Raw genomic sequence first — 49,630 nt, 5'->3', positions numbered from 1 at the left:
GAAGGTCTCGTTGACCGGCGCGCGGTTGCCGCCGGCGGCGGCGATGACGTCGAGGATGCGGTCGCCGTGGCCCGAGAGCGGCAGGCGGGCGCCGGCGGCGCCCTCGCCGGTGACGGTGACGGCCTGGGAGATCGGGCGGGTGACCGAGACCAGCACCTGGGGCTGGATGGCCTTGCCGGCGAGCTCGTTCTCGATGAGCGCCTGGACGTCCTGGGTGCGGCGGCCGGCGACCTTGATGCGGCCGGCATAGGGCACCGAGATGGCGCCGTCGCGCCCGACGGGCTGCTCGGGGATGAGGGCGGACTTGGATCCGGCGGAGAAGCGGTCGGCGACCAGCGGACCGGAGAACAGGCCGCCGGATCCGGCTTCCCAGACGGAGACCGAGACCATGTCGCCGATGCCGATGACCGGCTCGGAGGAGGGGCGATGGTCGCCGAAGGAGGCGAGCAGGCTGTCGAGGGGGCGGCCGCGCAGGGCCTCGACCACGGAGGGCGTGACGTCGATGATCTCGTAGCGGGCAAGGATCCCGCCGTCAGCCGTGGCGACCTCGGCCCCGGCCTGGATCGCGCTCGCCGTCGGACCCGCCGCGGGCATGTACGTGCAGCCGCCGGCAGATCCAGCCGCGAGGGCGGCCATCAGGGCGGTGCACGCCGTCTTACGCAGCATCACAAAGATTTCTCCTCGCCGAGCCCGCGCCATCGCTGGCCCGGGCCGGGATACCCAGTTTGACCGCCAAACGCTGCGATCGCTTTAACGACCGCGCCGGTGCGGCGGCCGCCGTGCGGACGGTCGCGCTATCCGCGGGCAATGCGTCACCAGCGTGGCACGGCCACGCTTATGCCGCGCAAGCTTAACCGTATCATGTCCCCGCGGCGATGTCCGCAGGTGCCGTCGCGAGGGCCCCGCGGAGCGCCCGACCGAGCTCGTCGGCGGCGATGTCGGCGCGGCGCGGGACCGCCTGCGGGCGGCCGAAGCGGAACAGGGCGTACTCGGTCGTCCGCCCGCCGAAGCCCGGCTTGCAGCTCGGCAGCGACGGTGCGTGGTCGCCGAACACGCAGAGCGTGATGGTCTGGCCGCGCTCGCGGGCGACGGCGTCCAGGCCCGCGACGAGATCCTCGACCATCCGCCCGGTATTGGCGACGTGATGGAGGTACTGCGCCTGCGGATCGTCGATGCCCGGCAGCCGCCCGGGCTTCCAGGGGCCGTGGTTCTCCATGGTCACGCAGAACAGGAACAGCGGCGCGCGCCGGGCCCGGACTTCCGCGAGGAGGCGCGCGCCGAGGGCGACGTCCCCGACATAGGGCCCGACGCGCGGCGCCTCCGCGAACGCCTCGCCCATCACGAGATCGGCGAAGCCGAAGGCCTCCATCACCCGCGCCCGGCGGAAGAAGTCGCGGTGGAACGGGTGCAGGAACAGGGTCCCGTAGCCCCGACTCCCGGCGAGCCGGGCGAGGCTCGTCGGCTCGTCGCCGCTGCGGGACGTGTAGGGGTCGTAGCGGCCGAAGCCGAGGCTCTCGGACGGACGGCCTGTGAGCACCGCGTGCTCGCTGCGCATCGTGTAGGCGCCGTGCGCCGGAACCCGCAGGCGCCCGTACTGCGCGGCCCGGGTTCTGAACAGGTCCATCGCCGGCAGTTTCGCGCCGCCGAGCCGCTCCGGATCGACGAAGGATTCGAGCTGGATCACCACGACGACATCGTCGCCCGGGCCCTCCGGCAGGGTCGGCGCCGCGGGCACCGGCACGCCGCCCGCCATCGCGCGGGCGGTGTAGCCGAGGAGGCTCGCCGGGAGGCCGACCCGGGTCACGTCGGCCTCCAGGTCGGGCTCGGGGAACCAGCGGGCGATCAGCCGGGCGAGCGGCGGCCGCGGGGCGGCCTTGACCAGCAGCCAGAGCGCGAGCGGGAGGCCGAGCATCGCCAGCACCCGCGGCAGGGTCGCGGCGGGCAGCACGCTCGGCTCGATCCAGTACCACAGCGCGGTGAACGCCGCGGTGAGCAGGACCGGCACGGCGATGCGCGGGTCCCACAGGGGCGGGATGTAGTAGAGCTGCGGATGCCGCGGCACCTGGGGCAGCAGGGCGAAATCGCTGAACAGCAGCGGCTCGCCGATCACCGAGCGCTTCGCGCGGCTGACGACGATCAGGATCGCCACGGTGATCACGCAGGTCAGCCCCGCGAGCCAGGGCCGCCAGGAGAACTCGAACCAGAACAGCAGGATCAGCAGGTAGCCGAGCAGCCGCAGGCCGAGATCCCGGGGCGCGAGGCTCGCCCGGGTGGTCGAGTCGCCCGCGAACACCTCCAGGGCGAGGCACACGGCGAGCGCGAGACCGGTGGCGATGAGGAACGTCGTCAAGACACGGGCACTCGGCGTGGGGCGGGCCTGCTCGCCGCCGGCATCCGGTCCGGCAGGAAACAGCGCGCGGGAGCAAGGGCTTGCGAGCCGTTCCTGATCCGGAATGATCGGAAACGGTCCCGGGGCGGGCGGTTGCGGGCGGACTCTAGCAGCGCGCGCTATCGCTTTGGTGTCACATCAGGGTCTCGCGGAACCGGATTCGCGCCGCGCGCCGCGCCCTAGCGCGGTCCGCCGCCGGCCTCGCGGCCGACGCCGCGCCGGCTGCGCAGGGCCCGCACGACGGGATTGAGGAGGCCGTAGCGGGCACGCATCACCAGGTGGGCCGTCCGGCCGAGGGAGAGGGCGTTGCGCGGCGCTGCCGCCCGGGCCGCGCTGAGGCGGTCGAGGAGCTGTTCCGGCGTGCACGGCTTCATCGCCACCGGGTCGAGGTAGCGCGCGTAGAGGATCATGGCGCCGGCCACCAGCTCATCGAGGCTCAGCCGGCGGCCGCGGTCGGCGCCCGGCGCGAGATCCTCCGACAGGCCCCAGCCGGAGTAGAACGGCCGGCCGTGGGTCGCCACGGTGAGGCCGCGGATCAGGGCCTCGAACCCGGCGAGGGACGTCATGGTCTCGACGTGATGCACCCGGTCGAGGAGGTCGACGATGCTGATGCCGCCCACGATCCGGTCGGCCAGGGTCAGGGCCTCCGCCTCCGGGATGATGCCGGGACGGAACCCGGCCTCCACGTCGGGATGCGGCTTGTAGAGCAGGAACGCGTCCGGGTTGCGCTGCCGCGCCGCCTCCAGCAGCGCCCGGTTCGAGCGGACCAGCGGCGAGCCGTGGCGCACCGAGGCGTCGTCCTCCACCTGGCCGGGCACGAGGACGATCCGCCGGCCGGCCGGCCAGTCGAGCGCGGCGGCGTCGAGGCCGACATTGTACTTGCTGAGCCGGCGCGCCACGACCTCCTCGCGCAGGCGCCGTGCCCGGGCGACGAGGTCCGGGGTGAAGTCGGCCTCGGCGAGCAGCCGCTGCAGGCGGCTCTCCCGGCGCGGGTCGTAGTAGATGCCGAGGTCGTCCACCACGATGGAGGCGCCGGGTTGCAGGCTGGCGCCGAGCCCCACGGAGCGCAGGAACCCGTCCTCCACGCGGGCCAGCGGCAGGCCGGCCCGCGCGCAGGCTTCCTCGAGCTGGCCGGGAGCCCGCGTCGCCCAGGCGAGGAGGCGGCCGCCGTGGCGCTGTCCCGCGGCGATCGCGGCCTCGGTGGTCATGGTGTGGATCGGCCGGCCGGCGGGGCCCGCGCCCAGGACGTCGAGGGCGGGCCGCTTCCAGCGCGACATCCCGACATAGACCACCCGCCGGTCGTTCTCGGCGAAGCGCGTGGCGAGCCACGCCACCCGCTCGGCGCAGGTCGCGCGGTCGATCGGCGCCCTGGTCCAGGGGTCGAGGTAATGGACGCCGCCCTCCCCGCCGAGGGGCACCCCGTCGAGGGTGATCCGCAGGGATGCGAAGCCGGACTCCGGCGAGTCGTAGGGGCTCAGGAGCGGCCCGGGCGCGACCACGAGTCGGCGCCGCCCCGTCAGCGCCAGCAGGCGCCCGGCGAGGCTCCCCGCGCCCCAAGTCGCGCCGACGGCGCCGGGGCGCGCCGGACCGAAGGCGAGGCCCGTCGCGGCCTCGATCTCCGCCCGCAGGCGGCGGATCGTGCGGCCGGTCGCGTAGAGCGACGGGGTCGGGTCTGCGGGCATGGTCGGTGCGTCCGGCTCCGGTCGGGTGAGGTGCGGAACAGGCCTGTAGCGCATTTTCGCCGGCATGGGATGGTGATGCAACGCGGGGACAACCTGAGCGCGCGTCGCCGTCGCCACGTCCTGGAAAGGATTTGGACATATCGTCGCCGCGATTGCCCGCCTATTCCGGAGGCTAGGCCGCAGACGCGGGACCGTTGCAGACGGGCCACGCCGGCGCGGAAACGCCATGCCGCGGCATGGCTTCGGATTGCGGGCTCGCCGGGCACCGTGCCACCTCAAGAGTCTCTCGCCGGTTCGGTTCATCCGGCCCAGGGTCAAGGACAGAAGCGCCGCGGAATGCAACAGCCCGCCCCCGACGCCCTCCGCGACCGCCCCGCGACCTTCCTCTTCCTGCAGGGCATCGCGACGCCGTTCTTCTCCGATCTCGGACAGGCGCTGCGCGCGCGGGGACACTCTGTCCGGCGCATCAATCTCTGCCCCGGCGACTGGCTGTTCTGGAGCGGCGAGGCCGAGAATTACCGCGGTCGCCGCGAGACCTGGGGCGAGTATCTCGACGCCTATCTCGACCGCGAGGGCGTGACCGACATCGTGCTGTTCGGCGATTGCCGGCCTTTCCACAAGGCGGCCCGCATGATCGCCGAGTATCGCGGCCTGCGGGTGCACGTGTTCGAGGAGGGCTATATCCGCCCGAACTGGATCACCTGCGAGCTGGGCGGCGTGAACGGCTTCTCGTCCCTCCCCCGGACGGCCGCCGAGATCCGCGCCCTGGCGCGGCGCCTGCCGCAACCCGGCCGGGCGATGCCCTCCACGGGCGACATGGCCCGGCGCAGCGTCTGGGACGTCGGCTACAACCTCGCCAACGTCCTGTTCCCCTACCTCTTCCCCCATTTCCGCAGCCACCGGCCGACCCATATCGCGGCCGAGTATGCGGGCTGGATCAAGAAGTTCGCCCGCCGCGCGCATACCCGCCGCGAGGCGGCGCGCTGCGACGAGATCTACCGCGCGGTCGGCTGCGACTACTTCCTGCTGCCGCTGCAGCTCGACAGCGACTACCAGATCCGGGTCCACTCGCCGTTCCTCGGCGTCGAGGGCTTCATGGACCGGGTGATCAAGTCCTTCGCGGACGGCTCGTCGGCGCCGACCCGGCTGCTGGTGAAGCTGCACCCGCTCGACAGCGGCCTGATCAACTGGCGCAAGTTCGCCCGCGCCTCGGCCCGCCGCCACGGCGTCAGCGACCGGCTCGACTTCATCGACGGCGGCGACCTGCCGGCCCTGATCAAGGGCGCCCGCGGCGTAGTCATCGTCAACTCGACGGTGGGGATGCTGTCCCTGGAGATGGGCTGCCCGACCCACGCGGTCGGCACCGCGATCTACAACATGGCCGGCCTGACCCATCAGGGCGACCTCGACAGCTTCTGGAAGAATCCGACGCCGCCGGAGACGGACCTGATGGCGGATTTCCGCCGCGTGGTCCTGCACCGGACCCAGGTCAACGGCGGCTTCTTCTCCAAGGAGGCGATCGACCGCGCGGTGGCCGGCTCGGTACCGCGGATGGAGGCCGCCCTCCCCGACGCGATGCTGGCGGCGGCGCGGGCGGTGAGTGAGGCGGCCGAGCGCGACGGCGAGCTCGCGCCGGTCTACTGACCGGGCTCGCCCGGCTCCCGGGCCGTCGCCATTCGGCGGCCTTTGAAGCGCGTTTAACCGCCGGTGAGCCGTTCCCGGCCTTGATCTTTCCCCGCGCGGCGGCGTAACCCGCCCCATGCCCCGCATTCTGATCACCGGCGCGTCGAGCGGCATCGGCGCCGCGCTGGCGCGCCACTACGCGCAAACCGGCGCGAGCCTCATCCTCGTCGGCCGCAACGCCGAGCGGCTGGAGGCGGTCGCCCGGGACTGCCGCGCCAGCGGCGCCGCCGTCGAGACCGCCCGCCTCGACACCCGCGACCGGGCCGCCACCGTGGCGCTGGTCCAGCGGTCGGATGCCGAGGCCTCCCTCGACCTCGTCATCGCCAACGCGGCGGTGAACGGCGGCAACCAGGAAGGGCAGGTGGAGGCCGAGGACGTGGCCTTCGAGACCGCCGACATCAATTACACCGGCACGCTCAACGTGATCCTGCCCGCCCTGACGCTGATGCTCCAGCGCGGGCGCGGCCAGATCGTGCTGCTGTCGTCGCTCGCGGCCTACGCGCCGCTCCAGGACGCGCCGGCCTATAGCGGTGCCAAGGCCGCGCTCGTCGCCCACGGTCTCGCCCTGCGCCAGAAGGTCGCGCCCCGCGGCGTGAAGGTCAACGTCGTCACCCCGGGCTACGTGAAGACGCCGATGGGCGGCGAGCTGAAGGGCTGGCGGCCACTCGAGATCAGCGCCGAGGAGGCGGCCGTGCGGATCGCCAAGGGCATCGCGGCCAACCGCGACGTGATCGCGTTCCCGTTCATCCTCACGGCGCTCGCGCGCACCGTGCTGCTCCTGCCCGAGAACGTCCGCAAGGCCGGCCTCTACGCCTTCCGTTTCCAGCGCCGGAAGCGGCGCTGATGGCGCGACCCCGGATCGCGCTGTTCGTTCTGGAGGCGCTGCCGAACGCCCGCGCGGTGCGCCGGCTCGTCGCCGATCTCCGGGCCGACATCGCGCTGGTCGGGCTCTCCAACGCCGAGCGGCCGTCGAGCGGCGGCCTCACGGGGCAGATCCGGCGGCACCTCGCGCGCTCCGGCCCCGGGATCCTGCCCTACCTCGCGGTCAATTTCGGCCTGCCGGACCTGCTGCGGCCCCTGGCGCCCCTGACCCAGGCGGCGTCCGGCAGCGGCGACGCGCCGGAGGCGACGCCGCTCAGGACCCTGTGCCGCCGCCTCGGCGTCCCGACCCTGACGGTCGACGACGTCAACGGTCCCGACGTCGCGCGGGCCCTCCGGGACGCGGCGCCGGACCTGATCCTCACCTACCATTTCGACCAGATCCTGAAGCCCGAGACCATCGGGCTGGCGCGGCTCGGCGGGATCAACGGGCATCCCGGCCTGCTGCCCCGCCACCGGGGCCCGGTGCCGACGATCCACGCGCTGGCCGACGGGCCCGGGCAGTTCGGCATGACCCTGCACCGGCTGGCGGCCGCGATCGACACCGGCGCGATCCTCGCCCAGGAGGCGCTGGCGCTGCCCGAGGGTACCACCGCGACCCGGGCCTCGGTGGCGCTCCACGCCCACGGGCGCGGGATGCTCGACCGGTTGCTCGAGGACGTCACCCGGAGCGGAACCCTGCCGGAGGGGCGGTCCGAGCCCGTTCTGCCCTACTGCCCGTTCCCCGACCGCGCGATGCTGGCCGCGCTGCGCCGCCGCGGCCTTCGCCTGACCGACGGGCAGGATCTTCGGGACGCGCTGAGCCTCTCCGCGCGGGCGTCTTAACTTCCGGTTAAGGCTGTTCGGCAAGGATTCGGTCAGATCCTCGCCGTCGACAGGGCCCGCGCATGCCGGATACCAGCGCCCTCAACTCGGCCGCCGGCGCCCTGGCCGCCGGCCGGCAGGTGCAGAGCGGGCGGATCCGCGCGATCTCCGAGAACCTCGCCAACGCCGATTCGGTCCCGACGACCCCGGGCGGTGCCCCCTACGCCCGCAAGATCGCGGTGTTCGCCCCGGTGGCGGCCGACAGCCCCCGCGACCCGGTCGGCCGGATCGTCCGCGACACCACCGGCTTCCGCACCCGCTACGACCCGACCAATCCCGGGGCCGACCCGACCGGCTATGTCCGTCTGCCGAACGTCAACGTCGCGGTCGAATCGGCCGACCTCCAGCGGGTGGTCCGGAACTACGAATTGAGCCTGAGCGCCTCGGCCTCGATCAAGACGCTCGCGCAGGCCACCATCAACCTGATCAGCTGAGCCGGCCGTGCCGCCGGCCGTAGCCGGCGTAGATCGCGAGGCCGATCGCCAGCCAGACCGCGAGGCGGATCCAGGTGTCGGCCGGGAGCGACGCCATCAGCGTGACGCAGGACAGGATCCCCAGTCCGGCGATGAGGGTCACCGCCGGCACGCGGAACGGGCGCGCCCGGTCCGGATCGGTCCGGCGCAGGATCAGCACCGTCGCGCAGACGAGGCAGAAGGCCAGGAGCGTGCCGATACTGACGATCTCGCCCAGGACGTCGATGGGCACGAGCCCCGCCACGGCCGCCGTGAACAGGCCGATCACCAGCTGGCTCGCCACGGGCACCCGCGTCACCGGATGGACCCGGCAGAAGATCCTCGGGAGCAGCCCGTCGCGGGCGATGGCGAAGAAGATCCGGCTCTGCCCGTAGAGAGCGGTCAGCGCCGAGGTGGTCAGACCGATCAGGGCGCCGGCCTTGATGATCGTGGCGAAGCCCGTCAGGCCGATCACGTCGACCGCCTTGGCGACCGGGTCGGCGACGTCCAGGTCGCGATAGGGCACGAGTCCCGTGAGGACGGCCGCCATGGCCACGTACAGGATCGTGGTGATCAGCAGCGACCCGATCAGGCCGACCGGCGCGTCGCGCTGCGGCGCCCGGCACTCGCCCGCGGCCGTCGCCACGGTCTCGAAGCCCACGAAGGCGAAGAACACCACCGCGGCGCCGCGGAACACGCCGCTCCAGCCGTAGGCGCCGAAGGTCCCGGCATTCTCCGGCACGAACGGGTGCCAGAGTTCGGGACGCAGATGGGCCACGCCGACACCCACGAAAGCCAGGATGATCGCGACCTTGCAGGCGACCAGCAGGCCGTTGACCAGGGAGGCTTCCGCGGTGGCGCGCATCAGCAGGGCGCTGAGCAGCAGCACGATCCCGGCCGCCGGGAGGTTGACGAGGCCGCCGGCGCCGGGCGCCCCGGCCAGGGCCGGCGGCAGATGCAGGCCGAACTCCGCCGCGAGGGACTGCGCGTAGCCCGACCAGCCCACCGCCACGGTCGCCGCCGCCACGGCGAACTCGAGGACGAGGTCCCAGCCGATGATCCAGGCGGGAAGCCGCCCGAGGCTCGCGCGGGTGTAGGTGTAGGTCGATCCCGGCTCGGGGATCATGGCGGCCAACTCGGCGTAGCACAGGCCGACGAGGCCGCAGGCGACGCCGCCGATCACGAAGGAGAGGCTGAGCGCCGGGCCCGCGTACTGCGCCGCCGCCGTCCCGGTGAGCACGAAGATGCCGGCGCCGATCGTGGCGCCGAGGCCGATGGCGACGAGGCCCGGCGCGGTGAGGCTCCGGGCGAGTCCGCGCCCCGCGCTCGCCCGTTCACCCGTGGTCACCGCGGACTCCGCCATCGCGTCCGTTCTCCCTCGCCCGGATCGTCACCCGGCACTTTTCATGCCCGGACGGCGGCCTCCGCGGAACCGCCCGGACCGGCGCCGCACCGTCCTCGTCCCGAGTCGATACAGCCTACCGCCGCACCGCGCCCACGGGATCGGGTTCAGGGGCCCCGCCGCGCGCTTCCGGGTCGCCCCCGCCGGGCGGGGACGGTGCGGCGGCGATCATCCGGGTGTCGGTCCGGAACGCCCGGGCGACGAGGCCGCAGAAGCGGATGAAGGCGCTGCCCTGCGGGGTGATGACGTAGCCGTCACCCGCTCGCGCGACGTTGCCGGAGGCCTGCTGCTCGGCCAAGCGCCGCTCCATCTGCCGGAACTCGCCGAGGTAGACCCGCTCGAACACCGCCTGCGCGCGCTCAGGCGTGAAGCGCTCCCCGGGATGGGCAGCCATCTGGCCGAGCAGGAACACGCTGATCGACCGGTCGACCGTCACCGGCAGGATCACGAAGGCGCTGAGGTTCAGGGACAGCGACAGGACGCAGGCGCCGAGGGCGTCCCGTCGGCGCAATCCCCAGGCCCGGCCGAGCCCGGCCAGCGCCGCCGTGACCGCCAGGGTCAGCAGGAAGGCGACCGCGAGCAGGATCAGTCCGCGGTAGAACAGGATCGTCACGCCGGACCACAGATCCGTCTGGAACAGCAGCACGAAGCAGGCGAAGCCGACGACGACGGCGCCGGCCTGCAGCAGCGCCTGGGCGCAGAGCCAGCGCAGGGCCTGCCCGGCGCGCGGGCGGGTGGGTGCCGCGGGACTGGGTTCAGTCACGGAGATCCTCCACGGAGATCCTGGACCCGCAGGATCCGGACGAGCGGATCGGCGTAGACCGCGGGGCTGCGCCAGACCCAGAAATCGGGGCTGCTCCAGGGGGCGTCCTGCGCGGTGACGACCAGGGCGCCGATCCCGGCCGCTTCGGCGCGCCGCCGCACCTCGGCGCCGTCCAGGCGGTCGCGGAAGACCGGCGCGACGTCGGCGAGCCGCGACGCCACGGCGTCCGGCGGGGCGCCGAACAGGCGCGCCTCCGCGTCGGCCACCCCCGTCGGCTGGAGGCCGTAGAGCCCGAAATCGAACACCCGGTGCGGCACCGGCGACTGCTGCAGCACCAGGTCCCGGGGCAGGTGCGTGCCCGCCCAGGCGTAGGCCGCGCGCAGCGCCCGGTCGATATCGGGACGGCCGGCGAGGCGGGCGAAGGCGGGCCGGTCCGAGGCGGGATAGGCGCGCATCCCGACGAAGCCGTAGAGGGTCGTCGCGTAGCCGAGGATCAGCAGCGCGGCGAGGAGACCGGGGATCCGGAGCCGCCGCGCCTCGCTCAGGCGGGTCAGGGCCACCACGGTCCAGACCAGGGTCGCGACCTGCGCGAGCAGGACCACGCGCGCGCCGAGGTCGTTGTTGAGGATCGCCGAGCGCAGGACGCCGCCGAGGAGCAGGCTCGCCGCGGCGCAGAGCGTGAGCAGGCGTCCGGCCTCGCGCCCGTGCGCCTCCCGGCGGAGCACGAGGCGCCAGAACAGCAGCGCACCGGCGGCGCAGACCCCCAGGGCCGTGTAATAGTTCAGCGGCAGGAGGATCAGGCGGAGCGCGCTCAGGGCCGGCTCGTCGACGAGGCCGTCGAGCGGCCCGAATCGTCGGATCGAGAACCGGATCGGCGCGCCGCCGTCGGTCCGGTTGGCCAGGACGCTCAGCAGGTAGGGGGCGGCCAGCGCGGCGCTGAGCAGGCCGGCAACTGCCAGCCGGGCTGCGGCGCGCCAGCGGCGCTCCAGGCCGAGCAGCACCAGCCAGGCACCGGCCGCACCCGCCGTGCCGAGGCAGACCCAGACGGACAGGCCCGCGCAGGCCGCAAAGGCGAGTGCCGCGACGCCGATCGCCGCCGCCTCCGCGCGCCTGTCCGGCCGTGTCCGGTCCGCGACCTCCGCCAGGGCCAGGAGTCCGAGCCACCCGGCCAGGGCGCCGGCGACGTGGTGCGGCACCCAGACCAGCGAGGCCGGCCAGTTGAGGACCTGCTCGTTCAGCCATTCCGGAACCGGCAGCCAGGTCCCGGACGTCGTCCGGTCGGCGAGGACCAGCAGGATGTCGAGGCTTCCGGCCGGCAGCAGCAGCAGCACCGCGCGGCGCACGAGCCGGGGCGCGGCGTCCGCGACGAGTCCGGTCGCCGCGAGCAGACGGTCGATCAGGCCGAGGAGCGCGAGGCCGGTCCAGAAGGCCATGCCCGCGAAGGCGGTCCGCCCGTCGACCAGCCGTCCGCCCGCCCAGTCGACCAGGGCGGTGAGCGTGTAGAAGCCGTAATAGTAGCCCGCCCGCTCGGGCCGGGCGAAGAACGGGTCCACCGGCGGTAATCCGTGCTCCACGATCGCGCGGGTCAGGGCGGCGTGCTTGACGAGGTCGATGATCGTCACGGGCCGGTAGAGGGCGGTGCCGGTATCGACGTCGATCAGCGCGTAGGCCACGACGCCGAGCCAGAGCAGCGCGAGGGCGAGCGCCGCCCGGTCGAGGGACTCGCGCAGGCTCCGCGCGACCGGCCGCAGCGCGGCGAGCCCGAGGGTGCCGGTCGCGAGGGCCGCGACCGGGACGCCGCCCGCCTGGATCAGTAGGCTGTCGAGGGCCGGCAGCAGCCCGATCCCGAGGAGCGCCCCGCACAGGAGACGGTCGCCGGGCGCGAGCGTGCGGAACCCGAGGATGCCGGTCAGGCCGCCCAGGGCATAGCCCGGCACGAGAACGAGGGGGATACCGAGCAGCGTCGCGACGGCGACGCCGCACGCATCCGAGAAGGTGCCGTTCATCGCCGGGCCGCGTCGCGTGAGCGGTTCCGGGTAGCACGGCGGCGTTAACCGTTCTTTGGACGGGCCCGGACAGCCGCGACGCGCCACCGCTGCGGCCCGCCCGGCTCGGGACTGGCATAACCGTCGGTTTCGTGTATGGATCGCGCGGCCTCGACCCGGGTTGCCGGGCGGGGCTTGAGCCGCTTGGCGCTGTGACCGTGCTGGACGACATCCCGGCACCGGCCGAACGCCGAGCCCGCGCGCGCCCGTTTGGGGCGCCGCATCCGACCAGCACAACCCGAAAGGCACGCGATGTCGATCACGGCAGAGCGCAAGACCGCGCTCATCAAGGAACACCGCAAGGACGCCAAGGACACCGGGTCCCCCGAGGTCCAGGTGGCGATCCTCACCGAGCGGATCACCAACCTCACCGGCCACTTCAAGACCCACGGCAAGGACAACCATTCCCGCCGCGGCCTCCTGAAGCTGGTCTCGCAGCGCCGCTCGCTGCTCGACTACGTCAAGCGCAAGGATGAGGCCCGCTACCGCGCCCTCATCGAGCGTCTCGGCATCCGCCGCTAAGGCACGTCTCGCGCGGTTCCGGGCCCGGCCCGGGGCCGCGTTTCATCATCGCGGGCTGCCGGAATGGGTCCGGCCGTCCGTCAAGCGGGCCGCTTCGAGGCGCCAGCGTTGGGGCAGGATCGCGAGACACTTCGCCGAGCGTTATCGGGCGCAGTGTCTCGCCGTCTTGCCCCCGGGCGGCGCCGGGCTTGGGCCCGCCGCAGGCAAGGAAGAGATTGAGAATGTTCGACGTTCAACGCGAAGAGCTGATGTGGGGCGACCGCAAGCTCGTCTTGGAGACCGGCAAGGTCGCGCGCCAGGCCGACGGCGCCGTCATCGCCACTTACGGTGAGACCTCGGTGCTCGCGACCGTGGTCGCCGCCAAGGAGCCGAAGCCCGGCATCGACTTCATGCCGCTCACCGTGAACTACCAGGAGCGCGCCTACGCCGCCGGCCGCATCCCGGGCGGCTACTTCAAGCGCGAGGGCCGTCCCTCCGAGAAGGAGACTCTGGTCTCCCGCCTCATCGACCGCCCGATCCGCCCGCTCTTCATCGACGGCTGGCGCAACGACACGCAGGTCGTCGTCACCGTCCTGACCCACGATCTCGAGAACGATCCCGACATCGTCGCGATGGTCGCGGCCTCCGCGGCCCTGACCATCTCGGGCGTGCCGTTCATGGGCCCGATCGGCGGCGCCCGCGTCGGCTACATCAACGGCGGCTACCGGCTGAACCCGCTGGTCACCGAGACCAAGGAAGAGTCGAGCCTCGACCTCGTCGTCGCCGGCACGCAGGACGCGGTGCTGATGGTCGAGTCGGAGGCCAAGGAGCTCTCCGAAGACGTGATGCTCGGCGCCGTGATGTTCGGCCACAAGCACTTCCAGCCGGTGATCGAGGCGATCATCCGCCTCGCCGAGAAGGCCGCCAAGGAGCCGCGCGACTTCAAGGCCCCCGAGAACGCCGACGTCGAGAAGGCCGTCCTGGAGGTCTGCGAGGCGGAGCTCCGCGCCGCCTACACCAAGACCGTCAAGCAGGAGCGCTACGCCGCCGTCGACGCCGTGAAGGCGAAGGTGATGGCCGCCCTCTGCCCCGAGGGCGCCGAGAAGTTCCCGGCCGAGAAGGTCAAGGCCGCCTTCAAGGAGGCCCAGTCGAAGGTGGTCCGCTGGAACATCCTCGACAGCGGCGCCCGCATCGACGGCCGCGACGTGAAGACGGTCCGCTCGATCCTCTCCGAGGTCGGCGTGCTGCCCCGCGCCCACGGCTCGGCCCTGTTCACCCGCGGCGAGACCCAGGCGCTCGTCGTGGCGACGCTGGGCACCGGCGAGGACGAGCAGTTCATCGACGCGCTGGAAGGCACCTACAAGGAGCGCTTCCTGCTCCACTACAACTTCCCTCCCTATTCGGTCGGTGAGACCGGCCGGATGGGCTCGCCGGGCCGCCGCGAGATCGGCCACGGCAAGCTCGCCTGGCGGGCGATCCGCCCGGTCCTGCCGCCGGCCCACGAGTTCCCGTACACGATCCGCGTCGTGTCGGAGATCACCGAGTCCAACGGCTCGTCCTCGATGGCCTCGGTCTGCGGCGGCTCGCTGTCGCTGATGGATGCCGGCGTGCCGCTGCGCCGTCCGGTGGCGGGCATCGCCATGGGCCTCATCCTCGAGGGTGAGCGCTTCGCGGTCCTGTCCGACATCCTCGGCGACGAGGATCACCTCGGCGACATGGACTTCAAGGTGGCCGGCACGGACGAGGGCGTGACCTCGCTCCAGATGGACATCAAGATCGCCGGCATCACCGAGGAGATCATGAAGATCGCCCTCGCCCAGGCGAAGGACGGCCGCGCCCACATCCTGGCCGAGATGGCCAAGGCGCTGACGGCGGCCCGTCCGGAGCTCGGCGAGTACGCGCCGCGCATCGAGACGATGCAGATCCCGACGGACAAGATCCGCGACGTGATCGGCACCGGCGGCAAGGTGATCCGCGAGATCGTCGAGAAGACCGGCGCCAAGATCAACATCGAGGACACGGGCGTCGTGAAGATCGCCTCGGCTGACGGCAAGGCGATCAAGGCGGCCTACAACTGGATCCGCTCGATCGTGGCGGAGCCGGAGGTCGGCGTGATCTACGACGGCACGATCGTGAAGTGCATGGAGTTCGGCGCCTTCGTGAACTTCTTCGGCGCCAAGGACGGCCTCGTCCACATCTCGGAGCTCGCCGCGAACCGGGTCGCCAAGGTGACGGACGTCGTCAAGGAAGGCGACAAGGTCAAGGTGAAGTTCCTCGGTCAGGACGACCGCGGCAAGATCCGCCTGTCCATGAAGGTCGTCGACCAGCAGACCGGCGAGGACATCACCGAGAAGGTGAAGGCTCAGCGCGACGCCGACCGGGCCGAGCGCGGCGACGAGCCGCGCGAGCCCCGCGAGGGCGGCCGCCACCGTGGCGAGCGCCGCCGCGAGGCCGGCGAGTAAGCACGCGGGACGCCCGCGCCGGCCTCGGTCGGCGGGGATCTCTTAGACGGGCGCGGTCCTCCGGGGCCGCGCCCTTTTTGTTGCCCCGTCGAGGTCGGGTCACACCGGTCGTCGGCCGGGAACGGGGCGCCGGATGCCGCGTTCCCCCGCGACTTCCCAATCGGAGACCCTCATGGCCAACGACATGATGCACGACATCTTCAGCGGGCAGCCGAACCTGTCGACGACGGAGCGCGCCGTCTCGGTGGCGCTGGGCCTCGGCATCGCCGCCGCCGCCGCGCAGCCCCGTCCCAACAAGCTCCTGAGCCTGCTGGCCCTCGTGGTCGGCGTGGGCCTCGCCGTGCGCGGCGCCACCGGCCACTGCGCCGTGAAGGCCGCGTCCGAGCATCTCTGAGCCTCAGCCCTCGGAGGGCTTCGGCGCCTCCGTCTTTGCGAGCGCAGCGAAGCAATCCAGGCAGCGCGACGTTCGACATCGTCGCGCTGCCCTGGGTCACGTCGCTGCGCTCGTGATGACGGAGAGCGCTGTGTTGAGACTCGCTACCGGAATGCGTCGGTCAAAAAAAAGGGGCGCCCCGCGGGGCGCCCCTCGTCGTATCCGGACCTGCCGGACTGGTCAGTAGGTGGTGGTGCGGCGGCCGGCGATCAGGCCGTAGATGAACAGCACGACCACGGCCCCCACGATGGCGCCGATGAAGCCCGCGCCCTGGTTCGGCCCGTACCAGCCGATCGCCTGGCCCAGGAAGGTCGCCACGAAGGCGCCGACGATGCCGAGGATCGTGGTCAGGATGAAGCCGGCGGGCTCGTTCGGGCCCGGCATGAGGAACTTGGCGATGACGCCGGCGAGAAACCCGATGATGATGGTCCAGAGAATACCCATGACTGACCCCAAGGCGTGATTGTCGATGGCGGCAGAACGCTTCGAGGCCCGCGACGGTTGCCCGCACCCCGACCGCCGATGACGATTTTCCTCGGGTTCCCGCGGCGCGTGCGCGCGCGGCCCTTTACGGCCGGGCCGGTGCGGCGGCAGATACGCCGGTTCTCGAGGATGTGGAGACGGGTATGGACATTCAGCGGATCGAGCCGGGCAAGCGGATGTCGCAGGCCGTCACCTTCGGCGACATGGTCTACCTCGCCGGGCAGGTCGCGTCCGACACGGTCGGCACCGGGGTCACGATCCAGACCCAGCAGATCCTGTCGGAGATCGACCGGCTGCTCGCCGCGGCCGGCAGCGACAAGGCGCGGATCCTCTCGGCCACCATCTACCTCGCCGACATCGCGACGTTCGCGGAGATGAACGCCGCCTGGGACGCCTGGGTGTCTCCGGAGAACGCGCCGGCCCGCGCCACCGTCGAGGCCAAGCTCGCCGCGCCGGAGTACCTGGTCGAGATCGTGATCGTGGCCGCGAGGAGCCGGTGATCGGCCCGCGTCGGACCGTCCTGGCGGCGGCCGCGGCCGTCCTCGCGGGAGGGCTCCTGGCGGTCCTGCCCCTCGTGCGGCCGGCACCGGCCGCCGAGGAGCGGGTCGTCAACATCTACAACTGGTCGGACTATATCGACCCGCAGGTGCTCGAGGCCTTCACCCGCGAGACCGGGATCAAGGTCGTCTACGACACCTACGACAACAACGAGATCCTGGAGACCAAGCTGCTCGCGGGCCGGTCGGGCTACGACATCGTCGTGCCGTCGGGACCGTACCTGCAGCGGCTGATCCGGGCCGGCGCGTTCCTGCCCCTCGACAAGTCGAAGCTGAAGAACCTCGGCAATCTCTGGCCCGAGGTGACCAGCCGGCTGGCGGCCTACGATCCCGGCAACACCTACGCCGTCGACTACATGTGGGGCACGACCGGCATCGGCTACAACGTCGCCGCGGTGCGCGAGCGCCTGGGCGCCGGCGCGGCGGTCAATTCGTGGTCCGTCGTCCTCAATCCCGCTTCGGCCAACAAGCTGAAGGAGTGCGGGATCATGGTGCTCGACAGCCCCGAGGACCTGATCCCCAGCATGCTCCCGGCCTTCGGCGCCAAGGCGGATTCCAAGCGCTGGGACGACATGACCCTGGTGACCGACGCCCTCTACAAGGTGCGCGGCGCCGTGCGGAAGTTCCACTCGTCGGAATACATCCAGGCGCTGGCCAATGGCGATATCTGCCTGGCCGTCGGCTATTCGGGCGACATCATGCAGGCCAAGCGCCGGGCCGAGGAGGCCAAGAACGGGATCGACATCGCCTACGTCGTGCCCAAGGAAGGCGCCCTGATGTGGTTCGACACCTTCGCGATCCCGAAGGATGCCGCCCACCCGGCCGAGGCGCTGGCCTTCATCGACTACATGATGCGGCCCGAGGTGGCGGCGGCCAACACCAACTTCGTCTCTTACGCCAGCGGCAACCTCGCGGCGAAGAAGTTCGTGAAGCCCGAGATCCTGAGCAATCCCGGCATCTACCCGGACGAGGCGACGATGCAGCGCCTGTCCATCAACACGGCCTGGGACGACCGCACCCAGCGCTTCGTCACCCGCCTCTGGACCCGGGTCCGCACCGGGCGCTGACGCGGATCCCGGCCGGGACTCCGTCAGCGTTCCGGATCCGCCGGGATGCCGCTGCGGGCGAGCCACGCGCGGACCGCCGCGCGGGTCTCGCGCCCGGAAGCGTTGAGCAGGCGCTCGGGGGTGATGAAGAAGTACGGCTGAAAGGTCTTCTGCTGCGCGTTGCGCAGGGCCGGGTCGATCCCGGCCTCGAGCAGCCTCAGCACCCAGGGATTGGCCGCGCCGACCTGTGCCGCCACGTGGAGCAGCGAGTTGCCGGTGGCGTCGACCCAGTTCGGGTCCGCGCCGGCCCGCAGCAGCAGCCCGATATGCGCCTCGCGCCGGTTCTGTACGGCGCGGAACAGCGGCGTCCACTGACCCCGCGGGCTCACCGGGTCGACCGGCGCGCCGTGGCGCAGCAGGATCTCCAGGTAGGTCGGATCCTCGACCATCGCCGCCATGTGCAGCGCGGTCTCCTGATCGAGCCCCGGCACAGACGGGTCCGCCCCCGCGTCGAGCAGGGCCGACAGCGCGCGCGGCCGCGCGTTCCAGATCGCCCATTCGAGCAGGGTGAGGTTCCGGCCGCCGCGGACGGAGAGATCCAGGCCGGGCGCCAGCGCGGCGATGCGCGCGACGTCACCGCGGGCGACCGCCGCGGCGATCGCGGCGAGCGGGGACGCCTCGAAGGCGCCGCTGTGGTCCCCGGTCGGGGTCTCCATGACCGTTCGCTCCTCGGCGCCGCCTGATTCGGCGCTGCGTGACGCGGGTCATGTGACCGATAAACACGGAGGCGCCGCAAGGCCCCCTCCGCAAGTGTCGCCGCCGGTGCGCACCGCCGGCGCACGACGTGGTCAAGAAGCGATCTCGCCGCGGCGCCGGTCGAGACCGTCCGCGGCGAGCCTCGTCGATCCCGGACTCGATGACCTAGTGCTTCAGATCGTCCGGAACCTTGCCGCCGTTCTCGGCGAGCTTCTGCATGACCTGCTTGTGCAGCCAGATGTTCATGCTGGCCGAATCGTCCTTGTCGCCGGTGTAGTGGAGCTCGTCGGCGAGCTGCTTGCGCGCGGCGAGGCCGGAATCGAGGCCCAGCAGCTTCATCAGGTCGACGATCGAGTGCCGCCAGTCGAGCGTCTGCGGGTTCTTCTCGGCAAGGCCGGTGAGCACCGCCGCGACGTCCACCGGCTCGCTGCCGCCGGCCGTGCCGGGGGCCGACGTGGAGGGCGTGCTCGTGCCGGCCGAGCCGCCGGAGCCGGCGTTGGGCGCGGGCGCGGCGTCCGCGGTGCCGCCACCGAACGGATGGAGGATCTTGCTGACGATGCTGCCGAGGAGGCTCATGGATCCGCTCCGATAATCGAGGCCCGATCTCCGCGTCGGGCGGCCATTCAACTGGCTGTGAGCCTTGGCGTTCCGCGATTCGGCAGGCTCGGGACGGTCGGCGCGGCGCGGCCCGGAGCGATCACGACCTCGGCCAGAGGGCGAGGACGAGCGCGGCCCGCTCCTCCGCGAGCGTGCCGTCCGGGACCGGGCGGCCCGCGCGGGCGTACCAGTAGCGCGCGTTGCCGTCGTCGCCCTCGACCCGGTGGAGATGGGCGTGGACCCAGGCCGCGTCGGACCCGCCGGCGTCCTGGACGAGGCGGTGCGCCCGCTCCCAGGCGGCGGAGGCCGGGCCGGACGCGTCCCGGGCGAGCCACCAGAGCGCGGCGAGCGGGGCGTCCCAGACGCTCGGCGGCTCGGACGCGGCGAGTGTCGCGGCGAAGGCGGCGGGGAGGCTCTCGGTCACGGCTGTCTCCTTCCCGGGCGTTTCAGCGGCCGGCGGCGCGCTCCGGCTGCCAGCGCCCGCGGCGCTGCCGGGCCGACCACGCGTAGCGGGCATCGCCGTCGAGGCGGTCGAGATGGTCGGAGAGGCGGTTTCGCTCGAGCCAGGACAGGGCCGCCTCCAACTCCGGGAGGGTCATGGTCGCGCGGCCCTTGCCGAGCACCCGCTTGAGAACGGCGTTGTAGCGGTGGGCGAGGTTGCCGCCGCGGGGCACGCGCAGCGAGGTCTCGTCCTCCACAGCCTGGGACGCAACCACGGCAGCGAGCCGCTGGCGCAGCGTCCGCTCGGTGACGGAGGGCGGTTCGGGCGCGGGCGCCGCGGGAACCGGTTCGGGGAGGCGCGGGCGCAGCAGGGCGTAGCGCATCCCGATCGCGTTGCTCTCCAGGGGCGTGATCCCGCCCGGCTCGTCGTCGCGCCAGCGGGTCCGCTCCGGCACGACGGCGCTCGCCGGCCGCTCGCGGGGCGGCCGGACGCTGCTGCCCTGCTCGGTCTCGAGTTCGAGGCGGAACCGCGCGAAGAGCGGGTCGTCGGGGTGGAAGATCAGCGCCTGCTGCCCGTCGTAGGGGCCGGCATGGGGATCGACCCGGGTGGCCCGGGCGAGCATCTGCTCGAGCCAGGGCCGGGAGCGGATATGGGTCAGGGCCGCGACCACCGCGACCTCCGGGGCGTCGAGCCCCTCGTACGCCATCGCCACCGTCACCAGCACGGCCGGTTCCGGCGTGAGCCGGAACGCTGCCAGAGCCGCGTGGGCGTCGCCCTGGCCGGAGGTCGCGAGACGGACATCGCGCGCGCCCTGCCCGGCCGGCATCCAGTCGCGCAGGGTCGCGAGATAGGCCCGCGCGCTCGCCTGATCGGGCGCCACCACGAGGAGCTTGCCGAGCCCCCGGGCCGGTTCGCCGGGCGGGAGATCGCGCTCCGCCCGGCGCCGGGCGCGCAGGCGCTTCGTGGCGAAGAACGCCTCGCTCAGAAGGTCGCGGGCGAAGCCGGTCCGCAGGGCGGTGAACAGCGCCGGCCGGGTGGTGATCCGGACCGCGCCCGCGCCGAGCCGGTGCGGCCCGACGCGCGGGCTGTCGCCGGCGATCCGGCCGCCCTCCAGCCAGCTCGCCTCGCCGTCGAGGGCGCCGAACGTCACCGGCAGCACCGCCCGCTCGGCCAGCGCCTGCGCCCGCGAGTAGCCGATGACCGCGAGGCCGGTCGCGTCGAGGTCGAGTTCCGGTCCACGGCCGGGCGCGGCGGGCTGGTAGGGCAGTCCGAGAATCCGCCGCCCGTCCGCCCGCTCCAGCGTCCCGGACAGGTACAGGCGCACGGTCGCCGCCTCCATGACGGGCAGCATCGCGCGGGACCACGCCCCCGCCTCGGCATCCTCCGCGGAGGCTTCGTCGGCGCCCGGGCGACCGGGGACCGGCAGGTGATGAACCTCGTCGACCACCAGCAGGGTGCGGTGCGCCCGCGCCTCCGCGAGGTGGAGCGCCGGGGCGGCGGCGACCGCCTGATAGGTGGTGACGTAGCCGGCCAGACCCCGCGCCGGGTCGCGCTCGTTGTCGGCGGCCCGGACGCTGAGGGCGTGCCCGAAGGCCGCGCGCCACAGCGGGTCGGCGAAGGCTTCCTCGGCCTGCAGCCGCAGGGAATCCCGCGGCACCACCCAGACCACGCGCTCGACGAGCCCCACCTCGATCAGCCGGTGCGCGGCGATGACCGGCAGCAGCGACTTGCCCCCGCCCGGCGTGACCGCCGCCAGGATCTTCCGGACATGAGCCGCCTCCCCGCTCGCCATGGCCGCGACCAGGGCCATCAGCGTGCGCTGGTGCGACCGCAGGGACGGGGCGGGACGGGTCAAGGGCCGGCGAAGCAGGGCGACATCGCCACACCGTGGCCGATCCGGATTCCTTTGTGAATCCCCGGAGTCGCGGAACGTTCGCGTTTTCGTCCCAATGGCGGAGCCGCGGGCACCGCGAGGCCGGAAGAGGGTCGACTCTGCAAGCGCGGCCGCCCGGATCGCGGCGACGCCGAGCGAAACCGCCCCGCTCTCCACGATTGCCGCGTCCGGCGAGACGGATCGGTCCACCATAAGCGTTGACACCCGGCCCACCCCTCACCATAAGGGCGCCGCGGGCGATGCCCGCCTTGGGGGAATGTCCCGAGCGGCAAAGGGGGCGGACTGTAAATCCGCTGCGTAAGCTTCGTAGGTTCGAGTCCTACTTCCCCCACCAAGTTCTTCCCGATCCCGTCAACCTTGTTTCGCCAGCGCGGCCTCGATGCGCGCGGCCGCGGCGGCCGAGAAGCCCTTCCCTGCGAGCCCTTGTCCCGCGGCCGCCTGACCGGTGAGCGAGCGGCGCTTGCCCCCCGGCAGATGCGCCTGCCGCAGGGCGTGGGCGTCCCGGTGACTGGCATGGGTGATCGCGATGGCCAGCGCGTCGGCGGCGTCCGCGACGCGGAACTCGGCCTTCGGCAGAAGGAAGCGGACCATCGCCTGGATCTGCACCTTCTCGGCGTGGCCAGAGCCCGCGACGGTCTTCTTGATGAGGTTGGGGGCGTACTCGAACACCGGCAGTCCGGCGAGGGCCGGCACGAGCAGCGCCATCGCCCGCGCATGGCCCAGCTTGAGCGTCGCCTGGGCGTCCTTGTTGACGAAGGTCTCCTCCACGGCGACCTCGTCGGGCCGAACGGCCTCGACGACGCGGCCGATCCCCTCGAACAGCTCCCGCAGCCGCAGGGCCAGCGGAAGCTCCCCGTCCGAGGTCACGACCCCGCAATCGCCGTAGGTGAGCTTCGTGCCCTGCGCGGTGATCAGGCCCCAGCCGGTGCGGCGGAGTCCGGGGTCGATCCCGAGAATGCGGACGGCGCTGGTCATGGGGCTCCACGGCTCGGTGAACGGCCCGAGGCTGCCGTACGTATCGTGAACGCTTGGTTTCACCAAGGTTCCGGGCGCGGAAGCGGTCGGCCGTGGCCGGCCCGGCACGGTGCCGGGTCGAGCTCACCCCCGGCGACCGAGGAGGATCAGCGCCGTTCCGGCGAGGCAGACCGCGCTGCCCGCGAGGTCCCACCGGTCGGGCCGCTGACCCTCCGCGAGCCACAGCCACAGGACCGAGGCCGCGACGTAGACGCCGCCGTAGGCCGCGAAGGCGCGCCCCGCCGCGGGGCTGTCCACGAGGGTCAGGAGGACCGCGAAGGCCGCCAGCGAGGCGAGGCCCGGCAGCGCCCACCAGGCCGACCGCCCGAGCCGCAGCCAGGCCCAGAACGCGAAGCAGCCGGCGATCTCGGCGAGGGCAGCGGCCGCGTAGGCGAGGAGGGTCATCGCGTCAGCTTGGCACGGCGCGCCGCGCGGGACGAGCCCGGCGCCGAGGACGGACCGCGACCGGCATTAAGCTCCCGGCAAGGAGGATCCGGTCGAGTGTCGCCATGAGCACGCATGCGAGCACCCGTGAGACCCAGGGCGACCGGCTGCTGTTTCCGGGGGACGCCCGCCTCCGCGACGCCGTCCTCGCCTGGATCGAGGCGCTGGCGCGGGAGCGGCGGATGTCGTCCAACACCGTCGAGGCGTACGGGCGCGACCTCCGGCAGTTCCTCCACCACCTCGCGTCCCGTCAGGGGACGCCGACGATCCCGATGCTGATCGGGCTCAAGGTGCGGGACATCCGTGGCTTCATGGCCGCGCGCCGGGCCGACGAGGTCTCCGGGCGCTCGCTGATGCGCATGCTGGCGGGTCTGCGCTCCTTCGCGCGCTTCCTCGAGCGGGAGGGCTTCGGCACCGTCTCGGCCCTGGGCGGTGTGCGCTCGCCCAAGGTCCCGCGGCGGCTTCCCCGTCCCCTGCCCGTCTCCGCCGCGGTGGCGCTGACCGATACCGCGATCCGCGCCGGCGAGGAGCGGGAGCCCTGGGTCCTCGCCCGGGACGCCGCCGTGCTGGCGCTGCTCTACGGCGCGGGGCTGCGCATCTCCGAGGCCCTGGGCCTGACCCGCCGCGACGCACCCCTGCCCGGGGTCGATCAGGTGACCGTGCTCGGCAAGGGCGGCAAGCAGCGCATGGTGCCGATCCTGCCCGTCGTGGCGCAGGCCGTGGCGGACTACGTCGCCGCCTGTCCCCTGCCGCTGCCGCCGGAGGGACCGCTGTTTCTCGGTGCCCGGGGCGGCCCGCTCTCGCCGCGCATCATCCAGTACACGGTCGCGCGCGCCCGCGGCGCCCTGGGCCTGCCCGAGAGCGCCACACCGCACGCCCTGCGGCATTCCTTCGCAACCCATCTCCTGGCGCGCCAGGGCGAACTCCGGGCGATCCAGGAACTCCTGGGCCACGCCTCGCTCTCCACGACGCAGCTCTACACGCAGGTCGACGCCGCCCGCCTCATGAGTGCCTACGCGGCGGCCCATCCGCGGGCTGGCCATTGAGCAAGATTGCTAAAAACTTCGACTTCGAGAGCCTTCATCATCGTCTATAGGCGCGTCTTCCGGTTCGCCCAGTGCAGAATCCCGCTCTTTAAGAGCTTCGTCACGATCTTCAGCCAATATGGGCAACGAACGGGATGGGGTTGGGCGGGCGTCATGGATCTTCAGGATGGGAGGGCGCCGGCACGTGTCGTAATCGCGGATTGCGATCCGGGCCGCCGCGTCTCCCTGAGAGAGATCGTCCTGCGATTCGATCCCAGCGCGGTGATCGATGAGGCGACCTCGGGTCAGGCGCTCTGCGACATCCTCCTCCGCCACCGTCCCACCCTGGCCTTCGTGGGAATGCAGCTCGACGATCTCAGCGGCCCCGAAGCCGTCGCCGTCGCGCGCCGGGCGGGTGCGGAGCCCCCCTGCCTGGTGCTGGTGGCGACCCGCGTGCTGCCGCACTGGCAGGAGATCGCCACGAGCCTCGGCGCCTACGAAGTCCTGAAGACGCCCCTCGACCCGAGCCATATCGAGCCGCTGCTCCACGCGGATGCCCGCCGTCGCGCACCGACCCGGGCCCTGCTCGCCTGCTCGACTCCGGCCGGGCGGTCGGCCATCAGCCGCGTCGTGGCGCGCAGCGGGTTCGCGATCGAGCTCGACGAGACGGATGACGGCCGCCACGCCCTCAAGCAGCTGAAGCTCGCCGCCTACGACTTCGCCTTCATCGACGTGAAGCTCGGCGGCATCGACGGGCTCGAACTGGCCTGTCAGATCCAGCCCCTCGGCCTCCCGACCCGGATCACCTTGCTGACCACGTCCGAGCTGGAGCCCGTCGCACAGGCCGGCCGCTACTTCGGCGTCGACGCCGTGCTGCGGATGCCGTTCTACGCCCGCGACATCGACCTCGCCCTGCACAACGCGCTGGGCCTGCGTCGGCCGTATCTGCTGAACGCCCTGACGGCCCCGCCCGCGCCGAGCGCGCTGCTGCGGATCGCCGACCTGCCGAATTCCAGGCGCAAGATCGCCTGACCCCGCGCCGGGCCGTCGCTCTGCGGGCCAGTCAGGTTCGAGGCGCGCGGTGTGTGACGGAACGCGAAGGCCCCCCTTTCCCGCACGGGAGAGGGGGGCCTTCGCGCAGGCGGTCGAGCCCGCCGAGGTAGCAATCTGCGCAGCCGTGGGCCTTGGCCCGTCAGACGTGGATGGCGCGCTTGTTGACCGCCAGCGCGGCTTCCTTGACGGCCTCGGTCAGCGTCGGGTGCGCGTGGCAAGTGCGGGCGATGTCCTCCGACGAGGCGCCGAACTCCATCGCGACCGCCACCTCGGCGATCAGGTTGCCGGCATCCGCGCCCACGATGTGCACGCCGAGTACCCGGTCGGTCTGGGCGTCGGCCAGCACCTTCACGAACCCGTCGGTGGTGCCGTTCGCCTTGGCCCGGCCATTGGCCGTGAAGGGGAATTTGCCGGCGTTGTAGGCCACGCCGTCCTTCTTCAACTCCTCCTCGGTCTTGCCGACCGAGGCGACCTCCGGGAACGTGTAGACCACGTTCGGGATGACGCCGTAATTCACGTGGCCGGACTGGCCGGCCAGCATCTCGGCGATCGCTACGCCCTCGTCCTCGGCCTTGTGGGCGAGCATCGGGCCGGCAATCACGTCGCCGATGGCGTAGATGCCGGTGACGTTGGTGGCGTAGTGGGAATCGGTGAGGATCCGGCCCTTGTCGTCCCGCTGGACACCGACCGTGTCGAGGCCGAGGCCCTCCGTGTAGGGCGTCCGGCCGATGCAGACGAGGACCACGTCGGCCTGCAGCGTCTCCGCCGTACCGCCCGCGGCCGGCTCGACCGTGACCGCCGCGCCGCCCTTCTTGCCGACCTCGACGCCCGTCACCTTGGTGGACAGCTTGAAGGCGATGCCCTGCTTGGTCAGGATCCGCTGGAACTGCTTGCCGACCTCGCCGTCCATGCCCGGCAGCACCCGGTCGAGATACTCGACCACGGTCACCTCGGAGCCGAGCCGGCGCCAGACGGAACCCAGCTCCAGCCCGATCACGCCGGCGCCGATGACGAGGAGCTTCTTCGGCACCCGGTCGAGTTCCAGGGCGCCGGTGGAGGAGACCACGACCTTCTCGTCGATGGTGACGCCGGGCAGGCGCGCCACGTCCGAGCCGGTCGCGATGACGATGCTCTTCGTCTCGAGCATCTGGTTGCCGCCGTCCTCGGCGATGACCTCGACGCGGCCGGCGCCGGCGATCCGGCCGGTGCCGTGGAAGGTGTCGACCTTGTTCTTCTTGAGCAGGAACTCGACGCCCTTGGTGTTGCCGGCGACGCCCTCGGCCTTGAAGGCCATCATCTTCTTGAGGTCGAGCTTCGGCGTGCCGACGTCGATGCCGAGATCGGCGAAGTGCGTGTTGGCCTCCTCGAAGGCCTCGGACGCGTGCAGCAGGGCCTTGGACGGGATGCAGCCGACATTGAGGCAGGTGCCGCCGTGCGTCGCGCGCTTCTCGACCACCGCGGTCCGCAGGCCGAGCTGCGCCGCGCGGATCGCGCAGACGTAGCCGCCGGGGCCGGTGCCGATGACGACGAGATCGTAGGACATGAGGCTTCGCTTCCGCTCGGTCGTGCCGCGTGCGAGACGGGCAGGGAATGTCAGGTGGCGCTTGGCCTCAGCGGCCGCCGCCGATGTCGAGGATGGCGCCCGTGGTGTAGGAGGCCTCGTCCGAGAGGAGCCACACGATCGGTGCGGCCACCTCCTCGGCGGTGCCGGCCCGCTTCATCGGGACGCCGGGGCCGAGACGCTCGACCCGGTCCGGCTCGCCGCCGCTGGCGTGGATCTCGGTGGCGATGATGCCGGGCGCCACCGCGTTGACGCGGATGCCGTCGGCGGCGACCTCGCGGGAAAGCCCGATCGTCAGCGAGTCGATGGCGCCCTTGGAGGCCGCGTAGTCCACGAACTGGCCGGGGCCGCCGAGGCGCGCCGCCACCGAGGACAGGTTGACGATCGCGCCCCCTGCCCCGCCGCGCTTGATCGACATGCGCCGCACCGCCTCCCGCGCGCACAGGAAGCTGCCGACCACGTTGGTGGTCATCATGCGCTGCAAGCGGGCGACGCTCATGTCGGCGACGTCAGACTTCACGTCGACCACGCCGGCATTGTTGACGAGCGCCGCGAGGCGGCCGAGGCCGTCGGCCGCCTTGAACAGGGCGATGACGTCGGCCTCGTTGCCGACGTCGCTCTTCACGGCGAGCGCCCGTCCGCCCTTGGCCGCGATCGCGTCCACCACGCCCTGCGCGGCGGCGGCGTCCGACACGTAGCTCAGGCAGACGGCGTAGCCGCGCTCCGCTAGGAGGAGCGCCACCGCGCGGCCGATGCCGCGGCTGCCGCCCGTGACGATCGCGACCCTGTTCTCAGCGCTCGACATGGCTGCCTCAGAGGTCCAGCACGAGGCGCGCCGGATCCTCCAGCGCCTCCTTGACCCGCACCAGGAAGGTCACGGCCTCCTTACCGTCGACGATGCGATGGTCGTACGACAGGGCGAGGTACATCATCGGCCGCGCCTCGATCTTGCCGGCGCGGACCACCGGGCGCTCCTCGATGCGGTGCATGCCGAGGATGCCCGACTGCGGCGCGTTGAGGATCGGCGTCGACATCAGCGAGCCGTAGATGCCGCCGTTGGTGATCGTGAAGGTGCCGCCCTGCATCTCCTCGATGGAGAGCTTGCCGTCGCGGGCCTTCTTGCCGAAGCCGGCGATCTTCTTCTCAATGCCGGCGATCGACAGGTCGTCGGCGTCGCGCACCACCGGCACGACGAGACCCTTATCGGTGCCGACCGCGATGCCGATGTGGTAGTAGTTCTTGTAGACGAGGTCCTGCCCGTCGATCTCGGCGTTGACCGCCGGCACGTCCTTGAGGGCGCCGATCACCGCCTTGGTGAAGAAGCCCATGAAGCCGAGCTTCGTGCCGTGCTTCTTCTCGAAGATATCCTTGTACTGGCTGCGCATCGCCATCACGGCCGACATGTCGACGTCGTTGAACGTCGTCAGCATCGCCGCGGTGTCCTGCGCGTCCTTCAGGCGGCGCGCGATGGTCTGGCGCAGCTTCGTCATGCGCACGCGCTCCTCGCGCGCGGCGTCGTCCGGCGCCGAGGGGGCGCGCGGCAGGGGCGGACGGGCCTCCTTGGCGGGCGCCGACGGGGCCGGCCCCTTGGCGATGGCGCCGAGCATGTCGCCCTTCGTGACGCGGCCGTCCTTGCCGGACCCGCTCACCGACGACGGGTCGACACCCGATTCCCGGGCGAGCTTGGCCACCGCCGGGCCGTTGTCTCCGACCGGGCGCTGCTGGGCCGCGGGGGCGGCGGCATCGCCGTGGTTGCCGTAGCCGGCGGACGATTCCTGGGCCGGGGCCTCGGCCTTCGCGGGCGCGGCGGCCTTCGGGGCCTCGCTCCGGCTCTCGGCCTTGGTCTCGGCGCTCTCCTTCGGGGCGGCCTTCTTGGCCGTGCCGCCGCCGGCTCCGGCCTCGACGATCGAGCCGAGCAGGGCACCGGGCTCCACGGTCTCGCCGTCCTTGACCAGGATCTCGCCGAGCTCGCCGGCCGCCGGGGCGTTCACCTCCAGGGTGACCTTGTCGGTCTCGAGCTCGACGATCGGCTCGTCGGCCGCGACCGTGTCGCCGGGCTTCTTGAACCAGCGGCCGATCGTGGCCTCGCTCACGGATTCGCCGAGGGTCGGGACGAGGATGTCGGTTGCCATGCTCTCTTCTGCCCCGCGGGGGGCCTCCTCTGGATGTCGGGCCGCGACGTCAGCGCCGCAGGATCAGGGATGGAACGGGCGAGACGGTGTACCGGAAGCCTGCCTGCGCCATCAGGACGGGATCTGCTTCGCCGAGCGCCTCGGCCCGGGCCGCGTCGTCGGCCTCGACCAGGGCGAGGCCCCAGGTGCCGCCGGACTCGAAGACGGGTCCGACCGCGATGGCGATGCCGGCGGCCGCCTGCTCCATCCAGTAGCCGGAATGCGCCGAGAACAGCGCCTTCTCGGCCTCCGTCGCGTCGAACGGGAAGCTCGGGCGGGGCGGTTCCAGGCGGAGCAGGAAGTAGGCCATGGCCGGACGATCAGACCGCCAGGGCCTCGTTGAGGAAGGCCTGGAGCTGCGCCTGGTGCTTCGACATCTGGCCGACCGCCGTGGAGGCGGAGGCCGGACGGCCGACGTAGCGGGCGCGCTTCACCGCGGAGCCGGCCTGGCCGAGCACCCACTCGAGGTAGGGCTCGACGAAGGACCAGGCGCCCATGTTCTTGGGCTCCTCCTGGCACCAGATCACGTCGGCGTTGCGGAACCGGGCCATCTCGTTGGCCAGCGCCTTCAGGGGGAACGGGTAGAGCTGCTCGACGCGCATCAGGTAGATGTCGTTGAGGCCGCGCTTCTCCCGCTCCTCCAGCAGGTCGTAGTAGACCTTGCCGGAGCACAGCACGACGCGGCGGATCTTGTCGTCGCGCACGAGCTTGTTCTGCGCGCCCTCCTCCTCGGCGTCGTCCCAGAGGACGCGGTGGAAGGTCGAGCCCTCGGCGAGCGCGTCGAGGTTCGACACGGCGCGCTTGTGGCGCAGCAGCGACTTCGGCGTCATCAGCACCAGCGGCTTGCGGAAGTCGCGCTTCAGCTGCCGGCGCAGGATGTGGAAGTAGTTCGCCGGCGTCGTGACGTTGGCGACCTGCATGTTGTCCTCGGCGCAGGCCTGGAGGTAGCGCTCGAGGCGGGCCGAGGAATGCTCGGGCCCCTGGCCCTCGTAGCCGTGCGGCAGCAGCAGCACGAGGCCCGACATGCGCAGCCACTTGCGCTCGCCGGACGCGATGAACTGGTCGATCACCACCTGGGCGCCGTTGGCGAAGTCGCCGAACTGGGCCTCCCAGAGGACCAGGGCGTTCGGCTCGGCGAGCGAGTAGCCGTACTCGAAGCCGAGCACCGCTTCCTCGGAGAGCATCGAGTTGATGATCTCGATCGCGGCCTGCCCCTCGCGGATGGCGTTGAGCGGCGTGAAGCGCTGCTCGTTCTCCTGGTCGATCACCACCGCGTGGCGCTGCGAGAACGTGCCGCGCTCCACGTCCTGACCCGACAGGCGGACCCGGTTGCCGTCGAGGAGCGTCGCCCCGAAGGCCAGGGCCTCGGCGGTCGCCCAGTCGATGCCGACCCCCGTCTCCACCGCCTTGGCGCGGTTGTCCATGAAGCGCTGGATCGTGCGGTGCAGGTGGAAGCCGGGCGGCGCCTGCGTGATCCTGCGCCCGATCTCCTGCAGAGTCCCGGCCGGCACGGCGGTGCGGCCGCGGCGCGGGTCGTCCACGTCCTCGTGCACGGCCTTCACGCCGGACCAGCGGCCGTCGAGCCAGTCGGCCTTGTTCGCCTTGTAGTTGTTGGCGACGTCGAGCTCGCTGTCGAGCATCCCGCGGAACTCGGCCTTGCGGGCGTCGAGCGCCTCCTGGGTCACCGAGCCGTTCTCGACGAGCTTGCGGCCGTAGCTCTCCAGCACCGAGGGATGCTTGCGGATCCGCTGGTACATCTTCGGCTGGGTGAAGGCCGGCTCGTCGCCCTCGTTGTGGCCGAAGCGGCGGTAGCACAGCATGTCGATCACGACCGGCTTGCCGAACTTCTGCCGGTACTCCACCGCGACCTTGGCGGCGAAGGTGACGGCTTCCGGATCGTCGCCGTTGCAGTGGAAGATCGGCGCCTCGACCATCTTGGCGACGTCGGACGGGTAGGGCGAGGAGCGCGAGAAGCGCGGATCGGTCGTGAAGCCGATCTGGTTGTTGATGATGAAGTGGACCGAGCCGCCGGTGCGGTGGCCCTTCAGGCCCGAAAGGCCGAAGCACTCCGCCACCACGCCCTGGCCCGCGAAGGCGGCGTCGCCGTGGATCAGGAGCGGCAGCACCGTGCGGCGCTCGATGTTGGGCTTGGCCCACTGGTCCTGCTTGGCGCGGACCTTTCCGAGCACCACCGGGTCGACGATCTCGAGGTGGGACGGATTGGCGGTGAGCGACAGGTGGACGTTGTTGCCGTCGAAGGCGCGGTCCGAGGACGCGCCCAGGTGGTACTTCACGTCGCCCGAGCCCTCGACCTCGGCCGGGGAGGCCGAGCCGCCCTTGAACTCGTGGAACACCGCCCGGAAGGGCTTGGCCATCACGTTGGTGAGCACGTTGAGCCGGCCGCGATGGGCCATGCCGAGCACGATCTCGCGCACGCCCAGCGCGCCGCCGCGCTTGATGATCTGCTCCAGCGCCGGGATCATCGCCTCGCTGCCGTCGAGGCCGAAGCGCTTGGTGCCGGTGTACTTGAGGTCGAGGAACTTCTCGAAGCCCTCGGCCTCGATCAGCTTGTTGAGGATCGCCCGGCGCCCCTCGGGGGTGAAGGAGATCTCCTTGTCCTTGCCCTCGATGCGCTCCTGGATCCACGCCTTCTCGGCGGGATCCGAGATGTGCATGAACTCGACGCCGAGGGTCTGGCAGTAGGTCCGCTCCAGGATGCCGACGATCTCGCGGATCGTGCCGAACTGCAGGCCGAGGACGTTGTCGAGGAAGATCGGACGGTCCCAGTCGGCCTCCTCGGTGAAGCCGTAATGCTGCGGGTGCAGCTCCTCGTGATCGCCCCGCGGCGCGAGCCCCAGCGGGTCCAGCTTGGCGTGCAGGTGGCCGCGCATCCGGTAGGAGCGGATCAGCATGATCGCCCGCACCGAATCCTTGGTCGCCTGCTCCACCGACACGCCGGTGGTGGCGGTGACGCTGTCCTGCGGCTTGCCGGGCTTGGGCTCCTTGGCTTCCCGCGCGACGATCTTGTCGCCGATCGCCTTCTCCAGGGCGCCCCAGTTGCCGTCGAGCGCCGAGACCAGCTCGCCGTTGAGCGGCACCGGCCAGTGCGGCTTCTCCCAGGAGGCGCCGGCGGCGTTCTTCTCGACCAGGGTCTCGTCCTCGCCGAGCCCCTTGAAGAAGGTCTGCCACTCCGGATCCACCGAGGACGGGTTGCGGGCGTAGGCCGCCTGCAATTCCTCGATGTAGGCGGCGTTGGCGCCGTACAGGAACGAGGTTTCGAGGAGCGCTTCGTTCACGTCCTGGCGTGCCATGGTGCGTCCATCCTGATCGCGCGGGCAGGCTCCCCTGCCCTCCGGGCTCCCCGTCAGCGCGGCGGAGCGCCCTCGAACCGAAACGGGGCGGGTGACCGCCCCGCTGAGATCGTCTGCACGCCCGATATGGGCGTCGCGGCCCTGCGATGGCCGCGACGCAGGCGCGCGGGCCTTTAGCCCTTCAGCACCTCGACGAGCGTCGAGCCCAGCCGGGCCGGCGACGGCGACACGCGGATGCCCGCGGCCTCCATGGCGGCGATCTTGTCCTCGGCGCCGCCCTTGCCGCCCGAGATGATCGCGCCGGCATGGCCCATGCGGCGGCCCGGAGGCGCCGTGCGGCCGGCGATGAAGCCGACCATCGGCTTCTTGCGCCCGCGCTTGGCTTCGTCCTTGAGGAACTGCGCCGCCTCCTCCTCGGCCGAGCCGCCGATCTCGCCGATCATCACGATCGACTCGGTCTTCGGGTCGGCGAGGAACAGCTCCAGCACGTCGATGAACTCGGTGCCCTTCACCGGGTCGCCGCCGATGCCCACCGCCGTGGTCTGGCCGAGGCCGGCATTGGAGGTCTGGAACACCGCCTCGTAGGTCAGCGTGCCCGAGCGGGACACGATGCCGACCGAGCCGGGCCGGAAGATGTTGGCCGGCATGATGCCGATCTTCGACTCGCCGGCGGTGACGATGCCGGGGCAGTTCGGCCCGACGAGGCGCGACTTCGAGCCCGTCAGCGCCCGCTTCACCCGCACCATGTCGAGCACCGGGATGCCCTCCGTGATGCAGACGATCAGCGGCACCTCGGCGCTGATCGCCTCGCAGATCGCGTCGGCGGCACCGGGCGGCGGCACGTAGACCACCGAGGCCTCGGCGCCGGTGGCCTCGCGCGCCTCCGCGACCGTGTCGAAGACCGGCAGGCCGAGATGGCTGGAGCCGCCCTTACCGGGCGACGTGCCGCCGACCATCTTGGTGCCGTACGCGATGGCCTGCTCGGAGTGGAAGGTCCCGTTCTTGCCGGTGAAGCCCTGGCAGATGACCTTGGTGTTGGCGTCGATCATCACCGACATGATCAGGCTCCCTTCACGGCGGCGACGATCTTCTGGGCGGCGTCGTCGAGGTCGTCCGCCGGGATGACGTTGAGGCCGGAATTGCGGATGATGGCCTTGCCCTGCTCGACGTTGGTGCCCTCGAGGCGCACCACCAGCGGCACCTGCAGGCCCACCGCCTTCACGGCCGCGATCACGCCGTTGGCGATCACGTCGCACTTCATGATCCCGCCGAAGATGTTGACGAGTATCCCCTTCACGTTCGGGTCGGCGGTGATGATCTTGAACGCCGCCGTGACTTTCTCCTCCGAGGCGCCGCCGCCGACATCGAGGAAGTTCGCCGGCTCCTCGCCGTAGAGCTTGATGATGTCGAGCGTCGCCATGGCGAGGCCGGCGCCGTTGACCATGCAGCCGATCGTGCCGTCGAGCGCGATGTAGGCGAGGTCGTACTTGGACGCCTCGATCTCCTTGGCGTCCTCCTCGGTCTCGTCGCGGAGCGCCATGATGTCCGCGTGCCGGTAGAGGGCGTTCGAATCGAAGGCCATCTTGGCGTCGAGGCACTTGAGGTGCCCGTCGGCGGTCAGCACCAGCGGGTTGATCTCCAGGAGGCTCATGTCCTTGGCCACGAAGGCCGCGTAGAGCTTCTCGGTCAGCGCGGCCGCTTCCTTGGCCTGGGCGCCCGACAGGCCGAGCGCCTTGGCGACGGCGCGGCCGTGGTGGGGCATCACGCCGGTGGCCGGGTCGACCGCGATCGTGTGGATCTTCTCGGGCGTGTCGTGGGCGACCGCCTCGATGTCCATGCCACCCTCGGTGGAGACCACGAAGGCGACGCCGCCCGTGGCGCGGTCGACCAGCATCGAGAGGTAGAACTCCTCGGCGATCTGGGCGCCTTCCTCGATGTAGAGGCGGTTGACCTGCTTGCCGGCCGGGCCGGTCTGGATGGTCACCAGCGTCTGGCCGAGCATCTCTCCGGCGAACTGCTTGACCTCGTCGATCGACTTGGTGACGCGCACGCCGCCCTTGGCGCCCTCGGGCGCGCCCTTGAAGGTGCCCTTGCCGCGGCCGCCCGCGTGGATCTGGCTCTTCACGACCCAGACCGGGCCGCCGAGCTCCTTGGCGGCGGCCTCGGCCTCCGACGGGTTGAAGATGGCCATGCCGCGGGAGACGGGCAGGCCGAACTCCTTCAGCACGGCCTTGGCCTGATATTCGTGGATATTCATCGGAGCCTCGTAAGGAGGAGCGAATAGGTGGCAGCGGGCGGCGCGTAGAGAAATCGAGTGATCGAGATTCGAATCTCCGACCGCTACGCGCTGCCCGGTATCCGCTTACCGGTCAGGCGAGGCTGCTGTCGACGCCCTTGCAGGCCTCGATGAGTCCCGTCACCGAGGCGACCGATTTGTCGAACATGGTCTTCTCGGCCGCGTCGAAGGTCACCTCGAGCACGCGCTCCACGCCGTTGGCACCGATCACGATCGGCACGCCGATGAACATGCCCTTCACGCCGTACTGGCCGTCGAGGTAGGCGGCGCAGGGCAGGACCCGCTTCTTGTCGCGCAGGTAGCTCTCGGCCATGGCGATGGCGGAGGCGGCGGGCGCGTAGAAGGCCGAGCCGGTCTTGAGCAGGTTGACGATCTCGCCGCCGCCCTTGCGGGTGCGGTCGACCATGGCGTCGAGCTTCTCCTGGGTGGTCCAGCCGAGCTTGACGAGGTCGGTCAGCGGCACGCCCGCCACCGTCGAGTAGCGGGTCAGCGGCACCATGTCGTCGCCGTGGCCGCCGAGCACGAAGGCCGTCACGTCCTCCACCGACACCTTGAACTCCTCGGCGAGGAAGTGGCGGAAGCGCGCCGAATCCAGCACGCCGGCCATGCCGACGATCTTGTTGGTCGGGACGCCCGAGAACTTCTGGAGCGCCCACACCATGGCGTCGAGCGGGTTGGTGATGCAGATCACGAAGGCGTCCGGCGCGTGGGTCTTGATGCCCTCGCCGACGGCCTGCATGACCTTGAGGTTGATGCCGATCAGGTCGTCGCGGCTCATGCCGGGCTTGCGCGGCACGCCGGCGGTCACGATCACCACGTCGGCGCCCTTGATGGCGGCGTAGTCGCTGGCACCCGCGTAGGTCGCGTCGAAGCCTTCGACCGGGGCGGCCTCGGCGATGTCCAGCGCCTTGCCCTGCGGCACGCCGTCGACGATGTCGAACAGCACCACGTCCCCGAGATCCTTGAGGCCGGCCAGAAGGGCCAGGGTGCCGCCGATCTGGCCGGCGCCGATGAGCGCGATCTTGTTGCGAGCCATGTCGGATGTGTCTCCGCTGCGTTCGACTTCGGTGATGCGTTGCGCGAGGCCGGAGCCGCTCGTCCGTCAGGGTCCGAGGCCGGATTCGCCACTCTGAAATCTGCGCGGCTGTGTGGCCGAAAAGCACCGTGGCTTCAACCCGATGAGGGCCGCGCGGGCGGCGCGTCCGGGCCGTCGGATCGCCCTCGAGCGTCCCGACGGTGCCTCCGAAACGTCAACGTCGCGAGTGTTTTAGGTGCAGTGCACCCTGGCGCCGGACGGCCGCGAAGCCGCGATGACAGATCTGGAATCCTGTCATTTCGGGTCGCGGCGGGCGGCGGGCGGCGCGGGAGGGCGCACGAACGACGAAGGCCCGGACGGTCTGTCCGGGCCTTCGAGAGAGCCTGTGGGTACGCGCCGGATCAGAGGATGCCGGAGCGCAGGACCCGCTGGATCGCGTGGATGACGGCCCCGAACCGGGCCTCAATCAGGTCGCGCGGCACCTCGGCATCGTGCTGGATCGCCAGCGGATGCGTGAAGCGGTAGCTCGCGTCGAAGATGTAGGCGATCGCCCGTTCCCGGTCCCGGGCCGAGAAGATCCCAGAGGTGATGCCCTCCTCGACCACGCGCTCGACGAGGCTGCGCAGCCGCACGCGGTGCCGCCGGGCGATCGGCCGTGCCGAGACGGTGGCGTCGAGATGGACCGCGAACAGGTTCGGCTCGTCGAACAGGGCGTCCCGCTGGACCGTCGCGAGGGCGGTCAGGAGGCGCTCGATCTTGTCGTCGGCGGGATCGGGCGCATCGGCGATGCCGGCGAGCCGGGCTTCGACCTCGCGCAGCCAGCGGCCCGCCACCGCGTCGAGGAGCGCGTCCTTCGACGGGAAGTAGCGGTACACGTTCGCGTGCGTCATACCGGCCTCGGCGGCGACGGCCACGACCGTCACGCGCTTGGGCCCGAGCCGCGAGAGGTGCTCGGTGGCGATCCCGAGGAGCCGCACGTCGGCCGCGACCGGCGCCCGCGGGCGGGCGGGACTGGCCGCCTCACCGCTCTCGCGGAGTGTGCCGGATTCGGCGTCGGCGACGGTGATCTTGGCCTTGGCGCTGAGCGCCTCCTCCTTGGACCCGTCGGACTCTGGCTTGAGGAAAGGAAGCGGAAGGCGGGAAGTGGACAGGTGGTAGGGCGAGACGGACCCCCATCATACCGGCTGAAGCGTCCCGGCGCTTCGCGTTGACGTTACGGCTTCCCCCCGGGAGCCCGGTTACCTGAGCGGATTAGGACCGCTTAAACACCCCTATGTGTCAGTTTGCCTTGAGAAGGCAACAAATTTTTCTCGTTATCACCTGCGTCAGAAGCGGTTCTTCCACGCCCGTAAGGCGACGAACACCGCCTCGGGATCGCTTTCCGGCGGAAGGTCGACGGATCGCGCCAGGGCCGGCTGCCCGCTGCGCAGGAACGGGTTGGTGGCCCGCTCCGCACCCATGGTCGAGGGGATCAGGAACCGGCCCTCCGCGTGGGCACGCTCCGCCTCGGCGAGGCGTCTCTTCAGATCCGGGTTGTCCGGATCCGCCGCCAGGGCGAAGCGCGCGTTGGAGAGTACGTAGTCGTGGCCGCTGAAGACCTGCGTCGCGTCGGGCAGGTCGTCGAAGCGCCGCAGGGAGCGGTAGAGGGTCTCGGGCGGGCTCTCCATCACACGCCCACAGCCGAGGGTGAACAGGGTGTCGCCGGCGCAGACGAGGCCGGCTTCCGCGAACCAGTAGGTCACGTGGTCGGCGCAGTGGCCCGGCGTCTCCCAGACCTGCGCCTCGAGGCTGCCGACCGTGACCGTGTCGCCCTCCCGCACGGTCACGTCCACCTGTGGGACCGCGTCGCCGGCCCTGGCGGGGGCGACCACCCGGGCGCCGGTCGCCCGCTTCACCTCCGGGATGCCCTCGACATGATCGGCGTGCCGGTGGGTCACGAGGATGTCGGTCAGCCGCCAGCCGGTCTCGTCGAGGGCCCGGAGGACAGGTCCGGCCTCCGGCACGTCGATCGCCGCGCAGGCGCCGGACTGCGGATCGCGGATCAGCACGCCGATGTTGTCGCTGCGGCAGAGGAAGGTGCGAATCTCGGTCTCGGCGGCCATCGGACGGGGTCTCCCAAGAACGCGAACGGGCGCGAAGCGGCGCGAAATCTGTTGCCGTGAACAGGTGATGGTCCGGCGAGGTTCCTCCGGCGCTTGCCGCGCGGCGCGCGGCTCACCATTGGTTACGACGACCGTTCCGTCCGCGATCTCCTGTCCCTCCATGCGCCTCGACGTCAACGGCTTGCGGGCCTTCTACGCCAGCCCTCTGGGCCGCACGACGCACCGCGTGGTCGGCCGCGCGCTCCACGATTTCCTCGGCTCGGTCTCGGGGCTGCGCGTCCTCGGGATCGGCTACGCGACGCCGTATCTCGGGCCGGTCCACTGCATCGCCGAGCGCACCCTCGCCTTCATGCCGGCCTCGCAGGGCGTGGTGAACTGGCCGGGCACCGGGCGCTCCTGCGCGGCGCTCGCCGATCCCACCATGATGCCGCTGCCGGAGGCCGCCATCGACCGGGTCATCCTGGTCCACGCCCTCGAATCGGTGGAGAGCCCGACGGAGCTGCTGCAGGAGGTCTGGCGCACCCTGACACCGGGCGGCCGCATGATCCTCGTCGTGCCCAACCGCCGGGGCGTCTGGGCCCGCCGGGAGGCGACGCCCTTCGGCCACGGCCAGCCCTACAGCCGCTCGCAGCTCGGGCGGCTCATGCGCGACACGCTGTTCTCGCCGGTGAGCTGGGCCGAGACCCTGTACATGCCGCCGGCCCGCTCGCGCCTGATGCTGCGCACCGGGCCCGCCTGGGAGTGGCTCGGCACCGGCCTGTCCCTGCCCTTCGCGGGCCTGCACGTGGTCGACGCGACGAAGCAGCTCTACCGGCCGGTGGCCGTCCAGCAGGTGCGGCGCGCCCGCCGCCTCGCGCCGGCCCGGGTGCTGGTGCCGGCCCCCTCCCCGGGCTGACCCCGATGAGCCTCGACTTCACCACCCAGCAGTTCCTGCTCGCCCTTTCGGCGCTGTTCTCGATCGTGAACCCGGTCGGGGGCGCCTTCATCTTCGCGCAGGTGGCGGGCGCCTTCAGCCACGCCGAGCGCGTGCTGCTGTCGCGCCGGATCGGCGTCTACGCCGCCCTGGTGATGCTCGGCGCCCTCTGGGCGGACACGCCGATCCTGAACTTCTTCGGCGTCACCCTGGGTGCGCTGCGCATCGCCGGCGGCCTCGTGGTCATGTCGTCGGCCTGGACCCAGCTGAACCGGCCCGAGGCCCGGGAGGCGCGCAAGCAGGCCGAGGCCTCCGGGTCGGCGGGCCGCGGCCCGGCCCCCGCGGAGCCGCCGGGCGACCCGGCCCCCGGCCCCCTCTCCGACATCGCCTTCTTCCCCCTGACGCTCCCGTTCACCACCGGGCCGGGGACGATCGCGGTCGCCATCACCCTGGGGGCCAACCGGCCGGAGGCCTACGCGGAGCGCTTCGGCTTCTACATCGGCGTCACGCTGGCGGCCCTCGCGGTCGCCGCCACGGTCGCGGTTCTCTACGCCTCCGCCGACCGGGTCGTCGCCTTCATCGGCCCGGCCCGCGCCCGGGTGATGGGCCGCCTCTTCGCCTTCCTGCTCCTGTGCGTCGGGACCCAGATCCTGGTGAACGGCCTCATCGACGTGTTCGCCCCCCTCGCCGCGGTGCGGTGACGACCGGGTCACCGCCGACAGGGCCGGGCAAGGCCCGCATCCCAGGTGACCCGCGCGGATTCCGGCCGGCCGAATCGATCGAATTGCGGACGATGTCCGGGATGTTGTGTGTTCATCCAGATATAATAGTCGTAATTCGCTCATCATTGCATATTTTATAAATATAAATCTTCATTAACGATCTCATTCTAGGGCATTCGTCGAGAAGAGATCCGATTTTTCGAGGCTTGCGTCTTCCATAGGTCCGAGCATGATCATGCATGGCCCTCGGCCGCGGCGAGGAAGACTTGCGGCCGGAGCCGTCGGCGAAGCGGGTCCAGCAACGGAGTGCAGATCGTGGCGACGGACGTCATCGCGGAACCCGAGCGTCGGCCGTCCGCATCCGGGCCACGAGCACGAGGCGGCCGCGCCTCTGCCGACCCGTGCACGACCGGATCCCGCGCGTGATGCGACCGGCATCCCGGGCGCGCCGTCGAGCCGGCGCGCGCCGCGTCCCGCCCACGCGGGCCGTGCGGCCCGGCCCGAGCCCGTGAACCCCCGAGATCCCGCAGCCCGGTGCCGCGCGCGGAGCGCGCGTCCGGCGGCCACCCCGCGCGTATCAGCAAGGAGACACCGCATGACCGACACGACGCAGAGCAAGGTTCCGGCCTGGTACAGCCCGGACGAGATCCAGGACATCCAGCGCGATCTCCTGGGCGCCGCCGCGAAGGTTCTCGTGCTCTGCCTCGGCGGCAAGGGCGGCGTCGGCAAGACGACCATCGCCCTCCAGGTGGCCGATCTCTGCGCGGAGGTCGGTCCGGTCCTGGCGATCGACACCGACCCGGCCAACCGGCACTTCCACACGGCACTCATGCAGGAGACCACGCCCGGCAGCGACAACTTCGTCCCGCGCCGTCCCGGCATCACCGCCATCCGGCAGCGCCTGCGCGCCGAGGACAGCACGGGCCGCGTCGACCCGACCCTGTGCCAGGACCTGATCGAGCGCGTGACCGAGGCGGCCGAGCGCCTCGTCGTGGTCGACTTCCCGGCCGGCGACACCGAGACGACCCGTCGGTGCACCGAGATCATCGTGGAGAGCTGCCGGGAGGCGAATGTCCGCCTCGCCGTGGTCGTCGCGGCCGGCGCGGTGGATCCCACAGCCCTGGAGGTCCTGCGCGAGCTCCGGCCCATGCTGATCGAGTGCGACCGGGCGATCCTGGCGAAGAACACCGCCCAGGCGACCAATTTCGACTATCTCGAATCGTCCGATCTCGTGCGATCCCTGCGGAAGCAGTCGAACTTTCGCGTCATCGAGATCGAGCGGATCGGCGAGCGGCTGATCGAGGCCCTGCGGGTGCAGAACACGACCTGGCAGGCCTTGGCGAACAGCGCGCCGATGCGCCTGCGGGTCGAGGGCCGCCGCCTGCGGCGCAACTTTCACACGGCGTGGCGGGATGCCCTCCGGCCGTGACCAACCTCGAGCGGTTCTACCGGTCGGTCCACGGCCGCGATCTCCAGCCCTGGGAGCGTCAGCTCGCCGTGCGGATCGCGGCCGCCCTCAACACCTCGACGGACGACGACTTCGTCGTCCACCTGCTGCTGGTGTACATGTCCACCAACGCCATCACGAACATGTACAACGAGCTGGTGGCGGCGCGGAACGGTCTCGCCGAACACAACCGGGACCTCATCGGGGCGCTGACGGCGGACCTGCGGCGCAACCGGCTGATCGCCGCCGTGCTGCTCGGCGCGGCCGCGCTCGGCGTGCTCGTGAGCGTCGGGATCCTCTCCACCGTCCTCAGCCTGTCTTACGGGTCCGCGGCCAGCGCGGCGCGCCTCGCCGCGGCGCTGGAATCCTGCGAGGCGCGCGGCCCGGCCGGCGCCCAGCGCGGCCTCGGGATCGGCCGCTGAGCCGAGGAAACCCGCCGTCGGCTCACTCGAGGCGGACGGACACGCTGTCGCTGGCGCCGGTCGCGTCCAGGACCGAGATCCGCGCGAAGCCCGCGCCGCCCGGGGCCCACTCGGCCTTCCGCCGCGGCGTCTGCACGACCGGCTGACCGTCGACCAGCCAGGTGAGCGGCGGCACGCCGCCCAGGGCCTTGAGGGCGAGACCCGGGCCGCCCGCCGCGGCGCCGTGCCGGTCCACCGCGAGGCCGAGATCGATCCGCGCCCCGTCCGGCGGATAGGCGATCCGCAGCGCCGGTCCCGCCGCCTCGGCCGCCTCGCGCCGCAGGTGCCGCAGCGGCGGCGGCAGGCCCGCCGTCCCGACCACCAGCGCGTCCCGCGGCTGGGGGACCGGCTCGGGCTCGATCCCGAGGCGCGCGAAGGCGTCGAACAGGATCGGCGCCGCGACGGTGCGGCCCACGAGCCCCGGCACCGCGGCGCCGTCCGGGCGCCCGGCCCAGACGACGATCGTCGCGTGGCGGTCGAAGCCGGCGGCCCAGGCGTCGCGGTACCCGTAGGAGGTGCCGGTCTTGTAGGCGATGCGGTTCGGCAGTGCGTTCTCCGGTGGCGGTGTCCCGCGCAGGATGTCGGCGACGTACCAAGACGCCACGGGCTCGGCGACGCGGTGCCGGGATTCGGCCGCGACCCCGTCGGCGCGGCGCAGCAGGTCCGGAACCGCGCCGCCGCGGGCGAGCCCCGCGTAGAGCCGGGCGAGGTCGGTGACCGTGATGCCGAGGCCGCCCAGCGCGACCGGCAGCCCCGGGGCCGCCTCCCGCGGGAGCTGGATCCCGGCCCCGGCGGCGCGCAGCCGGGCGATGAAGCGGGCGGGACCGACCGCGTCCATCAGCTCGACCGCCGGCACGTTCAGCGAGAGCTGCAGGGCCCGCCGGGCCGTGACCGTGCCCTGGAAGGTCAGGTCGAAATTCTCCGGCGCGTAGCTCGCCGAGAAGCGCGCCGGGCGATCCTCCAGCAGGGTCTCGGGATGCGCGAGACCGTCCGCGAAGGCCATGGCGTAGACGAAGGGCTTCAGCGCGGAGCCGGGCGAGCGCACCGCCAGGGTCATGTCGATGGCGCCGCGCCGGGCGGGGTCCAAGTAGCCGGCGCTGCCGACCTGAGCGAGCACCCGGCCGTCGCGGTTGTCGAGGACGAGGATCGCGGCCGAGAGGTCCGGGCCGGCGGCGGCGGCGCGCTCGGCCGCCAGGGTTTCCAGCCGCTCCTGCAGGCGCCCGTCGATCGCGAGGCGGATCGTGGCGGCACCGGGATCGGCCGCCACCGCCTCCTCGGCGGCGTGCGCCGCGAGCATCGGGAACGGCTTGCGCGTCGTCGGCACCGGCTCGGCCCGGGCGGCCTCGGCCTCCGCCGTCGTGAGGATGCCCCGCGCGACGGCCACCGCCAGGACCCGGTCGCGGGCGGCGCGGGCGCGCTCGGGGAACCTGTCCGGACGGCGGGTCTCGGGCGATTGCGGCAGGGCGACGAGCAGGGCCGCCTGCGCGGCGGTCAGCCGGACCGGCTCGCGCCCGAAATACGCGACGCTCGCCGCGCGCACGCCCTCCAGCGGGCCGCCGTAGGGGGCCAGCGCCAGGTAGAGGTCGAGCAGCCCGGCCTTGCCGAGGCGCCGCTCCAGCGCGACCGCCCGCACCATCTGGCGGAGCTTGGCCTCGAGCGACCGCTCGCGCCGCGGCTCGACGAGGCGCGCCACCTGCATCGACAGGGTGGAGGCGCCGGACACGATGCGGCCGCGGGTCAGCCACTGGCCGGCGGCGCGCAGCACCGCGGCCGGGTCGATGCCGGGATGCGCGGCGAAGCGGCGATCCTCGTAGGCGAGCAGCATCGCCCGGTAGCGCGGATCGACCGCCTCCGCGGTGACCGGCAGGCGCCAGCGCCCGTCCGCGGTCGCGAAGGGGCGCAGCAGCGTGCCGGACCGATCCAGCACCACCGTCGAGCGTGATTCGGCCGCGGCCAGGTCGAGGGGCGGCAGCGCGTCGGCGTAGCGCCAGAGCGCGGCGGTGCCGGCCCCCAGGAGGCCGAGACCGAGCGCCGTCGCCCCGAGCGCCGCGCGCAGGCCCCTCGCCCGCTTCCGGGGAGGCGCCGACGCGCGCGGATCCGACCCGTCGTGCGGCACGCATCCTCCCGGTCTCGGCTCCGACGGCGCAGGATCCCGTGTTCCCGCGCGCCCGGCAAGCCCCCGGCGGAGCCGGCCTCTAGGCCGTGCCGACGCCCCGCAGGTCCTCGAAGGCGGGACGGTCCGGCCGATTCATCCGGATCGGGAACGGCACGACGTTGGAGGGCATCGCGGCTGCCGGTGTCTCAGGGGGCTGCGCCGCCTTGCGCGCCTTGCCGGGCTTCGCCCAGCGCTCGATCCGCTTGAAGTAGGTCCGCCTCGCCAGCCAAGCCGGAACTCGCCTGCCCTTCCGCATGATCTGTCCCTCGCCGTTGCGTACCGAGTCCCCCTCAGACCCGCGCCCCGAACGCGTCAAGCGGTTCGAATCACGGCTGTATTCACGATACGAGCGGATCCCGGGGAGCCCCGCATCCCCCGTTTGGGTGACGCGGCGCGCGGGGCCGCGACCGTCAGGCCGCGGCGTTCTCCTTCGCCCGCTCCAGCGCGAGCTTCGTGACGGCCACTTGGTCGACCTTGCCGGTGCCGAGCATCGGGATCGCGTCCAGCACCACCACCTCGGCGGGGATCGCGACGTCGGAGGCGCCGCGGCCCTTGGCGAAGCTCTGGTAGGCGGCCCGGGTCGCGCCCTTCTCCTGCGTGAACAGGATCAGCCGCTCGCCCTTGCGCGCGTCCGGCACCGCCGCCACCGCGCTCGGACGGTCGGGCCAGAGCTCGGCGGCCAGCGTCTCGATGCCGGCGAGCGACACCATCTCGCCGGCGATCTTCGCGAAGCGCTTGGCCCGACCCTTGATGGTGACGAAGCCCATCGGGTCGATCGCCACGATGTCGCCGGTGTCGTGCCAGCCGCCCGGCGGCGGCTCCAGCACGCCGGGCTTCTCGGCGCGCAGGTAGCCCAGCATGATGTTCGGCCCGCGCAGGGACAGGCGGCCGCCTTCGTCGATTCCCGGCACCGGCTCGAGGCGGGTCTCGATGCCGGGCAGGATCCGCCCGACCGTGCCGAACCGGTTGAACATCGGCGTGTTGAGGGCGACAACCGGCCCGCACTCGGTGACGCCGTAGCCCTCCAGGATGCGCAGCCCGAACTTCTCCGCCCAGGTCTTCCGGGTGGTCTCCTTCACGGCCTCGGCGCCGGCCACGACGTAGCGCAGGGAGCGCAGGTCGTAGGAATGGGCCGACCGGGCGTAGCCCGTGAGGAACGTGTCGGTCCCGAACAGGACGGTGCTGTTCGAGCCGTAGATCAGCTCCGGCACGATCCGGTAGTGCAGCGGCGACGGATAGAGGTAGACCGGCACCCCCGAGACCAGGGGCAGGACCAGCCCGGCGGTGAGCCCGAAGGCGTGGAACACCGGCAGGACGTTGAACACCTTGTCCATCGGGCCGAAATCGATCCGGGCCGCCACCTGCGCCACGTTGGCGAGCATGCAGCGGTTGGCGAGCACCACGCCCTTCGGCGTGCCCTCGCTGCCCGAGGTGAACAGCACCGCCCCCGGATCCTCGCCGGCGCGCGCCACCAGGGGGCGGCGCGGCGCCAGGAGGCCGCGGATCTTGTCCCCCGTCGTGATGCCGGCCCGCACGTCCTCCAGGTAGATCAACTCGACCGAGCCGCGGATCGCCTCGACGAGCGGGCCCAGCCGTCCCTTCTCGATGAAGGCCCGGGAGGTCAGGATCTTGCTGACCTCCGCGGCCCGGCAGGCCGAGAGCACGTTGGCGGGGCCAGCGGAGAAATTGATCATCGCCGGCACCCGGCCCGCGGAGGCGAGGGCGAACAGCGTCACCGCGGCGCCGTTGGCGTTCGGCAGCATGACGCCGATCCGGCCGCCCACGGGCGCCAGCGGCATCAGCTTGCGGCCGAGGATGTTGGCGCCCATCACGAGCCGGCTGTAGCTGAGGCGGCCGCCGACCGGATCCTCCAGGGCGTTGCGGCTCCAGCCGTGGCGCTCGCCCGCCTCGATCAGCGCCGCCATCAGGCCGCGGTCGATGTCGGCGGTGCGGAACACTAGGTCCGACATGATCCCGTAGAGGGCGGCGCCCGCCGCCTGCCGCCGCGCCTTGCCCTTGAGCGCGGGGTCCACGGTCAGCCGCACCGGCGGCATGACCGTCACGGTCACCTTGGGCCACCAGCGACGGCGCACCTGCCCGCGCGACAGCCGCGAGAAGACGGTGCGCTCCAGGCCGTCGAGCTTCACCGGGACGACCATCGCGCCCGACTTGTCGGCGATCAGCCCGGCGCCGTCGTAGACCTTCATCAGGCTGCCGGTGACCGTGAGCCGGCCCTCGGGGAAGATGATCAGGGTCTCGCCGCTCTTGACCGCGTTGATCAGCGTCCGGGTGGCGAGCGGCCGGGTCGGGTCGAGCGGCATCGCCTTAGTGATGCGCAGGAACGGGCGCACCCACCAGCGCTGCGCGATCCCGCTGTCGATGGCGAAGACCGGCTCCTGCTCGAGGAGCGACAGCGCGAGCGGTGCGTCGAGGAACGAGACGTGGTTGAGGGCGATGATGGCGTTCGGGCCGGCCGCCGCGAGGTTGTCGAAGCCGCGGACCTCCAGCCGGTAGAACGCCCGGAACAGGATCGACAGGAAGTCGCGGAACGGGCTCGTCGGCAGGGTCGCGAACACGAGCGCGCCGACGATCAGGTTCAGCACCGCCACCACCGCGAGGAGGCTCGCGATGGTGAGGCCCGCGCCCTGCAGAGCCGCGAGCGCCAGGGTGCCGGCGACCATGAAGGCCGCCGTCATGACGTTGACCGCGCCGATGATCCGGGCGCGCATCGCCTTCTCGGCCCAGGCCTGCACGGCCGCGAAAGACGGGACGATGTAGAGGCCGCCGGAGATCGCGAGACCGAGGAAGTCGATCCCGGTGCGCAGGCCGTGGCCGGTCTGCAGGAAGCCGAGGGGGCCGATCGGCTCCGCGGGCGGCGCCGGCAGGTGGCCGACCGTCCAGGCGAGGTCGAGGCCGAACAGGCCCATCAGCACCGCGCCGACCGGCGTCGGCAGCAGCACGATCCGGCCGCTGGCGAGCCACGAGGCGAGGCCGGAGCCGACCGCGATGCCGATCGAGAACAGCGCCAGCAGCAGCGTGATCACCGTCTCGGTGCCGTTGAAGGCGCCGCGCACCAGTACCGGCAGCAGCGACAGCACCACCACGCCGACCAGCCAGAACCAGCTCACCGTGAGCGAGCCGCGCCACAGCCGCGTGTCGGCCCAGAGGTCGCGCAGCAGCGCGTAGGTCGAGCGGGCGACGTTCGGGTCGACGCGCAGGTCCGGCGCCCCCTCGCCGGTCGCCGGGATCATCCGGGCCGAGAGCCAGCACAGGACGGCGAAGCCCATCACCAGGACGCCGAACACGAGTCCCGAGCCGCCCATCGCCGAGGCCGCGCCGGCCGCGATCGTGCCGAGCAGGATCGCCAGGAAGGTCGCCGCCTCCACGAGGGCGTTGCCGGCGGGCAGCTCCTCGCGCCGGAGATGGTCCGGCAGGATCCCGTACTTGATCGGGCCGAACAGCGCCGCGATCGTGCCGAACAGGCCGAGCGCCACGAACAGCACCGGGATCGAGTGCAGGAGGAAGCCGAGCACGGCGGTGCCGGCCGCGAAGATCTCGGCGAACTTGAGCCGCCGCGCCATCAGCGCCTTGTCGTAGCGGTCGGCCCACTGGCCGCCGAGACCCGACAGAATGAAGAACGGCCCGATGAACACGGCGCTCGCGAGCGTCACGAGGACGCCGGCATGGGCGTCCGCCTGGCCGCCGATCCCGAACAGGATCAGGAAGGCGAGCGCGTTCTTCAGGAAATTGTCGTTGAACGCCGAGAAGAACTGGCACCAGAACAGCGGCGCGAAGCGCCGCGCAGACATCAGGGTACGGAACATGGCGATCTCTCGGTTCCGAACCTGACTGGCCCACGAGAGACCGTCAGGTCAAATCGGACCGAGGCGAACGCACAGGGATCGCGGGGGCCGCGCGGCCGGGCCGTGTGGACCGGCACGGCTCAACACCGCCCGGCCGTCGATCCGCTCCCGCTCGTCAGGCCTTGTGGACGAGCCGGCCGCGCCGAGCGACGGCGGCCCCGGCATGCCGGGCGATGAACGCGTGCAGGGAGGCGCCGAGATCGTAGGACCAGTACACGTGGGCCGCGAGCGTCGTGAACACGAGGAGCGCGGCCCCGACCGCGCAGGCCGGCACGAGCAGCAGGCCGGTCAGGACCATCCCGACGGCGGTCCGCTCGGCCAGGGACGCCTGCGGCCAGGGATCGATCGGGAGCGAGAAGAGGGAGAAGCGTCGTCCAGTGCGCATGGCTGCGACCCTCGATGGTTCGGCATGACGCGGTACAGGCAGTCAACAGCGGCCGCGGTCGGACGTTGCGTCCCGGTCCGCGAAATCGGCGTCGCGATCGGTATCCCCGTGACGTTCCGGCCCAATCGGGCGGCGCAACCGAGCGCGCCGCACCGTGTTGCCGGTTCGGTCTGTCGCGGATGAGGTCGGTATGGCACGGGTTGCGGTCGTTACGGGGGGCACGGCCGGAATCGGGCTCGCCACCGCGCATGAATTCGCCGCGCGCGGCTGGTCGGTCGCGGTGATCGCGCGGGATCCCGGCCGTCTCTCCGCGGCCGAGCGGGCGCTCGCCGCCTACGGCCAGCCGGTGCTGGCGATCGGCGCCGACGTCGCCGACCCGGAGGCCGTGGACGCGGCCGCCGAGCGGGTCGAGCGCGAGCTCGGCCCGATCCGCGCGTGGGTGAACAATGCCATGTCGACGGTGGTGAACCCGGCCGACCGAATCACCCCGGACGAGTACCGGCGGGTGACCGAGACCACCTATCTCAGCCAAGTCTACGGGACGCTCGCCGCCCTGCGCTACATGAAGCGGCGCGACCGCGGCGCGATCATCCAGGTCTCGTCGGGCCTCGCGATCCGGGCGGCGCCCCTGCAGGCGCCCTACTGCGCGGCCAAGTTCGCGGTCTCGGGCTTCACCGACGCCCTGCGCTGCGAGCTGCTGCACGACCGGGTCAATGTCAGCCTCAGCGTGATCTACCTGCCGGCGGTCAACACGCCGCAGTTCAACTGGGCGCGCAACCGCACCGGCCACCGCCAGTACGCGCCGGACCCGGTCTTCGACCCGCGGCTCTGCGCCGACGCGATCGTGTACGCGGTCGAGCACCCGCGCCGGGAGGTCTGGGTCGGCCGGTCCTCGGTGATGATGGCGGCCGCCCAGGCGCTGGCGCCGGCGCTCGCCGACCGCAAGGCCGCCTCCATGTGGTCGGCCCAGCTCTCCGACGAGACCATCCCCGAGATGGCGGGCAATCTCGAGGCCCCCGTGCCCGGCCCGGCCGGGATCGACGGGCGCTTCTCCGGTCGGACCAAGGCGAGCCGCGCCGAGTTCGTCACGAGCCGAACCCGCGACGTCGTGGTCGGCGGCCTCGTCGGCTTGGCCCTCGTCGGCCTCGCCGGCACTGTCCACGCCGCCCGGTCGGCGCGCCGCCTGCCCGGGCGGACCTGACGGCTGTAACCGACCGCGCCGCCTGTTACACCCGTTCCGGTTGATAGGCGTGCCGCCGTCTTTGCGAGCGGAGCGAAGCAATCCAGCCGGCGCTACGCTCCCCGGTGTCGCGCTGCCCTGGGTCGCTTCGCTGCGCTCGCGATGACGGAGAGGGCGGCTGAACCGGGGCCATCTTATAGACACTGCCCCGAGGAAGGTCCCAGACGATGCCCGGCTATCTGCCCTTCGCGGGCGCCCTGAAGCTGCCCGCCTACACCTGCGACAATTGCGGGTTCTGGCAGCGGCACTTCGAGGTGCCGCCCGCCTGCCCGATGTGCCTCGATGCCCGCCACGTCGTGCCGCAGGACGGCTGGCGCTTCCGCACCGCCCGCGAGGCGCAGGAGGCCTTTCCCTGCCACTGGCAGGAGCTCGAGCCGGGCGTCTGGCGCTTCTGGAACGAGCCGGTCTCCGGCATCGGGCCGTCCGCCTATCTGATCCAGACCGAGCACGGGAACATGGGCTTCGAGGGCTGCCCGGTCTTCAGCGAGGCCGCCCTCGACCAGATCGAGCGGCTCGGCGGGATGGCTGTGCTCTCGGCCTCGCACCCGCATTCCTACGGGGCGCTGACGCAGCTCCAGGACCGTTTCGACCCGGAGCTGTGCCTGCCGGCGGCCGACTTCACGTGGAGCGCGGCGCTGCAAGTGAGCTGGCCCTACGACGATTTCCTCGAGCCGCTGCCGGGGCTGGAGCTGCACCGCACCGCCGGCCATTTCGATGGCCACGCGATCCTGTACGACCGTGGGCGAAAGATCTGCTTCTGCGGCGACGCCCTGAAGTTCGAGCTCGACCCGGCGGATTTCCGACGCGCCACCACGATCTCGGCCCACAAGGCCTTCGTGCGCGGGGTGCCGCTCACGCCGAGCGAGCTGCGCCGCTACCGCGACGTGTTCGAGCGCCTCGACTTCACCCAGACCTGGACGCCGTTCGAGCCCGCCCGCAATTGCGGGCGGGCCGAGGTTCTGGCCCTGCTCGACCAGCTGATGAGCGGCCGATCGCACGCCGCGCCGGTGCCGCTCGACAGCCTGCGGGCTCAGGGCCGGTAGAGCGGGTCGTTCTCCAGGCGGATCGGCTGGCCGTGGGGCGTGGCCTCCGCGGCCCGCA

Annotated in this window: 45 protein-coding genes and 1 tRNA gene (1 of these 46 only partly in view); 18 read left to right on the top strand and 28 right to left on the bottom strand. The window is 71.8% G+C overall.

What is annotated here, in order from left to right:
- The 3 genes from BMY19_RS20090 to BMY19_RS20080 all read right to left on the bottom strand — a co-directional run.
- A partial coding sequence (locus BMY19_RS20090) for a polysaccharide biosynthesis/export family protein (protein ID WP_170863007.1) occupies positions 1-666 on the bottom strand: 666 nt, incomplete at its 3' end.
- 193 nt (positions 667-859) lie between these two features.
- Positions 860-2,350 carry an LTA synthase family protein gene (locus BMY19_RS20085; RefSeq protein ID WP_100252729.1) on the bottom strand — a complete coding sequence of 497 codons (1,491 nt, stop codon included), beginning with the start codon at positions 2,348-2,350 and terminating at the stop codon, positions 860-862.
- A gap of 218 nt (positions 2,351-2,568) precedes the next feature.
- Entirely contained in the window at positions 2,569-4,071 is a 1,503-nt protein-coding gene (locus BMY19_RS20080) for a capsular polysaccharide export protein, LipB/KpsS family (RefSeq protein ID WP_100252728.1), read from the bottom strand.
- Positions 4,072-4,407: 336 nt separating this feature from the next.
- Here BMY19_RS20080 and BMY19_RS20075 point away from each other — a divergent pair, with 336 nt between their 5' ends.
- The 4 genes from BMY19_RS20075 (at position 4,408) to BMY19_RS20060 (ending at position 7,931) form a co-directional block, all read left to right on the top strand.
- Entirely contained in the window at positions 4,408-5,715 is a 1,308-nt protein-coding gene (locus tag BMY19_RS20075) for a capsule biosynthesis protein (protein WP_100252727.1), read from the top strand.
- Positions 5,716-5,830: 115 nt separating this feature from the next.
- Positions 5,831-6,598 (top strand): SDR family NAD(P)-dependent oxidoreductase, encoded by a 768-nt coding sequence (locus BMY19_RS20070; protein ID WP_100252726.1) that lies wholly within the window; start codon positions 5,831-5,833, stop codon positions 6,596-6,598.
- Positions 6,598-7,458 carry a formyltransferase family protein gene (locus BMY19_RS20065; RefSeq protein ID WP_020093748.1) on the top strand — a complete coding sequence of 287 codons (861 nt, stop codon included), beginning with the start codon at positions 6,598-6,600 and terminating at the stop codon, positions 7,456-7,458. The genes BMY19_RS20070 and BMY19_RS20065 overlap by 1 nt, the downstream gene beginning before the upstream one ends.
- A gap of 62 nt (positions 7,459-7,520) precedes the next feature.
- Complete coding sequence (locus BMY19_RS20060) at positions 7,521-7,931, top strand: flagellar basal body rod protein FlgC (protein WP_020093747.1); 411 nt, start codon at positions 7,521-7,523, stop codon at positions 7,929-7,931.
- Here BMY19_RS20060 and BMY19_RS20055 read toward each other — a convergent pair.
- The 3 genes from BMY19_RS20055 to BMY19_RS20045 form a co-directional block, all read right to left on the bottom strand.
- Positions 7,924-9,312, bottom strand: coding sequence for an amino acid permease (locus tag BMY19_RS20055; protein WP_100252725.1), 1,389 nt, complete (start codon positions 9,310-9,312; stop codon positions 7,924-7,926). The two genes, BMY19_RS20060 and BMY19_RS20055, sit on opposite strands and share 8 nt — an antisense overlap.
- Before the next feature lie 115 nt (positions 9,313-9,427).
- On the bottom strand, positions 9,428-10,114 hold the full coding sequence (locus tag BMY19_RS20050; protein ID WP_100252724.1) for a hypothetical protein: 687 nt from the start codon (positions 10,112-10,114) through the stop codon (positions 9,428-9,430).
- A complete protein-coding gene (locus BMY19_RS20045; RefSeq protein ID WP_100252723.1) occupies positions 10,111-12,120 on the bottom strand; it encodes a hypothetical protein in 2,010 nt (669 codons plus the stop codon). Before BMY19_RS20045 ends, BMY19_RS20050 begins: the two co-directional genes overlap by 4 nt.
- 291 nt (positions 12,121-12,411) lie before the next feature.
- On the opposite strand from BMY19_RS20045, the gene rpsO reads away from it, so the two are divergent.
- The 3 genes from rpsO (at position 12,412) to BMY19_RS20030 (ending at position 15,516) form a co-directional block, all read left to right on the top strand.
- A complete protein-coding gene (gene rpsO / locus BMY19_RS20040) occupies positions 12,412-12,681 on the top strand; it encodes a 30S ribosomal protein S15 (protein WP_012317943.1) in 270 nt (89 codons plus the stop codon).
- A gap of 221 nt (positions 12,682-12,902) precedes the next feature.
- Positions 12,903-15,122, top strand: coding sequence for a polyribonucleotide nucleotidyltransferase (pnp, locus tag BMY19_RS20035; protein WP_091979533.1), 2,220 nt, complete (start codon positions 12,903-12,905; stop codon positions 15,120-15,122).
- A 172-nt stretch (positions 15,123-15,294) separates the two neighbouring features.
- Entirely contained in the window at positions 15,295-15,516 is a 222-nt protein-coding gene (locus tag BMY19_RS20030; RefSeq protein WP_020093742.1) for a YgaP-like transmembrane domain, read from the top strand.
- A gap of 219 nt (positions 15,517-15,735) precedes the next feature.
- Here the strand turns inward: BMY19_RS20030 and BMY19_RS20025 are convergent, their stop codons facing one another.
- The gene (locus BMY19_RS20025; RefSeq protein ID WP_012317940.1) at positions 15,736-15,999 is read right to left on the bottom strand and encodes a GlsB/YeaQ/YmgE family stress response membrane protein; all 264 of its coding nucleotides are present in this window, start codon (positions 15,997-15,999) and stop codon (positions 15,736-15,738) included.
- Between the two features lie 182 nt (positions 16,000-16,181).
- Between BMY19_RS20025 and BMY19_RS20020 the strand changes: the two genes are divergently transcribed.
- Both BMY19_RS20020 and BMY19_RS20015 read left to right on the top strand, forming a co-directional pair.
- Complete coding sequence (locus BMY19_RS20020) at positions 16,182-16,538, top strand: RidA family protein (protein ID WP_020093741.1); 357 nt, start codon at positions 16,182-16,184, stop codon at positions 16,536-16,538.
- A complete protein-coding gene (locus tag BMY19_RS20015) occupies positions 16,535-17,662 on the top strand; it encodes a polyamine ABC transporter substrate-binding protein (protein ID WP_020093740.1) in 1,128 nt (375 codons plus the stop codon). Before BMY19_RS20020 ends, BMY19_RS20015 begins: the two co-directional genes overlap by 4 nt.
- A gap of 23 nt (positions 17,663-17,685) precedes the next feature.
- Here the strand turns inward: BMY19_RS20015 and BMY19_RS20010 are convergent, their stop codons facing one another.
- From BMY19_RS20010 to BMY19_RS19995, 4 genes are all read right to left on the bottom strand, one after another.
- Complete coding sequence (locus tag BMY19_RS20010; RefSeq protein ID WP_100252722.1) at positions 17,686-18,357, bottom strand: ankyrin repeat domain-containing protein; 672 nt, start codon at positions 18,355-18,357, stop codon at positions 17,686-17,688.
- A gap of 205 nt (positions 18,358-18,562) precedes the next feature.
- The gene (locus tag BMY19_RS20005) at positions 18,563-18,973 is read right to left on the bottom strand and encodes a DUF3597 domain-containing protein (RefSeq protein ID WP_100252721.1); all 411 of its coding nucleotides are present in this window, start codon (positions 18,971-18,973) and stop codon (positions 18,563-18,565) included.
- A 121-nt stretch (positions 18,974-19,094) separates the two neighbouring features.
- A complete protein-coding gene (locus tag BMY19_RS20000) occupies positions 19,095-19,418 on the bottom strand; it encodes a hypothetical protein (RefSeq protein ID WP_042671911.1) in 324 nt (107 codons plus the stop codon).
- A gap of 22 nt (positions 19,419-19,440) precedes the next feature.
- Positions 19,441-21,291 (bottom strand): DEAD/DEAH box helicase, encoded by a 1,851-nt coding sequence (locus BMY19_RS19995; protein WP_100252720.1) that lies wholly within the window; start codon positions 21,289-21,291, stop codon positions 19,441-19,443.
- Between the two features lie 289 nt (positions 21,292-21,580).
- On the opposite strand from BMY19_RS19995, the gene BMY19_RS19990 reads away from it, so the two are divergent.
- Positions 21,581-21,664, top strand: a tRNA-Tyr gene (locus BMY19_RS19990).
- A gap of 17 nt (positions 21,665-21,681) precedes the next feature.
- On the opposite strand, the gene ruvC is transcribed toward BMY19_RS19990, so the two are convergent.
- Entirely contained in the window at positions 21,682-22,305 is a 624-nt protein-coding gene (ruvC, locus tag BMY19_RS19985) for a crossover junction endodeoxyribonuclease RuvC (RefSeq protein ID WP_100252719.1), read from the bottom strand.
- A gap of 123 nt (positions 22,306-22,428) precedes the next feature.
- A complete protein-coding gene (locus tag BMY19_RS19980) occupies positions 22,429-22,749 on the bottom strand; it encodes a YnfA family protein (RefSeq protein ID WP_100252718.1) in 321 nt (106 codons plus the stop codon).
- A 104-nt stretch (positions 22,750-22,853) separates the two neighbouring features.
- On the opposite strand from BMY19_RS19980, the gene BMY19_RS19975 reads away from it, so the two are divergent.
- Positions 22,854-23,834 (top strand): tyrosine recombinase XerC, encoded by a 981-nt coding sequence (locus BMY19_RS19975; RefSeq protein WP_020093733.1) that lies wholly within the window; start codon positions 22,854-22,856, stop codon positions 23,832-23,834.
- A gap of 261 nt (positions 23,835-24,095) precedes the next feature.
- Positions 24,096-24,845 carry a response regulator gene (locus BMY19_RS19970; RefSeq protein WP_020093732.1) on the top strand — a complete coding sequence of 250 codons (750 nt, stop codon included), beginning with the start codon at positions 24,096-24,098 and terminating at the stop codon, positions 24,843-24,845.
- Between the two features lie 160 nt (positions 24,846-25,005).
- On the opposite strand, the gene lpdA is transcribed toward BMY19_RS19970, so the two are convergent.
- From lpdA to gloB, 10 genes are all read right to left on the bottom strand, one after another.
- Entirely contained in the window at positions 25,006-26,409 is a 1,404-nt protein-coding gene (lpdA, locus tag BMY19_RS19965) for a dihydrolipoyl dehydrogenase (RefSeq protein WP_091979523.1), read from the bottom strand.
- A 67-nt stretch (positions 26,410-26,476) separates the two neighbouring features.
- Positions 26,477-27,232 (bottom strand): SDR family oxidoreductase, encoded by a 756-nt coding sequence (locus tag BMY19_RS19960; protein WP_100252717.1) that lies wholly within the window; start codon positions 27,230-27,232, stop codon positions 26,477-26,479.
- Between the two features lie 7 nt (positions 27,233-27,239).
- Positions 27,240-28,559 (bottom strand): 2-oxoglutarate dehydrogenase complex dihydrolipoyllysine-residue succinyltransferase, encoded by a 1,320-nt coding sequence (odhB, locus tag BMY19_RS19955; protein WP_100252716.1) that lies wholly within the window; start codon positions 28,557-28,559, stop codon positions 27,240-27,242.
- A gap of 49 nt (positions 28,560-28,608) precedes the next feature.
- Entirely contained in the window at positions 28,609-28,908 is a 300-nt protein-coding gene (locus BMY19_RS19950; RefSeq protein ID WP_100252715.1) for a YciI family protein, read from the bottom strand.
- Positions 28,909-28,918: 10 nt separating this feature from the next.
- Entirely contained in the window at positions 28,919-31,909 is a 2,991-nt protein-coding gene (locus BMY19_RS19945; protein WP_020093727.1) for a 2-oxoglutarate dehydrogenase E1 component, read from the bottom strand.
- Between the two features lie 173 nt (positions 31,910-32,082).
- Positions 32,083-32,967, bottom strand: coding sequence for a succinate--CoA ligase subunit alpha (sucD, locus tag BMY19_RS19940; protein ID WP_010685286.1), 885 nt, complete (start codon positions 32,965-32,967; stop codon positions 32,083-32,085).
- 2 nt (positions 32,968-32,969) lie between these two features.
- On the bottom strand, positions 32,970-34,166 hold the full coding sequence (gene sucC, locus BMY19_RS19935; RefSeq protein WP_100252714.1) for an ADP-forming succinate--CoA ligase subunit beta: 1,197 nt from the start codon (positions 34,164-34,166) through the stop codon (positions 32,970-32,972).
- A gap of 112 nt (positions 34,167-34,278) precedes the next feature.
- Positions 34,279-35,241: a malate dehydrogenase gene (gene mdh / locus BMY19_RS19930; RefSeq protein WP_042671902.1), complete on the bottom strand. Its 963-nt coding sequence runs from the start codon at positions 35,239-35,241 to the stop codon at positions 34,279-34,281.
- Positions 35,242-35,642: 401 nt separating this feature from the next.
- Complete coding sequence (locus BMY19_RS19925; protein ID WP_012317921.1) at positions 35,643-36,218, bottom strand: TetR family transcriptional regulator; 576 nt, start codon at positions 36,216-36,218, stop codon at positions 35,643-35,645.
- A gap of 348 nt (positions 36,219-36,566) precedes the next feature.
- On the bottom strand, positions 36,567-37,343 hold the full coding sequence (gene gloB, locus BMY19_RS19920) for a hydroxyacylglutathione hydrolase (RefSeq protein WP_100252713.1): 777 nt from the start codon (positions 37,341-37,343) through the stop codon (positions 36,567-36,569).
- Between the two features lie 160 nt (positions 37,344-37,503).
- Here gloB and BMY19_RS19915 point away from each other — a divergent pair, with 160 nt between their 5' ends.
- The 4 genes from BMY19_RS19915 (at position 37,504) to BMY19_RS19900 (ending at position 40,847) form a co-directional block, all read left to right on the top strand.
- The gene (locus tag BMY19_RS19915; RefSeq protein WP_042671901.1) at positions 37,504-38,238 is read left to right on the top strand and encodes a class I SAM-dependent methyltransferase; all 735 of its coding nucleotides are present in this window, start codon (positions 37,504-37,506) and stop codon (positions 38,236-38,238) included.
- 5 nt (positions 38,239-38,243) lie between these two features.
- Positions 38,244-38,957, top strand: a complete 714-nt coding sequence (locus BMY19_RS19910) for a MarC family protein (protein WP_100252712.1) — start codon at positions 38,244-38,246, stop codon at positions 38,955-38,957.
- A gap of 616 nt (positions 38,958-39,573) precedes the next feature.
- Positions 39,574-40,407: a nucleotide-binding protein gene (locus tag BMY19_RS19905; RefSeq protein ID WP_091979515.1), complete on the top strand. Its 834-nt coding sequence runs from the start codon at positions 39,574-39,576 to the stop codon at positions 40,405-40,407.
- Positions 40,404-40,847, top strand: a complete 444-nt coding sequence (locus tag BMY19_RS19900; protein ID WP_100252711.1) for a hypothetical protein — start codon at positions 40,404-40,406, stop codon at positions 40,845-40,847. Before BMY19_RS19905 ends, BMY19_RS19900 begins: the two co-directional genes overlap by 4 nt.
- Positions 40,848-40,869: 22 nt before the next feature.
- Here the strand turns inward: BMY19_RS19900 and pbpC are convergent, their stop codons facing one another.
- The 4 genes from pbpC to BMY19_RS19880 form a co-directional block, all read right to left on the bottom strand.
- Positions 40,870-42,942, bottom strand: coding sequence for a penicillin-binding protein 1C (gene pbpC, locus BMY19_RS19895; RefSeq protein WP_234083025.1), 2,073 nt, complete (start codon positions 42,940-42,942; stop codon positions 40,870-40,872).
- A gap of 139 nt (positions 42,943-43,081) precedes the next feature.
- Positions 43,082-43,297 (bottom strand): hypothetical protein, encoded by a 216-nt coding sequence (locus BMY19_RS19890; protein WP_020093718.1) that lies wholly within the window; start codon positions 43,295-43,297, stop codon positions 43,082-43,084.
- Positions 43,298-43,451: 154 nt separating this feature from the next.
- Positions 43,452-46,865 (bottom strand): acyl-[ACP]--phospholipid O-acyltransferase, encoded by a 3,414-nt coding sequence (locus tag BMY19_RS19885; protein ID WP_100252710.1) that lies wholly within the window; start codon positions 46,863-46,865, stop codon positions 43,452-43,454.
- A gap of 154 nt (positions 46,866-47,019) precedes the next feature.
- Positions 47,020-47,289, bottom strand: coding sequence for a hypothetical protein (locus BMY19_RS19880; RefSeq protein ID WP_020093716.1), 270 nt, complete (start codon positions 47,287-47,289; stop codon positions 47,020-47,022).
- Positions 47,290-47,479: 190 nt separating this feature from the next.
- On the opposite strand from BMY19_RS19880, the gene BMY19_RS19875 reads away from it, so the two are divergent.
- The gene (locus BMY19_RS19875) at positions 47,480-48,490 is read left to right on the top strand and encodes an SDR family oxidoreductase (protein ID WP_100252709.1); all 1,011 of its coding nucleotides are present in this window, start codon (positions 47,480-47,482) and stop codon (positions 48,488-48,490) included.
- A gap of 206 nt (positions 48,491-48,696) precedes the next feature.
- Complete coding sequence (locus BMY19_RS19870; protein ID WP_100252708.1) at positions 48,697-49,572, top strand: MBL fold metallo-hydrolase; 876 nt, start codon at positions 48,697-48,699, stop codon at positions 49,570-49,572.
- Here the strand turns inward: BMY19_RS19870 and BMY19_RS19865 are convergent.
- A protein-coding gene (locus tag BMY19_RS19865; RefSeq protein WP_056525624.1) for a nitrile hydratase accessory protein crosses the window boundary here: on the bottom strand, positions 49,560-49,630 show its 3' portion. The gene runs 253 nt beyond the window's last position; 71 of the gene's 324 nt are visible here — the last part of the coding sequence; its start codon lies off the right edge, out of view — the gene reads right to left on this strand; the stop codon is at positions 49,560-49,562. The genes BMY19_RS19870 and BMY19_RS19865 overlap by 13 nt on opposite strands.

Origin of the sequence: Methylobacterium sp. UNC300MFChir4.1 (assembly GCF_900110155.1) — a bacterium.
Taxonomy (GTDB): domain Bacteria; phylum Pseudomonadota; class Alphaproteobacteria; order Rhizobiales; family Beijerinckiaceae; genus Methylobacterium.
Note: the sequence above shows the minus strand (reverse complement) of the source record. Positions and strands in the feature narration are given on the sequence as shown.

Excerpts from the sequence above, each read along its gene's own strand:
- BMY19_RS20080 (WP_100252728.1), bottom strand. The coding sequence starts at position 4,071 with ATGCCCGCAGACCCGACCCCGTCGCTCTACGCGACCGGCCGCACGATC.
- BMY19_RS20075 (WP_100252727.1), top strand. The coding sequence starts at position 4,408 with ATGCAACAGCCCGCCCCCGACGCCCTCCGCGACCGCCCCGCGACCTTC.
- BMY19_RS20070 (WP_100252726.1), top strand. The coding sequence starts at position 5,831 with ATGCCCCGCATTCTGATCACCGGCGCGTCGAGCGGCATCGGCGCCGCG.
- BMY19_RS20065 (WP_020093748.1), top strand. The coding sequence starts at position 6,598 with ATGGCGCGACCCCGGATCGCGCTGTTCGTTCTGGAGGCGCTGCCGAAC.
- BMY19_RS20060 (WP_020093747.1), top strand. The coding sequence starts at position 7,521 with ATGCCGGATACCAGCGCCCTCAACTCGGCCGCCGGCGCCCTGGCCGCC.
- BMY19_RS20055 (WP_100252725.1), bottom strand. The coding sequence starts at position 9,312 with ATGGCGGAGTCCGCGGTGACCACGGGTGAACGGGCGAGCGCGGGGCGC.
- BMY19_RS20045 (WP_100252723.1), bottom strand. The coding sequence starts at position 12,120 with ATGAACGGCACCTTCTCGGATGCGTGCGGCGTCGCCGTCGCGACGCTG.
- rpsO (WP_012317943.1), top strand. The coding sequence starts at position 12,412 with ATGTCGATCACGGCAGAGCGCAAGACCGCGCTCATCAAGGAACACCGC.
- pnp (WP_091979533.1), top strand. The coding sequence starts at position 12,903 with ATGTTCGACGTTCAACGCGAAGAGCTGATGTGGGGCGACCGCAAGCTC.
- BMY19_RS20030 (WP_020093742.1), top strand. The coding sequence starts at position 15,295 with ATGGCCAACGACATGATGCACGACATCTTCAGCGGGCAGCCGAACCTG.
- BMY19_RS20025 (WP_012317940.1), bottom strand. The coding sequence starts at position 15,999 with ATGGGTATTCTCTGGACCATCATCATCGGGTTTCTCGCCGGCGTCATC.
- BMY19_RS20020 (WP_020093741.1), top strand. The coding sequence starts at position 16,182 with ATGGACATTCAGCGGATCGAGCCGGGCAAGCGGATGTCGCAGGCCGTC.
- BMY19_RS20010 (WP_100252722.1), bottom strand. The coding sequence starts at position 18,357 with ATGGAGACCCCGACCGGGGACCACAGCGGCGCCTTCGAGGCGTCCCCG.
- BMY19_RS20005 (WP_100252721.1), bottom strand. The coding sequence starts at position 18,973 with ATGAGCCTCCTCGGCAGCATCGTCAGCAAGATCCTCCATCCGTTCGGT.
- ruvC (WP_100252719.1), bottom strand. The coding sequence starts at position 22,305 with ATGACCAGCGCCGTCCGCATTCTCGGGATCGACCCCGGACTCCGCCGC.
- BMY19_RS19980 (WP_100252718.1), bottom strand. The coding sequence starts at position 22,749 with ATGACCCTCCTCGCCTACGCGGCCGCTGCCCTCGCCGAGATCGCCGGC.
- BMY19_RS19975 (WP_020093733.1), top strand. The coding sequence starts at position 22,854 with ATGAGCACGCATGCGAGCACCCGTGAGACCCAGGGCGACCGGCTGCTG.
- lpdA (WP_091979523.1), bottom strand. The coding sequence starts at position 26,409 with ATGTCCTACGATCTCGTCGTCATCGGCACCGGCCCCGGCGGCTACGTC.
- BMY19_RS19960 (WP_100252717.1), bottom strand. The coding sequence starts at position 27,232 with ATGTCGAGCGCTGAGAACAGGGTCGCGATCGTCACGGGCGGCAGCCGC.
- odhB (WP_100252716.1), bottom strand. The coding sequence starts at position 28,559 with ATGGCAACCGACATCCTCGTCCCGACCCTCGGCGAATCCGTGAGCGAG.
- BMY19_RS19950 (WP_100252715.1), bottom strand. The coding sequence starts at position 28,908 with ATGGCCTACTTCCTGCTCCGCCTGGAACCGCCCCGCCCGAGCTTCCCG.
- BMY19_RS19945 (WP_020093727.1), bottom strand. The coding sequence starts at position 31,909 with ATGGCACGCCAGGACGTGAACGAAGCGCTCCTCGAAACCTCGTTCCTG.
- sucD (WP_010685286.1), bottom strand. The coding sequence starts at position 32,967 with ATGTCGGTGATGATCGACGCCAACACCAAGGTCATCTGCCAGGGCTTC.
- sucC (WP_100252714.1), bottom strand. The coding sequence starts at position 34,166 with ATGAATATCCACGAATATCAGGCCAAGGCCGTGCTGAAGGAGTTCGGC.
- mdh (WP_042671902.1), bottom strand. The coding sequence starts at position 35,241 with ATGGCTCGCAACAAGATCGCGCTCATCGGCGCCGGCCAGATCGGCGGC.
- gloB (WP_100252713.1), bottom strand. The coding sequence starts at position 37,343 with ATGGCCGCCGAGACCGAGATTCGCACCTTCCTCTGCCGCAGCGACAAC.
- BMY19_RS19915 (WP_042671901.1), top strand. The coding sequence starts at position 37,504 with ATGCGCCTCGACGTCAACGGCTTGCGGGCCTTCTACGCCAGCCCTCTG.
- BMY19_RS19910 (WP_100252712.1), top strand. The coding sequence starts at position 38,244 with ATGAGCCTCGACTTCACCACCCAGCAGTTCCTGCTCGCCCTTTCGGCG.
- BMY19_RS19905 (WP_091979515.1), top strand. The coding sequence starts at position 39,574 with ATGACCGACACGACGCAGAGCAAGGTTCCGGCCTGGTACAGCCCGGAC.
- BMY19_RS19890 (WP_020093718.1), bottom strand. The coding sequence starts at position 43,297 with ATGCGGAAGGGCAGGCGAGTTCCGGCTTGGCTGGCGAGGCGGACCTAC.
- BMY19_RS19885 (WP_100252710.1), bottom strand. The coding sequence starts at position 46,865 with ATGTTCCGTACCCTGATGTCTGCGCGGCGCTTCGCGCCGCTGTTCTGG.
- BMY19_RS19880 (WP_020093716.1), bottom strand. The coding sequence starts at position 47,289 with ATGCGCACTGGACGACGCTTCTCCCTCTTCTCGCTCCCGATCGATCCC.
- BMY19_RS19875 (WP_100252709.1), top strand. The coding sequence starts at position 47,480 with ATGGCACGGGTTGCGGTCGTTACGGGGGGCACGGCCGGAATCGGGCTC.
- BMY19_RS19870 (WP_100252708.1), top strand. The coding sequence starts at position 48,697 with ATGCCCGGCTATCTGCCCTTCGCGGGCGCCCTGAAGCTGCCCGCCTAC.